We start from the raw sequence: 57671 nt of genomic DNA on the forward strand, positions 1-57671 counted from the left end.
CATCGAGTTTTTTTTTAGTGTTTTAACTCGTTGTCTTTTCCCTAGATCGGTTTTCCGGGCGGGGTTTTCTCCTGGGTTTGTATTTGGGTTTTTTCGGTGCGGCGGGGGGGGGGGGGTCCCCCCCACCCCCCCCCGCCGCCGTCGTTTTCGCGCCAACCTGCCCGAGCATCTGTACAGGGCGGCCCCGCCCCTGCGAGAGTCTCGCCCGTTGTGATCGTTCATGGTCAAAAAACAGGGGAGACACATGAAACTGCGCAGCTCAGGAGCAGGGGTCCTGTTCGGCACTTTTCTGGCGGCACTCACGCTGAGCGTCGCGGCCCCGGGTTCGGCCTACGCCGCCGCCTGCGCGGGTTCCGGGTGTGACGGCCACGACCCCAACATCCAGACGTGGCAGTCCGGCCCCGTCACCACGTACTACGAGGACCTCGGGAATTCGACCTACATCGAACTGCGCTGGGGCAAGACCGACGGGGACCAGTACAGCTGGGGCCGGATCGGATACGTAGGACTCGTGCCCAGCTCGCCGAGCTACCGGATCACGGTGGAGCGCTGCAACAGCGCGGGGACGTCCTGTACGACGAACCTGGGCTCGACGGCCGCCGGGGCGAGCGCCTGGACGGCGAAGATCGACACGAATTCGTACGTCACCCGGACCCCGATGTACTACAACCCGTCCACGTCGAAGATGCGGGCCTGCGCGATCCCGTCGAGCGGATCCAAGGTCTGCACGCCGTACTACTAAAAGAGGTGTGCGCGGGGCGGGGCGCGTGCTGCGCCTCGCCCCGCGCGCTGCGCTCGCGACGTACGGACAGGTCCAGACAGAACGGGATGATACGGAACCGCGCCGCACAGGGCCGGGCCGGCGGCGTACCTGCCGCACGGATGCCCGGCGGCGTACCTGCCGCGGATGCCCGGCGGCGTACCTGCCGCGCGGGATGCCTTCGGTTCAGCCCGCGAGCGTGCGCTTGACCGCCGCGGAGACCCGGCCGCCGTCCGCGCGGCCGGCCACCTTCGGGTTCACGATCTTCATGACGGCACCGATCGCGCGCGGCCCCTCGGCGCCGGCGGCCTTCGCCTCGCTCACGGCCTGGGCGACGATCTCGCCCAGCTCCTCGTCGCTCAGCTGCTGCGGCAGATACGCGTCGAGGAGCACGCCCTCGGCCTTCTCCCGCTCGGCCTGCTCGGCACGGCCGCCCTTCGCGAACGCCTCCGCCGCCTCACGGCGCTTCTTCGACTCCCGGGCGATCACTTTCTGCACCTCGTCGTCGGAGAGCACGCGCGGCGTGGTGCCCGCGACCTCCTCCTTGGTGATCGCGGTGAGGGTCAGCCGGAGCGTGGCGGAGCGGAGCTCGTCGCGCGCCCTGATGGCTTCGGTGAGGTCTTCCTTCAGCTTGGACTTGAGGCTGGTCATGGGGCAAGTGTGGCAGGTGCGGTGCCGGGCCCGCCCGCGGATTACCCGCCCGTAGGAGTCTGCGACGATGGGCGCATGCGCGCACGCTACGGGATTCCCCTGAAAATCACCGCTGGTCTCGCTGCGGCCGGCGTCGCCGGTGTCGCCTACGCCGCCGGATTCGAAGCCCGCTCGTTCAGGCTGCGGAGGATCTCCGTGCCGGTGCTGCCGCGCGGCATGCGGGACCTGCGGGTTCTCCAGGTCTCCGACATCCACATGGTGAGCGGGCAGGGCAAGAAGCGGCGCTGGCTCCAGTCGCTGGCCGGGCTCCGGCCGGACTTCGTGGTCAACACCGGCGACAACCTCTCGGACCCGGACGCCGTGCCCGAGGTACTGGACGCGCTGGGGCCGCTGATGGAGTTCCCTGGCGCCTATGTCTTCGGCTCGAACGACTACTACGGCCCGAAGCTGCGCAACCCGGCCCGCTACCTCATGGAGAGGGCCCAGGGCCGCCACGGCCTGAACGGCAACGCCCCCGCCGTCGCCGCTGTCCACAACCCGTGGGAGCCGATGCGCGACGCGTTCGACGCGGCGGGCTGGGTGGGCCTCAACAACACCCGCGGCCGGCTCAAGCTCGACGGCCGCGAGATCGCCTTCACCGGCGTGGACGACCCGCACATCAAGCGCGACAGGTACGAGCGCGTGGCGGGCGGCCCCGACCCGGACGCCGACCTCTCGATCGGCGTGGTCCACGCCCCGTACCTGCGCTCCCTGGACGCCTTCACGGCGGACGGCTACCCGCTGATCCTGGCGGGCCACACCCACGGCGGCCAGCTGTGCATCCCCTTCTACGGGGCGCTGGTCACCAACTGCGACCTCGACACGGACCGCGTGAAGGGCCTCTCCACCCACGAGGCCGCCGGCCACACCGCCTACCTCCACGTCTCGGCGGGCTGCGGCACCAACCGCTACACCCCGATCCGCTTCGCCTGCCCCCCCGAGGTCACCCTCCTGACCCTGACGGCGCGCCCCTGACCCGGGCCACGGCGCTGCCCCGGCCCCGTCACGGACGTCACCCCTGCCCCCGGCCACGGCCCCGAAACCGGATTTCGTCTCCGGCCAGCGGTGGGCTAAAGTAATCGATGTCGCAGCGAGACGAGCGACATCGGGGTGTAGCGCAGCTTGGCAGCGCGCTTCGTTCGGGACGAAGAGGTCGTGGGTTCAAATCCCGCCACCCCGACAGCCGTAAGACCAGGTCAGGGGCCTGATCCGCATCGCGGGTCGGGTCCCTGACTCGTTTCCCGGGTCTCTTGGGAGTCGTCGGTTCACCAGCGCCGCTGGCACGAAGTTGATATCAAGGGTGCAACAAGCTGACAGCGATCTTCCTGGCCAGCAGTCCGCCTCAATCGTGCGCAAGCTTCACCTCAAGTCACGGTTCGAGGCCGCAATCGTCTCTCACCTCTACTCGGACGACATCAGGAGCCTTCGGGTCGCATCCCGCAGCGTCGTCTGACATCGACGAAGTCCCCACCAGCCGGGCCCGGTGGGGACTTCTCTGTATGCGGGACCGCGGCTGGGCGTACCGCGGAATCCGTTCGAGGCATGCCCCGCACCGATGCCGGCCTCCCCCGTACGTTACGAGGGGAGCGCGGCGCTCACGCCGTCAACGAGCATCATCCACATGGGCTGGCCACCGGTGCCGAACGCCGAAGCCAAGGCGTATCCGACCGCCGCGTCCGCGGGTCGGATATCGACGTCCGGTAACCACTCGGCGATGACGATCTCATCGCCGTCGGACATGAAATCACCGAGGTGCGTACCGTCGCGGGTCAGCCGACTGCTGGGAACGGAATCCGGGACCAAGCAGTATCTTGCCCCGTCGTACTCCACGTCCACCCGGTACGAACGCCTGGCGAAACGGCCCTTGGCCGGCTTCAGCACCACCTCTCTGCCGTCGATCGTCATGGCCAGGAAGGACGGATCCCGCGTACCAATGGCGGTTTGCGGGTCCACCTCCGACTCAAGGTCACGCTCGATGGCCACGCGGGGAATACCCTCGCCCTCGACCTCCAAGCGTTCCTGACCATCCTGTCGGACCGTGATCTCACCGAAGAGTGTGTCCCCGATGGGGGGATGGGATGTGTCCTTCATGGGGTGATTCCTTGAGTTTTGCCAGAACTGGCTTTCCAGCACCAGCTGTTCGGATGATGACGGACCAGCTCAGGGATTACGTGATTCATCAGCAGTTGGCAGCCAGCTGATTCGCGGCAAGCTCGCGGTAGAGCTCGTTCCTCTCAGCAGAACCTGTGGTTCGCGGAGCAACACCCGTGCGATGGCGAGCCGTTGGCGCTCGCCACCGGAGAGCGCGAGACCACGCGAGCCCACTTCGGTACCGAGTCCGTTCGTGAGTCCCGCGACGAGTTCATCGAGAAGGGTCTTGCGCAACACCTCCGCAGTGGCCTCATCGGTGGCGTCGGGCGCCGAGTAGAGGAGGTTCTCGCGGAGAGTGCCCGCGAGCGTCGGGGAGTCCTGCTCGACGTAGGCGACGACGTCGGAGCTCAGCGCGGCTGAGGAAGCAAATATCTGTCCCGTGCAGGCAGATGCTGCCGCCGTCCATGTCATAGAAGCGCTGGATGAGAGAGAACACCCTGGTCTTTCCCGATCCGGATGAACCGACGATCGCAGTGATGGCGCCGCCCGGCACGGTGAAACTGGTCCCCTTCAGGGTATGGGAACGACCCCGGTAGGCGAACTCCACTTCTTTCAGGACGACTTGCGGCGGCGGCCCCGAGGTTGAACAGATACAGCAGGAACGCGATCAGGGCAGCGAAATCCAGCGCGCCAGTGGCGACGAGCGCCCCGCCGAAACCGATGACCGCGAGGAACGACGCCTGGACGATCAGCCCAGAGACCACCGCGATCACCGCGATCACCGCGATCACCGCGATCACCGCATGGTAACGAGCACCCACCAGGCCAGCGCGGTATGCCTGCTCGGCAGCGTCGGTGGCACGTTTGGTCTCCTTGTCCGGGCCACGGGGAGGAAGAACAGCGCGCCCATGGGAGTCGCCCAGTTCACGATGCTGGTCACGCCGCCCGGTCGTACCACCCGGACCATCTCGGTGAGTACCTTCCCGATTCCGGGTCCGAAGAACACGACCCCGAACACGGAGAACGCCGCGTCGAACTCGTTGTCGCCGTACTTCAGGTCCAGCGCGTTCATCACCTCGGCGGAGCCGTGGGAGTACGGCTCCAGGCGCTCGTTCGCGCGCCCGATCGGCGCCGGGGTGGTGTCGACCGCCAGTACGGTGTGTCCCCGCTCGGCCGCCGGGACTGCCAGGGCGCCCATCCCCGCGCATACGTCCAGAACGGCCGCGCCGGCGGGGAGTGCGGCTCCGTCGAGCGCTGCCCATGAGAACAGCTCCGAGCACGGCCGGCCCCACCGCTCGTAGGCGGGGAGCGTCGCGTCGAAGTGGTTCTCAACTGTCGCCTCGGTCATTGCTTTCGCGCCCTGCTTCGTGCACGGAGTTCGCGTTCGGCGCCATCTTCCGCCGCGAGTACGGCATCTCCCCCGGCCGGTTCCGCACCGTCGAGCGCGAGGGGCGCTCCGCGGACTGAACACGTTGGCGTTGACACGTTGGCGTGGTGAGGTGAGGTGTCAGGCTTCCACGGCGTACGGGACGAAGTTCGTCCAGGCGGCGGGGGCGAGGGTCAGGTGGGGGCCTTCTAGGTTCTTGGAATCGCGGATGTGTACGGTGCCGGGGGTGGTCGCGATCTCGACGCAGGAGGTGCCGTCGTTGCCGCCGCTGTAGCTGCTCTTGAACCACGCCAGCCCGGAGGCGTCCCCGGCAGTGGTCTTGCGGATCATGTTTCTCCCAGCAGTTGCTCGATGAAGGCCAGCGACTCCCCTGGCGAGAGCGCCTGAGCCCGGATGGTGCCATAGCGCAGCTCAAGGATGCGCAAGTGTTTGAGTTCGGAGGTCGGTCGGCCGTTGAACGCGCCATCGGAGCGCCCCACGGCCCTGCCGTCCGCGAACTTCAGCATCTCAATCCTGCCGTCCAGGCCGGAGTGGGCGGTGCAGTGGGCCGGCATCACTTGAAGCACGACGTTGTGCAATCGGCCTGTCTCCAACAGACGTTCGAGCTGTAGACGCCAGACCATTGTGCCCCCGATGGGACGCCGCAGAACCCCCTCTTCCAGGACGAAGCTGAGCGCGGGAGCCGGGTCGCGTTCGAAGATCGACTGCCGGGCGAGACGCGCCGCCACCATCCGTTCCACATCGCCCGGCGAGTACGGCGGCTGCGCTGCCGCGATCACGGCTCGTGCGTGCTCCGGCGTCTGCAACAGCCCGGCGATGATGTTGCACTCGTACAGTCCAATCTCGACCGCCTCGGACTCCAGCTTGGCCAGCGCCCGTACCTTCTTCGGGTACCGGACCTTCTTGACGTCCTCCCACGTCGCCGCGATGAGCCCCTCCGCGCCCAGCACCTCGTCGGCCCTGGTCAGGAAGTCCTGCCGGGGAATGCGCTTTCCGCTTTCGATCTTGTAGACCATGTCCTCGCTGTAGCCGACGGCCTTCCCGAACTCGCCGGTGCGCATTCCCGTTGCCTCCCGGCGCAGTTTCAACTGCCGTCCGACCGTGGTGATGACGGCCACGCCCCACTCGTCGTCCGGGTCCACCTCCCAACCCGGTTCGTCCGTCTCGTCCCTGGGCCGTTCCGCCTCGCCGTCCACCGACATTCGCCCGTTCCTCCTGTCCGGTCGCGCCGTTCCTCGGCGCGCTCACGCTCTACCCGTAGGAACCGTCCGGACAGCCAAGACAGCACCGGACAAGCGCCGGACAGTAACCGTACGCATTTTTCTGATTACTTGATGTGGGGGTGGATGGTGGGGGTGGCTGGTGAGGGTGGGCGACCGGAACTTGATCCGTCGGGTTTCGGTGGGGCCGGTGGTCTCTTTTCCAAGGACTTGAGAGGAGAAAGAACCCCCACCAAGCCCCACCCCACCCGCCCATCGCACACAGTCACTCGGGCGGGTGAACATCCCTGGTTTTGGTGGATTTGGTGTGCCTCGGCTGCCTTACGCTCTGCGTGACAAAGGCACACCGCCGCAGACATACGTCGGCCCCCGGCCGGGACTCAGAATCCCGATCGAGGGCCTGACCAACGAGGAAGAAGCAAGCTTCCTGATGGATACTCACGACATTAGCGCGCCCCCGCACGCCTCGTCTGGCTTACTTGGCGGACAGCGCCCCTCACGGGCTAATCCGCGTCCCGGTGTTCGGCCATCGGCCGCTCCTGCCCCGGACGTGCATCCCGCCGGTATCGAGCACGACAACTCCCGCCACACCGTCCGCTTCACCGTGATCGGCAACCACCTCGCCCAGCATGACAAGTTGTCGCTGGTCGCCATGGGCCTCGGGCTGCACATCCAGTCGTTGCCCACCGGGGCTCGTGTGGATATCAAGACCCTCGCGGGGCGGTTTCCCGAGGGGCCGACGCGTATTGCCGCCGGGCTGCGGGAACTTGAGGCCCACGGCTACCTGCGGCGGCTTCGCGAACGTACCCCCGGTGGCCGGATCGTCACCCGTACGATCTCCTGCAACCAGCCCGCGTCCGCCCGGCACCGTGGCAGCGCGGGGGCGGGAGCGGGGGCGGGGGCAAGGGCGGGGGCGGGGGCGAGGGCGGGGGCGGGGGTTCGTACCGCTGCCGCGTCGGTCCGTGTCTCGCGTCCGCAGGCGCCTCCGGCAGCCCCGGCGGATACCGCGACCTCTGACGCGTGCGCCGCGCCCGCCCGTCCCGCGCCACGCAAGAAGCCGCCCCTGCCCGACGTACCCCAGCCCGGCTACTCGTCCCCGGATCTGCTCCTTGCGGCCACCGCCGTCCTCGCCGACCTGCGCGTCCACGACCCGCGGCTGTTTCTCTCCGCCTGCGACACCGCCCATCTGGCCCCCGGTGTCGCGGCCTGGCTGGAGCGCGACGTCGCGCCCGCCGCCGTATGCCACGCCCTCAGCGCCGACCTCCCACCCGGCGGCCCGCGACGTCCGGCCGCTCTGCTGGCGTACCGCCTGACCAATCAGTTGCCACCGCCGCCACCGTTCCGCGCGCCGGCCGCCGCGGGCGCCGTCCGGCATCCCCTCCGTAACTGCGACCGCTGCGACCGCGCCTTCCGCGGCCCGGAACCGGGGTGCTGCGGCGGCTGCCGCGCAGCGGCGCCCCCGGCAGCCGGAAGCCCCGACCACCACGAGCCGTCCCAGGCCCCATGAGCACTCAGGCCGGGCACGAGTTGGGCTCCGCTCCTGAACCGCTGCCCCTGGCCCACCCCAACTGACCAGGCAGAATTCTCTCGCTGCACCCCTTCCGTTAGCCCTGCCTGGCTACTCTCCACTCGCCCTGGTCCGGCGCAGGAGAGGCACGTCCATGAGCACCACGATTCACCGCACCTCACACCGGCAGCCCGTGGCTGCCCCGACGCCAACCCAGCTGCTGCGGGGCGGGAGTTCGGCTGGAAATGCGGCTCAGCGTGCCCTCCTCGACGTCCAGTCCCGTGCCGGCAACCGCGCCGCGATTGTGGCGGTGCAGCGTGCCAGGGACGCAGCGGGGGGAGAGAGGAAGGGACAGGGCAAGGGGAAGGGGAAGGGGAAGGGGAAGGGGACGGTGCCGGCGCCTGAGGGCAGCAACGCTGGTAACGGGGCCAAGAGTTACCGCGACCGGATCTCCGCGGCCCTCGGCAAGCTCAAGACGCATCTCGAATTCATCGACACCTTCGTCAAGGGCGTCCAGGTGCCTGCCAACGCGGGTTTCTCCCAGCAAGCCTCCGCCACAGTCAACAGCGGCCTCAAACACTCCGCCGCCGCCTCGGGGACCGCCGCCGCGTCGGAGAACCTCGTCACGGAGAGCGCCGGCGCCTTACTCAGTGGCATGGAGGCGGTCAAAGCCAAGAAGGACGCCAAGAAGCACAAGAGCGGGGCCGCCTTCCACGGAGCGGACAAGAAGGCCAACTCCAAAACGGCCGACGCGGTCATCGGCGCCGCCAGCTCGGGGAGTTACGTCCTCGATATCGCCAAGGAGCTGACCAAGGCCCAGAAGGTGGCGAACGCCGCGACAGCGTGCGAGGCGAGCGGTATCGGCTCCGGTGTGGTCGGCGCGGTCAAGGGCGTCCGTGCGGCGGGGCGTTTTGGGCTGACGGCCCGTAAGTACCGTGCCCTGAAGGGGCTCCCGAAGCCCGGCGAACGCACCGACGCGGAAGCGCTGGCCCGGCTGAACCAGGCGCGGCAGGAGGCCGAATGGGCCGCGGCCGAGGCGTACGTCGCGCTGGACACCCACTGGGGCCACGAGGGCGCGGACAGGCTGGAGCGCGTGTCCGAGGCCATCGATACGGCCTGGGCGGCGATGGGTGACGCCCGTAACGCCGCCAGGGACGTTCGGCGCGCCGAAGACGTGAACACGATGGATACGGTGCACACGTACGCGCTCGGCAAGCAGCGCAACAAGCTGGGCAAGCAGGCGTTCACCGCCGTGGGTGAGTCCACGAAGGCCGCGGGCGGCATCGTCACGGCGGTCGCCGCCACGGCGGGAGGGGCAGGACTGGCGAGCAACCCGGTCGGCTGGGGCCTCGCCGCGGGTGCGGCCGGTCTCATCCTCGGCGTCACCGCGTACAAGGCGGGCCGCGCGGGCAAGAAGCGCTACGACGGGGCCCGCCACCCCGAACGCTGGTCGGCGGACGAGACCCCGGCGGAGCCCGCCTCCCGCGAGGACGCGCTGAAGGAGGCGCTGAAGTTCTGGAAGAAGGTGGAGAACGGGGAGCGCGAGGCCATGGCGCGCAAACTCTACGGACTGGCGGCGGGCCCGGACATCAAGGGAAGCGGCAGCACAACGGCCGAGATGCGGGACTCGGCCAGAGCCCTTCTCATCGCTCTCAAATCAGGCCCCGCCAAGCACCGGATGACCCAGGACGAGTGGGCCAACTCCCTCAACGACCCGTCTAGGACCGGCACTTGGGTCAAGGAGATCGCGGCACAGCTGTCCTCGGCGTGACGTCTCGCCGCCCCGGAGACCGTCATTCCGGCGGTCTGGGCGGCCTCCATCGCCCGGCGCGTCCGCCGTCGGCGCCGGCGGCGCGATCTCGTCCAGCAGTCGGCGCAGCTCCGCGGCGGCCTCGGGCCGGGCGACGAGCAGCCGGCGCAGCCTGCCCTGCCACTCGGCTCGGACCTCGCTCAGTACCTCGTGGTCCTCGGTCGCGGCGGCGGCCCGTACCTCCGTGCAGCCCGCGTCCAGTTCGGCGGCGACCGCTTCTGCGCGCTGCGGATGCACGCGTCGCCACAGCTCGACGAATCCCTGTCGGGCCGCCTGCCAGGCGTCCGTCGCCATCAAGGTGACCAACGTGGCTCCGCCGCTCTGAGCGAGTGAGCTGATCTCCGGATCCATGCGTCTCTCCCCCGAACCCCTCGAACCCTCGAACCCTCGGCACTTCGAACCCTCGAACCTTCGAACTCAGGCGCCTCAGCCACAACTTTACGCAGCGAACCCCCGAGCGTCGATACCGCGATTCCGGGGGCGCGGAAACCGCTCATAGGTTCCACTCGGTCGAGATGGCCTGTTTCTTTCGAATTCCGTGCGAAAACCGATCGTCATTTTCACTCACGCTGATAGCGTTGTTCATTCGGGCCCGAACAGAGGGAGGCGGTCATGGCGAGACCATGGGAAGCGGATCCGGAGACGACATTCCTGCGACGGATCGGCACATCGCCGCAGGAGCTGGGCGTCACCTCGGACACCCCCGACTGCCCCGACATGTGGGAGCTGGGCAATGGCGATGTAGCGATCATCGGACGGGACTTATCGAGTTCTCTCGGCACGAAACTGCCCGCAGGAGTCTCGATCGGCCCCGACGAGCGGCTCGTGGTGATCCCCAGGAGCATGCTCATCGCGACGAAACCGGATATTCCCAATGTTTGATTCATTCCCCCACGGAATTTCGACGCGCCTGGACCGCCCTCATTACCACGAGGAGTATTACCGCACCCTCAAGAGTGGAATTGACCGTCTCAACAAGCTGGAGCGCGGCCAGAATTTCAAGGAACGCGGCTTCGCGAGCTGGGAGGCATTCGCGGCCGGGCGCTGGGACGAGGCACTTTCGCTCATCGAGGAGAGGCGCGACGCCTACGTCCGGCAGGTCGAGGAAGTAGACCGGCTCGGAGTTATGCAGCGCCGCCTCCGCGTGGTGGAATTCCCGGTGACTCCCTATGTGCAGTGGGAACTGCATGTGCTTCGCCTGCGGGTCGAGGTGGGAGACCGGATCCGGCTGCTCGACGCCAGGACGATCGCGGACATCGAGAAGCGGCGCGATGTCCCCGAGGTGGTGATCCTCGGCGGTGTGGCGATGTTCGAGGTGCGGTACGACAGCGACGGAAACGCGGCCGGGGCCGACCACTACACCGACCCGGAGTTGATCGCGGAGACCTCGGCGGGCTTCGACGCGCTCTATGCGCGGGGAGAGACGTACGCCGACTTCTTCGACCGCGAGATCGCTCCGCTCCCGCCGCCGGGCGCCACGCGCTGAGCAACGGGGCCCGTGGAGGCGCTACTTCGGGCTGAAGGTGATCACTGGCGTGTAGTCGGTTCCGGCGTTGAATACCACCCGTTGTGTCGCGGTCGGTGAGCCGAGCGCGCTCAGGGGCAGAGTCCAGGTGTAGGTGGAGCCGCTGACCGTCTGCGTGCCGTGGGTCGCGACCTTGGTCCATTTCCAGCTGGTTGAGCGGCTCCGGTAGAGGACGCCGTTTTCGATCATGTAGTCGGCGCCGAGGGCCGCGTGCGACGGGTGGGGTAGCTGGTAGCCGGTCGAGGGGTCGCCGTCGGTGTTGAAGAAGGCGTGACGGAAGCGCTGTGAGCCGTTGAAGGTCACCTGAAGGGCGACGAACCCGGCGGAGGATACGCAGACGGAGTAGCCGGTGATCGCTCCGGAGCCCGCGGCGCTGCCGCAGGAGATGCTGTTCTCGCTGCCGCCCGACCCTGTGTGGGTACCGTCGCCACCGGGTGGGGCGGCGGCAGGATGGGTGGCGGACGGCTGGGGCGGTGTGTCCGGGCCGGTACGGGCGTCCGTGGGCGATGCCGTGGCGGATCCCTTGGCGGATGGTGTGGCCGGTGTGCTCGGTGACGCGCTTGTGTCGTCCGCCGACGGCGAAGGGGATGGCGAGGGGGACGAGCCGGGCCGGGGCGGCGTGCTCTCCCGCGGGGCACTGTCCCGCGCGTCATCCGCTACGGCGCCCGTCGCCGCCTGCCGCGCGCCACCGTTGCTCGATCCAACCGCGAAGAGTGCACCGCCTATCAGCGCGACCCCGGCCACTCCGGCGCCGGCCAGCAGCGCCGCCCGGGGCAGCCGCCGCCGGGGTTGCTCGGCTTGGGGCCCGGCCGCGGGCCCGGGGGTGGCTTTGGCCGTACCGGCTGCGGCTGCGGCTGCGGCTGCGGCTGTCGTACGGTCCGGCGGGGTTACGTTGAGCTCCGCGACGAACGCCGCCGCTGCCGCGGATATCGGCGGTGCCACGGCCTCCGGTTCCGGCCCTGGCTCCTGGCCGGACTCGGAACCGGACCCCGAACCGGACTCGGAACCGAAGCGCGGCCCGGTGACGCCGGCGGACGCCGCGGCGATCGCCGACGGGCCCTTTGACCGGTGTGGCAGCGGAGCCCGCACTGTTCTGGCGTCCTTCCAGGAGAGCTGTGCTGAACGCATCCGGAAGCGTTCACCCGCCGAGAGTACCGAAGTCCCGTGCGGATCCGAGCCCGGTCGCGGCGGCTCGCCGTCGCCAATTCGCCTGCTGGAAGATCCAGTTGTGCCTGAGCTGCCGTTTCCGGCACCGGACCGGCCGCCTCAGAGCCGGTCCGGGGTACGGGAGAGGGGGACCCGTACGCGGCGTTCTGGGTGGAGGGCTACCGGGCCCAGGAGGCCCGAAGTCACCTTTTCGCCACGGGCGTTGGCGCCGGTGTTGGTGACCCGTACGCGGACGGAGTTGGCGCCCGCGCGCAGGGCCGTGGTGACGTCCGCGCGGTAGGGCGCCCAGAGACGGGTGGGGAGTTGGACGCCGTTGACGGTGATCTCGGCTACGTCGCGTACCTCCCCCAGGTCGAGGTGCCAGAGGCGGCCTGCGAGAGTGCGCGCGTCGAGGGTGATGCGGTGTTCGTACACGGCCGAGCCGGAGTGGGAGGGGCGCAGGTCCGTCCAGGTGCCGAGTGGGCGGCTGGTGGTCTGTTCGCCGGCACCGTCGCGGTCGCCGTCGCCGTCGCCTTCAAAGCGGAAGCTCCAGTCGCCGTCCAGTGGTACGGCGGTCAGCGGGTCGGCGGTGGTGAGGGTTCCGGCGTAGCGGCGCTCGCCGTGCCGGGCCTTGATCCGGACCGTCGTGGCGTGGGAGACCCGTACGGTCGCGGTCCCGCCGGTGGGGCCGTCGATCGTCAGGGCCTCCACCGGGGCGTTCGACTCGACCGCGTGCGGGGGCGATATGTGGGTCGGGGGGCGGAAGACCACCGCCAGCGTCGCCTTCGGTTCGAGCGTCAGGGGTACGGCCGTACCGTGCGCCGATCGTGTGCTGGACGGGTACGGTGCCGTGCGCCACACGCCGGCCGCCGTGGTCTCGCCGGTGTCCGGGTTCCAGATCTCCGGTACGCCGACGGCCGGGAAGGTCGCGGTCAGCCGTACCGCCTCCGGCCGTTCGTTGTGCAGGAGGAACGACTGCCGGCCGCCGCGTTCCAGGCGCAGCACCCGGACGTCGGGGGTGGCGGGCGCCAGTGTGGCGGCGGTCCCGCCGGCCGCCGCGACGATCGCCGCCGCCTCCGCAGGGTCCTTCGCGCGGTGTGCCGCCCCCTGCTGTCGACCGCTGGAGAAGAGTCTCTCCAGGGACCGCGCCAACTGGTCTTCCCTGCCTGCCGGTTCGCGTTCCGGCAACTCGCCCACCGCCACCAGAACACCGCCGCCTGCGACAAAGGCGGAAAGCGACTCCACGGCTCCTACCGACAGTACGGGCGTGTGCGGCAGGACGACGATGCCGTACTCCTGGCGCCCCACAACCAGCCGGGAGCCACGCGGCCGGGCGTGCTCGATCAGGGCCGGGTCCCGGTCCAGCGCGCCCTCGTCCAGGAGGTCAAAGTCGATCTGGACGTCCTCCAGGGCGTGGACGGCTGCTATGAACTCCTCGTCGAGGGTGGTCTGTTGGGGACTGTCCTGTACGGATTCCGCTGCGCGCTGGGGCTGGAGCAGCGCGGTGTGGGCCTTGGCCGTGGCGCGGGCCGTCTCGACCACGCGGCCGATCCACTCGTTGAGCGGCCGGGAGAGGTCCCACCACGGGCTGGCCTGCTGGAACGGCGGCGGAAAGACGATGTCGTTCCGGTCGGAGAACCGGGCGTGCAGGAGCACCTTGTTGACGCCACGGACGACGAACGCCCCGATGACCTCGCGGGTGAGGGCCGGCGTCACGCTCCACCCCGTACCGCCCATGGCCTCCAGATAGACGCGGGGGCGCCCGGTCTGATGGGCCGCGCTCGCGGGCCAGCGCGGGAGGATGCGGTGGTAGCCGCGCTGGTAGTGGTCGAAGATCAGGTCGGTGCCGGGTATCTGGGCCCACTGGTGTGCGGTGTTGAGGTTGCCGGTGCTCCTGACCTGCTCGGCCGGGCCGTACTCGTCCCACAGCGGGTTGGAGATGACGTCGAGCCCCCGCTCGCCCGTCCACGCGCCGAGGCGCTGGTAGTACGCGGCCGAGAAGCGGTTGGAGACCGCGCGCCAGAAGATGCCGCGCAGGCGGTTTCCCGTGTCGCCCAGGTCGTCGAGGACTGCGGAGAGCACGATCCCGAGGCCGAGGCCCGCTTTCGGGGTCGGGCGGTCCGGGGTCGGGCGGTCCGGGGTCGGGCGGTCCGGGGTCGGGCGGTCCGGGGTGAGCCGGCCGATTTCCTGCTGAAGGCTCGGGGACCAGGGCGGCTGTCCCCAGCCCGCGTCCGCCGACGCCACGAAGGGCTCGTCGTCGGCGAATCCGCGCAGGACACCGCCCACTGCCCACGGGAACCTGCGTACGTACTCGCCGGGCACGATGTCCAGGAAGAGGTCCACGGCCTCATCGTCAAGAAGGTCGAGGTAGTTCCGCCGGCTGCCGGTGGCATCCGCGAGCGGCCGGGCGGTGTGGATGTCGACCTGCCACCGGCCGGCGGGCGCGGTCCAGACGCCGTCGCCGCCGCCTCCGTCGCCGCCGCCGCCACCTGCGTGAACGGCGGCGGTGAGGTCGATCATCCTGGCGACCGTACCCTCCCCGGTGGCGCCCGCCGGGCGGGCCGCGGCGGCGACCACCTCACCGAAGGCCGCCGGTGTCTCGAACTCGTTTACCGCGGACGGGACTTCGAAGGTCTGCGTGTAGAGGGGTGCGCCGGCCGGGTCGGTGACGGTGAGGCTGTCCCAGGAGGAGCGCTGGGTGGCGGTGGCGCGTACGCCGACGGTGCCGGTGGCGTACGCCGTGTCGCTCACGGGCGTACGGGCGGCGCCGTCGAGGGACGGTGTGATGACCGGCCCGCGCAGGGAGAGTGTGAGTGTGTGGTCGGCCGCGGCGTCGAATCCCGGCGTGGCGTCGCCCCGGTGCAGCAGTGTGAAACCGCCGTCCCGCTGGCGCCAGATGTCGAGGCCGCCGTCCGCGCGCAGATCGGCCAGATAGCCGTTGCGGGCGTCCGAACAGCGCACCATCAGACCGGCGGTGCCTCGCTCGACGCGGACGGTGGCGGTGACCGTACAGTCCGTCCAGTCGGTGCCCGTCTTCAGGACCCGGACCCCGTCGTACGCGGCTGCGTCCACCGTCAGCCGTCCGTCGGTGACCGACAGCGCGCGGGTGGTGAGTTGGACGACCGTACCGCCGGTGACCTCGACGCTGCTCCGGACGAGGCTCTTGGCCCGCAGGTCCGGGCGCGGCCGGTAGACGCGGTCGCCGACCCGGCCGCCGTTCACCACGTACCCGCCCGCCCGGCCGCTCGGGAAGAAGTCGTCGTCGAACAGCCACAGACGCATGTGGTGGCGGTCCGCCTCGCGGAGTGTGTGCTCGATGATGTCGAACCACGCCTCGGTGAAGAACGCGGGGCGCAGGGCCGGGGTGTCGAAGGGGAAGACCAGGACTTCGGTCACGCCCTTGTCCCGCATGTCCGCGAGGTCGCTGTCCACGAGGGCGGGGGTCACGGTGCCGTTCCAGAACCACAGGATCAGCGGCATGCTGCCGGTGCCGGGGTGGGCGAAACGGGTGGGGGAGTAGGCATCGGCTGGGGCGATCGGGGAGGTCGGTGTCGGGGAGGTCGGTGTCGGGGAGGTCGGATCGGGCTGCTGCGCGGCGTACGCCGGTCCCCAGGAGGTGGCGCCCGCTGTGGCAGCGGCTGCCACAGCGCTGGCGCCGAGTTGAAGGACGTGTCTGCGGCTGTGCGGGCCGTCGTTCATCGAGTCTCCCTCGGAGGGCCGGTACCGATCCCCGTCAACTGATGAAAGGTTTCAATCGCGCCGTGGGGGACGGTAGGGCAGCCTTCGGCTGAGCGTCAATGACTCGGACAGAACGTCGAGGTAGAACGTTTCATACGGGGAGACGACGGCGCGCCGTCGTCACCGCACCAGGATCAGGCCGCAGCTGTACGCGCGGGCATGGCCGATGCCTCGGGCGAGAGCGGCCACGAACACTCCCGGGTCCGTGACGGTGAGAGTGCCCTTGATCTCCGCGCGAGCAATACGAAGCCCCTTGTGGGGCGCCGGACTTGAGACCTTGGGAAGCATACGGAGCGCCAGCCGGTCGGTATCGGCGTCGGCGCCGATGCGCGTCACCCCGTCGGGCGCGACGGCGGGTTCACCGAGCGGCTGGAGGCGCCGGGCGAACCACGTCTTCACGTGTTCGGGGGTGGTGTGCGCGACCCGTACGCCCCGCGTCTTCTCGGGGGAACCCGGTGCGGGCGGACGGCTGCGTACGGGGTTGACGACGGCGCGGAAGTCGACCTTGTCGCCGGTGCGGAAGGTGCGGTCGATGGTGAGGGTGTGCGGTTTCTCGGCGAGCGCGGCCCGGGGCACACCGCTCCAGTCGCCGGGGACGCCGGACTGCACCACGAGGGAGAGCTGGGCCCGCCGGAGGTCGACGGTCCAGGTCGACAGGACGCCCATCTGGGAACGGGCGTCCCGGCTGCCGTCGTCCACCCAGCCCTTGAAGCCGCTCATGACGGTCCGGTGCATGTCCTGGGCGTCGATGAGGGACTTGGCCGCATACGGGTGGCGGGCGTCCAGCGCCAGCAGGGTGTGCGTGGCGACGAACCTGGCAGTTGTGGCGGGGGGAACGGGGGTGGTCGGGGGTGTGGTGGGCGTGGCGGGCGTGGTCTCGTTCACCGGATGATGTCCCATTCGCTGGCGTGCGGAGCGATGGTGACGCGGTGGCGGGTCTCCCAACGCATGCTGTGGGCAGGGCCGTTCGCGTCGTACCGTACGGGCTGGTCGTGGACGGGGCCGACCCCGGGAAGGGGGCGCGGGCTCTCGATCCAGGCCCAGGGGCGGTTGTCCGTCGCCGAGGCGGGGGCGAGGCCCTCGGCAGGGAGGAGGGGTTTGCTTCCGAACGCCTCCTCCAGCGTGCCCTGTTCGATACCCACGGCCAACTGACCTGACGGCGGGCAGGACTTGCGGCCGAGCCAGAGCAGCCGCTTCGGGTACTCCAGGGCGTGTGCGACCCGTTCCAGGAGGGCGCGGTCGGGGTGCTGGAGACCTACGAGGAAGGCTGCGTCGGCGAGGTACCAGCGCTCGGTGAGCATGGCATGGCGGCGTACCTCTCCCGAGACGAGGGCACCCGAGACCGGGTCGGCGGCGATCTTCTTCGGCGCCCCGTACCAGGCTTCCAGCGCTTGGCGGCCGAAGGGGGACGGCTCGGGGGCGGCCGGGGTGGCCGTACTCGCGGCTCCGTCCGTGCCTGTGTCCGTCTCCGCCGCCACCGCCGCCGCCCGGCGGTGGTCCGTGGCGAGGTCACGGGGGCGGAGCGGGTACGTTCCTCCGCCGACGGTGTGGTAATCGCGGAGCGGGGTGCCGGGGCGGTCGGCGCGTACGCCGAAGAGGGCCATGGCCAGTTCGCCGAGCGGCTCGTCCCGGTCGAGGCCGAGGGCGGCGGCGCACAGCCCGATCACACCGGACTTGGTGGGCCGGGAGTGGGTGTCGCGGTGAGCGAAGCGGCTGGCCACACCCCAGGACTGGAGGGGGCCGGCCAGCCGGATGAGCAGAACGTGCGCCTCGGGGATGGGGGACGACGAAGTCATGGGGTGAGGGCCTCGATGCTCTCCACCACGGTCACGGACGCGGACGCCGCCATGCCCGGCTCTCCCAGGAGATCGTCGATCCGGGGGTCGTAGGTCAGGACCCGTGCGGTACGCAGATCCTCACGGCGGCGGCTGACGAAGGCGTGGTGGCGCAGCAGCCTGCGGACCGCCGCAGGGCCCGCCGGGCCATTACCGCCCGCGCTCTCGGGGGCTTCGTCCACCGGGAGTTGGAAGGCAGCGGCGTAGTTGTAGGGGCGTTCACCCTCGAACGCGAGCACCAGCGCGGGGAGCGAGCCGGTGGAGGCGGTGGAGTTCTTCTTGGCCTCCGGGAACGCCTCCACGAAGGCGTTCACGAACTCCTTCTCGGCGTCGTCGGCGGCTTCCTCCGCCTCGGCCTCCGTCATTCCGGCCACGCGCAGATTGGTGCGGAGCTGAATCCGGTCGAGAACGGCGTGCCGGTAGAAGGTCCCGGAGATCAGGGACTGGTATCCCGTCATGCCGGCGCCCGCGTCGTCCGCCGCGTCGAGGAAGCTGAGGGCGTTCCGCTTACGGTCCAGTTTCGCGTCGTCGGCGGCTGCGTAGAAGTCGTCGATCTGTTCCGCTTCGTGCACGGTGAAGGCGTGGCTGCTCTGGACCGCGCCGTCGACGTTCGGTGAGTCCGCGATCTCGGCGAGGAAACGTCCGTAGAGGGCGATGTCGACGGCGTCGCGGGGAGCGATGGCGAGGAGGACCGCGTCGCGAGTGGGTTTGGGGAGGGGCGGGAGGGGCGGGAGCTTCGCGGTGGCGGATTCCGCGGCGGATTCTGTGGCGCTTTCTGTGGCGCTTTCCGTGGCGCTCTCGTCCTCGGTCGGCGGTACGTCCGCCTTCTTCTTCGCTCCCCGGCGGGGCTTCTTCGCTGCCTCCGCCTGTGCCGCCTGCGCCCGGAGGTACTCGTCGCGCCATTCGCCGAGCTCGTCCACGTGTGCCGCGATGTGTGCGGCGATTCTCGCGCCCGCGTCGGCGGGCGCGAAGATCAGGACCTTCGTCAGGTTGGCCACGGTCTTCTTGCCCGGATCGCCGAACTTCAGGCCGCTCGCCTCGATGACCGCGCGCGCCGTGACAACGGCCTCCTCCCGCTCCCAGCCGTGCGCGGACTCCAGCTCCCTTGCTGCCAGCAGCGCCCACTCCCGGGTCCTGATGCCCATGCTCCGCCCCTTGAGGGCGCCGAGGCCGGCGTTGGCGCGGTTGCGGGCGTGGACGCGCTCGGCGCGGCGGCGGGCCTGGCTGGTGATCATGTGCCGTTCGGCGCCGCCGTACACCAGGCTTTTGGGCTGGCCGTTCTCGTCTCGTACCGGGAGAACCGCGACAAGTGTTTCGAGGAGGTGCAGGGAGAGGAACTGGCTTCGTACGTCCTCGGTCGTCACGTGGTCGCGCCCTTTCGTGTCTGCTGCTGCTTGCTCTGTGCTGCCCCGCTCCGCGTCGCCGGGGTGTGGAAATCGACCGACCACTGATAGGCGATCCGCGCCTTGCGGTCGTGCCACTGGGTCAGGTCCTCGGTGAGCCGGATCCAGGACGGCGGCGCCTGATCGCAGGACCTGAGCCTGGTGACCGTGTGCTGGAGGTGGCGCCAGGGGATACGGCGGCTCGCGACGACGCGGTCCAGCAGGCGCTGCGCGCCCGGGTTGTCGGGGCCACGGTGGACGCTGTCGCCGATCCGGCGCGCCGCGTCGCCGAGGCTGCCGTAACCGTACGAGGGGACAGGGCGCCCCTGGTGGTAGATCGCGAACAGGAAGGCCATCCGCTCGAACAGCTCGCGGTGCGCGTCGCCGCCGTACCAGCCCGCCCGGATATGGGCGTTGGTCGGGTTGCGGGCGCGGCGCAGGTCGGCGAGGGTGCCGTACTCGCGGTTGCGGACGAGGCTGGTGAGCCAGTCGGTGAGGGCGGTGCTGTCGTGCGGGACTGCGCTCCCGACGGCGGGACGGCCGGTGTCGTACTCAGTCATGCGCGGTCTCCCCTCGGAGTTCGGCCGGGGCCTTGGCGGCCCGCCGCAGGTCGTCCTCGAAGCGCTGCTCGGCCCGGGCGCGGGCGAGGTGCCCCCGATTGTTGGGCGGCAGGGAGTCGAGGCGGTGGGTGAGGTGGGTACGGGCCGATGTGACGAGGGTGTGGGCGTATGCGACGAGGGGCGTCGATACCGGATCGTCGTCGTCCACGGCGCCTCCTTCGATCACCTCGTCGAGGAGCTTGTCGAAGGGCTGGGCGGCATCGGGCCAGAACTTCCACCGCGCGTCGAAGCGCGCCACCTGCGCGGCTGCGTCGGCCGCACGCAGAGCCGGATAGACGATCTCCGTGGCCACGACCGCCGCGCGCTTCAGGCTGTCCGCCACGTACTCCGCGATAGTCGAGCCACGGTACGACGCGTGGTGCAAATGCCTGGCCATACCGGGGGCGTACGGGTAGCTGCCCTGCGTCCAGGCGACCGGCAGCGCCTTGTTGGCCAGCAGGCCCACCGCCCAGAGGTGGTACGGAGCGCCGATGCCCCTCTTCTCGTACGGCAGGGAGCGGAGCCGTGCGTAGAGCCCCGTCTCGGCGTCCTTCACCGCGCCGTACAGCGCGTGCGCGTCCCGCCAGAGAGCACGGCTGGGGGACGGCCACAGGGGTTTCACGTCGCCGTTCAGCATCTCCTTGAGTACGGCGTCCTGGAGGTGGCGTTCCGGGTCGAGTTCGAGGACTTCGCCGGCACCGATCAGGACGCGGTCGACGACGATCTGGCCGTACGGGCCCCGGTTCGGGCGCAGGAGGATGGAACGGCCGAGGGCGCTGTGGAGGTCGGCGGAGCTTGTCGGCGTTCGGGGCTTGGCCTTCGCGGCGAAGGTCCGGCGCGGGATGGTGCCGCTCGTCCACGAGGTGTTGAGGGCGGGCTTGCCGGGGCCTTCGGGTGGATATCCGGGCGGATATTCCGGCGGATATTCGGGCGGACATTCCGGCGGACATTCCGGCGGATAGAGGTTGAGGCGCAGGGTCTCGCCGAGCGTACGGCCGAGGGCGACGACGCGGATCCGCCCGCTGAGCCGGCCGGCGGCCAAGTTGGTGATGGCCGGGCCGAGTTCCTTGCCGGACATCCGGGCGCGGCCGTACGGGGCGTACACGTGCTGGGTGAGCAGGGCGCGGAACGCCTCGGCGGCGGGGAGCGGTTCGCCGTGTTCGAGGTGGTGGTGGTCGAAGTGCTGGTTGTAGTCACCGGCGTGCTCGATGACCAACTGGGCTGTGCCCGTGCCGTCTTTATTGATGTACGGGGCGAGCATGGCGTTCTGGCCGAGGGGTATTTCGGGGTGGAACAGGTCCCATGCCGCGTCGGGTTGGTCGGCCAGCCATGTGGCGGCCCGGCCGAGCGGGCGCTGCTCGGTGATCCACGCGCGCCACTCGTCGGGCGAGGAGGGGCAGGTGCCCGAAGCGAAGCAGATGGCCATCAGGTACTCGATGACGGCGACGGTCTCGCCGGGGGTCGCGCAGTCGATGGTGCTGAGCTTGTCGGCGTCGGCGAGGAGTGCGCACAGGGAGTGGTGAGCGGAGGCGCCGTCGAGCATCAGCGTGGGGATGCAGGGGCGGTACCGGGGGTCCCAGTGGGGGCGCGGCTCGGGAGGGGCGGGGGCGCGTACTTCGGGGATACGCGCTTCGGGAGTGCGTGCTTCGGGCGTGGGTACTTCAGGCGTGGGTACTTCGCGAGTGGGTACTTCGGGGGTGCATGCTTCGGGCAATGCCTGGCTACCGCTTTCTGGATCAGGCGCCGGCGGGGCATGGTGGTCACGTTCCGGAACGACAAGGACGCTAACAGTTGCCGAAGGGAGAGGTGGGGCGAATCAGTGAATCTGCCGGCCGTCCCGACCGCTCCTCCCCCCGTCACCCCGACCGCTGCTTCCTGACAAGGATCGTGAGGGTGTCACGTGCGTCGCGACGGTGTTCCGGGGTGCGGGCCAGCACGGAGATGAGGGCGACGATGCCCACGACACCTCCGTAGATCAGGCCGGCGGTGGCCATCAAGGATGCGGCGTCGTGGAGGAGTTCGGGCAGTACGGCCATGTGCGTGTCCTTCCGTCCGGGGGAGGGCCGGGAGAGATGCGACCCGGCGAGGTGATGACCCCAGCATCGGACGGCGGGGCGGTGTGCTGCGAGGTCCGCACATCGCCCGAACCACGATCTGTGCAGGTCAGCGCGGAGAACTTGATGGCTGACGCGGCGCTGTCCTGCGCCCGTGCCGTGCTGTGCCTGTGCCTGTGCCTGTGCCGTCCAGGAGGTAGGGAAGTTCGATGCGCCGCCGTCGCCGCCGCAGGCCCTGCACCGCGCCATCCGGCATCAGCGCCGTGCCCACCACTCGTACGGGTGAGGTGCCGTGTCATTGCCCCGGGTCGCTCCGCCCGGGGCGGGAGACTGGCCGGGCCCGCAGCACCCATACCGAAGGATCATCATGGCGGAAGAGCTGTTCGCGACGCTGAAGACCAACCAGGGCGACATCGAGGTCCGGCTGCTGCCGGACCACGCCCCCAAAACGGTCGCCAACTTCGTGGAGTTGGCCAAGGGCGAGCGTGAGTGGGTCGACCCGAACACCGGACAGAAGAGCAACAAGCCGCTGTACGACGGGACGGTGTTCCACCGAGTCATCGAGGGCTTCATGATCCAGGGCGGCGACCCGCTGGGCAACGGGACGGGCGGCCCCGGGTACAAGTTCGCCGACGAGTTCCACCCCGACCTGGCATTCACCAAGCCCTATCTGCTCGCCATGGCCAACGCGGGCCCGGGAACCAACGGCTCCCAGTTCTTCATCACCCTGGGGGCCACCACCTGGCTCACCGGCAAGCACACCATCTTCGGCGAAGTCACCACCGACGCCGGCAAGAAGATCGTCGACGCCATCGGTACGACGGAGACCAATCCCCGCACCGACCGCCCCGTGCGTGAGGTGATCATCGAGAAGGTCGTCATCGAGACCCGCTGATCTCCAGCTCCAGCGGCGGCAGCCCCGCGACCGGGGCCCGCTCGTACCTGCCCCGCGTCGGCCGCGCATCGGCCGCGCATCGGGGCAGGTACATGAACGACCAGAACGAGGAAACGTGGTTCGGTCCACTGCGGTCGCCGCGTCAGGCCATAGCGCACGTCGTGAATCGCGAAGACCTGGCTGCCGCCCTCGAACGGCATGGGACCGATGTCGCCGACTGGCATCATCAGGGCATGACTGTGATCGAGGTCGTGCAGGGTGACATAACGCTCCAGGAGACGGACGCGATCGTGACTGCGGCGAACGAGTCACTCATGGGTGGGGGCGGAGTGGACGGCGCGATTCACCGGGCGGCGGGTCGACGTCTGGCGGACGCGGGTGCCGCGATCGGTCCCTGCGAGCCGGGCGACGCGATGGCGACGCCGGCTTTCGACCTCAATCCGCCGGTCAAGCATGTGATCCATACCGTCGGTCCGGTCTGGGAAGGCGGCGACTTCGGCGAGGCCGAGGTGCTTGCCTCCTGCTACCGGCGTTGCCTTGAAGTCGCGGATGAACTAGGTGCCAGGAGCATCGCGTTTCCGGCGATCGCCACCGGTGTCTACGGGTTCCCGCCCGAGGAGGCGGCACGGGTCGCCGTTGCCACTCTCCGGTCCTCGTCGACCGGTGTCGGGCAGATCAGGCTCGTGGCCTTTGGCCAGCAAGCGCATGACCTGCTGGTCGCCGCACTCGCTTCCTAGGACCGGGGGCCTTCCCGCGCTGCCAGAGAACCCGGTCGACGAGGACACCGCCGACGTCTCCGCGTTCACCGCACGGGTCTGCGGAGCCGAGTACGACCCGGCCTGCCGTACGAGGCCGACGGGGACCGACGGGGCTTGGGAGCAGTTCAAAGCGACGGATCGGACCAGATCAACCGAGACGGGACAGCCGGTGAGCGACCAGAGCGAGGAACCGCCGCACAAGCCCCTCGGCGCGATGGTGAAGAAGCTGCTGGAGAAGTCGGGGCTCAGCCCGCGCAAGGCCGTAGAAGCCTGCGAGGGGAACGGACCGAGTTACGGCACCCTCCGGGGCTGGCTCGAAGGAAAAACCACCCCGGCCGCGAAGCCCGAACACACGGCCCGCTTCTGGTCGCTGGTACGGGCATTGCAGGCGTCAGCCGGTAACTCCGTGTACAGCGAGGCCGAGTGGGATGCCGCGCTCCGAACAGCCCAGCGTGATACGGCCAGAAGAAGCTTCGCCGCCAGCAGGCTCACTCAACGACCCGCCCCCCAAGGGCACTTCGTACGGCCTCACCTCACCGGACTGGAACCCTCGGCACTGGACTTCTCCGGCCTGAGGATCCGGGACGTCCTGGTCGGCCGGGAGGAGGAACGCAGGGCGCTGGCCGCCTTCGTACGCGCCGACGATCCGCACGCGTCCCCGTACCTGTGCTGGCATACGCGGCTCAGATCGGGGAAGACCGCCCTGCTCGCCGACTGTGTGCGGAAACCGCCGCCCAACGCCGACGTCCTGAACTTCTTCGTCTCCGAGGCGAGGGACACCCACACCCGTGCCGCCTTCACCACGGAGATGGGCCGGCAGATCCGGGCTTTCCTGGGCCCGGGCGAGCCCGCCGTTCCGAGCCCTTCCGATCCGCGCGATCCGCGCGCGTGGGCGGCCCTTCTCCGCACGGCCGCCCGCAAGAGCGCCGGGCGCGAACGGCGGCTGCTCCTCCTGGTGGACGGTCTGGATGAGGACGCGGCCTGGTCGGCACAGGGGGCCGTTCAGGGCGGGAGCATCGCGGCGCTGCTTCCCGCTCGGCCCCACGGCAACCTGCGGATCGTCGTCTCCGTACGGCGGAGTCCGCGCCGCCTCACCAGAAATTTCCCCGACGACGTACCCGCCGAGCACCCGTTGCGCCTGCGGGAGTGTCTGCGCCTGCTGGCGCCCTCCGAACGGGCCGCGGCGGCCGGGCCCACGCCCCGGGCAGCGGCAGAGCGGCTACGCGCGGACGAGCTGGGCCGGACCGTCATCGACCTGCTCGCCGTGGCGGGCGGGGGCCTGCGCGTGGCGGATCTGGCGGAGCTGGCCGGGGCCCCGGCCGGCCCGGTCGACCGCCTCCTCCAGAGTGTGGACGGGCGGTGCGTCGTACGGGACGATCCGGCGACCGGTGTCGCTACCGATGACGTTACCGATGCCGATGCCGATGCCGAGACGTATGCGCTGGGCAGCGAGGACGTTCGTTCCTCGGTACGGCGGGAGTTGGGGCCGACGGGCGTGGCGCGCCATACCGCGCGGCTGCACGCCTGGGCCGAGGTGTGGCGTACCGCCGGCTGGCCCGAGGGGACGCCCCCGTACCTGCTGACCGGCTACCTGCGTCTGCTGGACGACCCCGCTCGCCGTGCCGCGTACGTCCTCGACGGCCGGCGGCAGGTGCGGCTCGCAGCCGCCGTCGCCGTCGCCTCCGGTCATGATGGCGCCCTCGCGCAAGTGGAGCTGCTGGCTGCCGAGTTGGGCGAGCGGACCGGGGCGGCGGACGCCGACGCCCTCGGACTGGCCGCGCGGCTCGCGGCCTCACGCGCGGCCCTCCTGCGCCGGGCACGCCACGTACCGCCCGAGGCCCCGCCCCTCTTCGTCCGGCTCGGCGACATCGCGCGTGCCCGCTCGCTGGCCCTCTCGGCACCGGAACCGGCGGTCAAGGCCGCGCGCCTGGCGCGGGTCGCGGTGGAGGTGAGCCGTGCGGGGCTGGCAGGGGCGACCCCTGTCGCGCGGGAGGCCGCGGAGTGGGCGGCCCGCGCCGACCGCGTCCTCCCCCGGCCGGCTCACGACGTGGACGCATACGTGTCGCTCGCGCAGTCCGCGCACGCGCTCGACGCGCTGGAGGAGACCGAGGCCGCGCGCGCCCTGTTCCGGGCGGTGGTCCTCAGTGGGGCGGCCGACGTCGAGACACTGGTGGCGGCCGTGAACGTCCTTACCGAGGACGACGGCGAACACGACGGCGCGAGCTGGGCGACGGCGGTCGAGGCGCGGGCGTACGACCTGAGCGCGGGCGGTCCCCAGGCGCAGGCGGCGGCCGTCGACATCTTGGCGACGATCGCCCGCAGGCTGCCGTCACGCAGCGCCCACGTCAGGGATCACATCGTGCGACTCTGCGAGGAGCTGGACCCGTCGGACGGGCTGGCGACGGTGGACGGGCTGGCGACGGTGGACGTCCTCGCCCTCGCCGCCTCCGCACTGCGCAGTCGTAAGGTGGCGCCCCACTTGGCGCGCACCGCGCTGGACCGGCTGTCGGCCGCGCTCACCGCCCCGGACGGCCTCTCCCCCGCCGACCGGGCCCACTTACGGCGTGAACTCTCCACCACCCTGGAGCGCCTCACTCGGGCCGTCGACGACACCGGCATCGGCCTGCATGCACTCGACGAGATAAGGGAGTTGGTGACGGCGCTTCCCGACGAGATGCGCACGGGCCTGCTCGGCGACGACCTCACGGAGCGGGGAGAGACGAACATCGCGACGGCCGAGGAGCGCAGGGCCGGGGAGCACGCCGTCCTCCGGAAGCGGGACGTAGAGCTCAAAACGCAGCAGCAGAAGCACCTCGGCTCGCCGAAACTGCCCAGCAGGCGCCGGCCCCCGCGCGGAGGGACTCCGCACCAGCACGAACCGACGGACGATCACGACGACCAGCAGCCGGAGCACGTCACTCTCCTCAGGGAAGCCGATCGGCTGCTGCAAAGCGGCAACGTCCTGGTCGGCCGTGAACGGCTGGAGGCGGCCCTACGCTGCTCACCCCCCGCGACCGGGCGGGCGGCCACCAGCAGCGACTGGACACTGGCCTTGGCTGAAGCACTCGGCGCAGTAGGGGAGTTCGCGTACGCGGAACGTCTGGGTTCTGTACGGCACCTGACGGCCGTGTCGATGGGGTGTTCGCACGGCGGGTACGACGTCGAGGCGGGCCGGTACGCCCGGGAGGCGGCCCGTCTCGCGGCCGATGCGACCGATGCGACCGATGCGGACGATCCCGTGCTGCGGGGAGTGGTCGCCCAGGCTCTGGCCCACGCCGGGGACGCCGTCGGCGCCGTGGAGATGGCGGAGCGGGAGGAGCCTCAGGGCGCCATGACCGGGGCCCGGCTCAGGATCCAGATCCGCCGGTCGGTGACTGCGGTGGCCGCCGGGCTCGTTCGTCGGCACCCCGATGCGGCTGCCCGGCTCATCGAGCCCGTAACGGCCGCTCTGAGCCTGCGCACCATGGAGGACGGCCTGCGCGAGCCGCTCCCCCAACTGGTGCCGCTCCTGCTCACCCTCCCCGATGTACGGCGGCCCGGGCCGCAGTTGGGCGCGGCGCTCCGGCACGCCGCGCGGCAGTTCGCGCAGGTTCCCGTTCAGCGACGGGACGCGGGGACGGCCGTACTCCTCGCCCTGCTGGAGCGGCTCACGTGCTGTCCGGAGCTGGAGCTGCCTCCCACGGCCGACACGGTCGGCGAGTGGCCCAGGACGCTGCCGCCGGATCAGGTTCCCCACGCCGAACTGGCCCTCCTCAAAGCCGTGGAGGGCGATACGGTCGAGGCCCGGCGCCTCGCCGAGGCAGCGCCGACGCCGGCCGCGCGGGCCACGGCGCTGGCCGCCGTAGCCACCCACCTGGCGGGCGTCCCCGTCGCACTCCCCGTCGACCACACCTCGGCGGATGCCCCACTCCGCCTCTGCCTGGCGCTCGCCCACGCCCACACCCACGCCGCCGCCTCGGCCGACGGCCCGCCGCCACCCGACGAGGCGACAGCCCGGCTGCTCGTACGCGTACTGCTGGCAGGCGAGGGATGGACGTACGCGATCCCACTGCTCCCCCGGCTCGCGCCCGAGGCGCTCGTACCGCTCGGAGAGCTGGCACTGGCCCACGGCAGCGCGGACGACGTGGACAGTCAGCGGCTCCAAAAGGGGTGAGGCCGGCTCACCGGGCGAGGATCACCGCCACAGCCACGAGCACGAAGGCGGCGATGGCGAACAGCGTCCGCACGGCATGCAGGGCGTTCCACCGTCCCTCGAACGCCGTCCGGGCACCCCGCTCGTCACCCCGGCCGCGCGAGGACTCCAGCGCGTTGTTCAGGGGGACGTTGCCGCCCGAGGTGATCAGGTGCCCCACCAGCGCACAGACGGCGGCGGCTCCCACCAGAACCGTGCCACCGCCGTCACGCACCTCGGGCGCCACGAAGACGGAGACGGCAGGGAAGGCGAGCGAACCGAGGAAGAGGAACATGAAGAGCGGACCGGGCACCTTGCGGTTCACTATCCGCATGAGGAGGGTGAACGAGGCGTCGTCCACCTCTTTCAGGGCAGGCATGACGCCCGACAGGAAGGCGAGCATGTATCCGGCGTACAGCCCGGTGCAGACAAGAGCGAGGATCTCGAGAGCTTCCGACATGATGACCATCATCAACGCTTCGTCCCCGTCTTCACAGGGCTCGCCCCAGACTTGACGGTGGCGCAGTGCGCGCGGGGTGCGGGCCGGTACGGGCGGGGTACCGGCCCGCGGTTCATGCGTCGCCGAAAGCCCGGGACACCCTCACTCGCCGGGGGACACCCTCACTCACCCACCCAAGAACCGGCACGCCTCCGACGATCTCCCCCGGGTCCCGGCACATGCCGCAGTTGGTGCCGCATCACAGCCGTCCCCCTGAACGTGCTGAGCCACGGGAAAGACCGCAACGGGATCACTTGTGCGGATCCCCGCGCCCGCGCCGAGCACACACCCGGAACCGGACCAGCCCTCAAACACCCGATCCAGGCGCCGCCGCCGGGTCAGGCGGCCCAGCTGCGCGGGGTGTGTACGAGGGTGGCCCAGGTCCATGTACCGGCCCCCGGGCCGCCGCCTTCCGACCCCGGGCCCTGCGCGGCGCCGAATCCCCAGGTGCCCCCGTACGCCGCCACCAGGTCGGGGGTGTGCGCGAGAGTGGAGCGGCGGCGCTGGTCGCAGGCGGCGGCGAGGCGGGGGTGTGGGTGGGGCGGGTGGGTGTCGTGGACGGTGACGCGCAGCGTCCTGGAGCGGTAGCGGAGGCCGAGGTGGATGTCCTGGCCGTCCTCGGAGAACCGACAGGCGCAGGTGACCAGTTCACGTACGAGCACGAGCGCGGGATCGATCAGCCGGTCCACGTCGTGCACGTCGAGGACCAGCTCAGCGACCTCCCGCGCGACGGTCGGGCCGGCCATCCCGGCGGGGAGGGTGAGGTGGTACGTGAGGTTCCCGGGCGACGGGTCGGCGAGGCCGGGGAGCCCGGGAAGCCCCGGCGTCCAGGGCGGGCACGGGGCGAAGACCGGTGCGGGCGGCGGGGGCGTCGGGGGCGGGAGGTACGGGCCGGAGGGTCCGGACGGCCCGGACGGCCCGGACGGCCCGGAGATCGCGTCCGGACCGGACGCTCCGGTGGCTTCGGGCGCCGACGGGGTGGGGCCGCTTGTCGCCGATACGGGCGTGATTCCGCTTTCAGGCATGACAACTCCGCTCGCTGATGCGTTGGTTGTTGTGTCGGTGAACGCCTGCGACGCCCGGCGAGGCAGTGGCCTGGCTCCCTGACGCGAGCCCACCCCTCCCAGGGCAGGAGGAGGCGGGCGGGCTCGCGTGATGCGCTTCTGCTTTGCTTTGCGTGAGCGTCACATCACCGAAGGTAGGGCACGCATAGTGGTAATTGCCACCCCGGCGAGGAAATTACCCTCTCAAGTGGACCAGTGGGAGCCCAGCCCGTCACACTGTCCGCGACATCGGCCGAGAGAAGCGACATATGCCGCCACGGAGCACCCCCAGCGAACGCCAGAAGAGACTCGGCGCCGAGCTGCGCAAGATACGGCTCGATGCTGACAAGACCACCGAGTTCGCCGCCCGGCTTCTCGGCCTGGACCGTATGAAGATCTCCAACATCGAGTCCGGGGTGCGGGTCATCACCCCGGAGCGAGTACGGACACTGGCCTGCAATTACGATTGCCGCGACGAACCGTACGTCGACGCGCTCGTCGCGATGGCCGAGCCTCGCCCAAAAGCCTGGTGGGAGACCTACCGGGGCCAGCTTTCAGCAGGACTGCTCGACATCACCGAACTGGAGTGGCACGCGACGAGCGTTCGCGTCGGCGCGTTCCTCCACGTACCGGGCCTGCTCCAGACCGACGGCTACGTCAGGGAGGTGGGCAACGCCGCGCTGCCGCCCCTCTCCGCTCACGAGGTCGAACTACGGGTCGCGTTCAGGATGCAACGCCAGCAAGTGCTTCACCGCGAAAGCCCGATCACCTACATCGCCTACGTCCACGAGGCTGCCTTGCGGATCGAGTTTGGCGGAATGAAGGTCATGCGAGCGCAGTTGGAGCACTTGTGCGAGATGAGCGAACAGGACAACGTGGAAGTGCGGGTGGTCCCGTTCACTTCAGGCGCGTTTCCCGGCGCGGGACAAGCTCTGCTCTTCGCGAAGGGCGTTGTTCCCCAACTGGACACCGTGCAGCTCGACACGGCCCATGGCCCGGCATTCACCCATGCTCCGGCGCAGCTCGACAAGTACCGCTCTCAACTGGACTGGATGGAGAGCGTCTCTTTGAGCGCCAGCGCGTCACGCGACTTCACACTTTCCCTGACCAGGGCCTGACAGGAGTAGACATCATGTCCGAGATCACGTGGGAAGAGCCTTTCTGCGCGGAGAGTTCAAACTGCTTCCGCATCGGCACCGACACCGGCGGCAACGCGTACATAGCTGTCGCGGGCCAGGAGGACACCTACCTCACCGACACCCGCGAAGCCCTCACCACCCTCATCCGCGACATCAAGGCCGGCAAAGCCGACCACCTGCTCTAGCCGTTCAACGAGGCGGCCGAGTGGGGCACGACGAACTCGCCCCACCCGGGCCGCTGTCATGCACGTCCGGTGGCAGGCGTCGGCGCGGTCAGACGGCCGCCGCGCGGACGAGCATCGTACCGACGGCCTCCCCCTCCGGCGGGTCGATCACGGACACCGACACATCGGCGAATCCGTGGTCCGCGAGAAGGCGCTCCCATACGCCTGGGCTGTGGTCGTGCCGCGTTCCCTCCTTGCCTGATCGCGGACTCCGGCTCCCGGCGGGGAGGTGCGAGAACGCCAGAATGCCGCCCGATGTCATGCGGGCCCGAATCAGCGGGAGCAAGGTCTCCGGATCGATGAACCAGACGGCGCCGAAGACCGAGAGCACGACATCGAATGCCTCGTCCGTCTCGCTCAGGAACGCCGCCGCCTCCGCCGTGCGGAACTCAAGGCCCTCCAGGTCACCCCAGCGCTCCCGTGCCACGGCTTCACGGGCCGGGGCAACGTCCACCCCGAGACCTACCGCGCCGAGGGTCACCAGGTGCGCCAGGTTGCTCCCGCTCCCTGAGCCGAGCTCCAGCACCCGGCGTCCGGCGACGTGGCCCAGAACGCTCTCGTTCGGCCCGTGATCGGCGTACTGAGTCCAGTTCAGCCAGGTCGCGTCCCCCCTGGCGTTCACGGTTCTACGTGGCGTGCTCCCGACCGCGTACCTGTCCCAGGACTCAGCCAAAGCCATGCGGTGATCCTTTCGTCGAGCGGGGGCCCACCCCCGACGTACGAGGATGAGCCCCAACTTATGTGCTGTTCGGCGCTACTTGGGCGAGTCGTGGCACCCGGCGTGGCACTGGTTGCAGGTGGCCGCGCTCTCCATGCCCCACAGCCCGGGGTCGACCTCGAACCCGGCTGCCCTGATTGCTCCGATCGTCCGTGCCAGAACCAGCGGGCCGCCGTCCTTCGAGTCTCGCCCGTCCGCCGGCTCGGGGACGTGGTGGATGTATCGGCCGAAGTGCCGGTCGGTGAAGTGGTGGTACGGGATCGAGTCGAGCATGAACGAATGCCACGCCTCGTCCACCTGCTCAGACGGACCCATGAGAAGGTCCGGGTTCTCGCCGCACGTGACCAGGTAGGCGATGGCCTGTCCGAACTTGGCCTCCGCCAGTTCGCGCGTGTTCTCCGGGTTCCGGAGGAGGAGTGCCACCTCCCTGTCCCACACGTCCGGCGTGACGTACGCCTTCGGGTCGCGGATCACTACTGCTGTGGTCATGCTGTCTGGCCTCCACGTCGTTGGGGGTTCGTGGTGCTCCGGTCTCGTCGTCCACTCCCGCACCGGGGACACGTACACGGAGGCATGACGCCGGTAGCCAGAGGGGCCCCGCCCTCTCCCTCGTAGAGGGTTCGCGGTCTCGTCCGCGTACCGTCGGCTCTCAGCGTGTAAGCACTGATACGGATGGACATGACGTCCATGTTCCGGATCGGGCGTGCCCATTGCGGCGACGTTCGAGGCGTCCCTCGGGCGTCATGTCGACGTCACCCCGAGGGCGTCAAACCGGTGTCATTGGAAACGCGGCGTGGCTACCCTCGGACCATGACGACTACGGCCGAGCGCGAGCGCACGCCCAACGACGTACTGACCTCAGTACGCAAGTCGATGAACCTCAGCCAGGATGAGTTTGCCCAGGGCTTACGCGGCGCGGGTGAGGAACTGGGCGAACCGAACGATGCTTCCAAGCGACTCGTACAACGCTGGGAATCCGGAGAAACCAAGACATGCCGCCCCCTGTACGCGCGGGCGCTGAAGCGGTTCACCGGCCGCGTCCCCGAGTCGCTGGGGTTCGCGATCCCCATAACCCGCGTCCACTCGGACGGCGCAGGAGGTCACGACATGGATGCTGGGCAAGTCGGCGCGGCCGACACGGCCGCAAGCCCGGAGCCGGAGGCGCCGGGCGGGTACACGGGCATTTGGCTGTCCCGGTACGAGTTCTACTCGTCCAGCCGCGACGAGACGTACGACTGCAAGCATCACGTCGTGATCGTCCAGCACGGCAACCGACTCACAGCCCAAAGCCTGCCCGGAGCGTCCACCAATCCGGACAGCCCGCTGTCCCTGGACCTCACTGTGGACCGGAACGTCATCACGGGAACGTGGACGGAACAGACAGCGGCTGACGGCTACTACCAAGGTGCGCGGTATCACGGCGCGATCCAGATGCTGATCGAGCCGACCGGGCGACGCATGGCGGGAAAGTGGGTCGGGTTCGGCAAGGACTTCGACGTGAACACAGGGCCGTGGGAGCTACGTCTGCTCGATCGGTCGAGTGCCCGCGCCAGCGTCGAGCGGTACTCGACTACGCCGGAGTAAGTGCCAGTTCGGCACACGACTTCACACCTTCCCTGGCCAGGGCCCCTGACAGGAGCAGACACCATGTCCGAGATCACATGGGAAGAGCCCTTCTGCGCCGAAGGCAACAGTTGCTTCCGCATCGGCACCGACACCAACGGCAACGCGTACATAGCTCTCGCGGGCCAGGAGGACACCTACCTCACCGACACCCGCGAAGCCCTCACCACCCTCATCCGCGACATCAAGGCCGGCAAGGCCGACCACCTGCTCTGACAGTGCCCACGCCCACCCGCTACCGCCCCCACCCCGTTCCGCCCCGCAGCGACGAGAGGACCAGGCGCCCGTAGCGGGTGGTCAGCGCGGCGACGGTCGCCAGGACCGAGCAGCCGAGGCCGACGAAGAGATGCGCCACCGAGTCGTCTCCCAGCACCTGGAGGATGCCGAGCGCGGTGCCGAGGGGAAGTCCGAGGATGGTGAGGACGCCGAGCGCGCCGCTGATCTGCTGGCTCTCCTGGTTCTGGACGAGCCGGCTGTTGTCCGCCGCTTCCGCCAGGATCTCGGCGAAGCGCGCGGGCAGCCGGTGCTGGGCCTGGAAGGCGAGGAGCAGGTCGTTGGCCGCGCCGTGGGCGGTCAGGTGCTGGCGCCAGTAAGTGCTGCGGAAGTACGCGATGTTCCGCTCCAACGCGGCCACCCTTCGGGCCAGCCGCGTTCCGTCGAACACCGCGGAGAGCTCGTCGGTGAGTTCGTCGATGTGGTCGCGCTGGAGAGCGCCCAGGAGCAGCGCGTCGAGGTAGACGGTACGGGCGTGCAGCGCGGCGAAGTCGTAGAAGTCGCCGTGCCCGGTGTCGGTGCGATGCCCGAGAAAGGCGGCGCCGTGCCGCAGCACCAGCGCGCTCCAGTCCGCGGAGATCCGTACGGCGTCATGGAACTGGTCCGTCGCGGTCTCGGGTGCGAGCGGGAAATCCGTCGCGTTCGACCGTGAGGCCAGTTGCCACAGCCACACATCGGCGGAGGGCGGCAGTACGACCGTGGGATGGGACCGGAGCGCGGGCGTGTGGCGGGCCTCCGGCGTCAGGAAGGCCACGGTGTACGGGCGGGCGAGCGCGAACGTGTCCGTACCGTCCCTGACTTCGGCGATGCCGCCCAGGAGCACATCCGGGGCCAGGGGGCCCGCGAGGGGATCGGGATCGGCGGTGGGGCGGTGCCCGATGGCCCGCAGCAGGGGAAGCAGTGGCCTCTCCACGGTGAAGTGCAGAACGACAAGGGCATGGTCCTGGTGCCGTGCGGTGGCGGTGCGCAGCAGCTCCATGCCGTGGAGCCGCAGTCCGTCGTGGTCGACCGCCATCAGCCGGTACCAGCGGCGGGGGCGCTCGGGCGAGCCGTACAGCACGCGGGCCGAGGCCGGCGCGAAGTAGGTCGCGCGCGTCGCCGTGTCGGTCCTTCTGCTGCCGAGTTCGAAGGGGAAGGGGCCCTCGGGCCAGTCCGGCGTGCCCGTCAGCCGTACCGGCAGTACGACGGTGACGGCCTGTCTCGCTCCCGTGACAGCTTCCAGCCCCGCCGTCACCGGTAGTACTCCTCGGGGTCGGGCTGATCCAGCCGGATGACGAACTCGGCCTGGCCCGGGTGGTCGTCGGCCACGTGGAACCGCACCCGCTCGCCGGTCCGGATCGTACGGAAGCCCTCCGTGACGATGTGGGTGTAGTCGAAGGTGTAGTAGTGGCCGTCGTCCTCGTCCTGGACGACGAACGCGCCGACCGTGCCCCGGGGGCCGCCACCGGTCGGCCTGCGGTCGACGATGACTCCGTGCCGTACGCCGTCGTTCATACGGCTTCCCCCTCCGGCCGGCCGAGGTCCTGAACGCACCGGAAGCCGACGGCGTTGCTGCTGCCGCGTTTGCGGTAGATCCCCTTGCTGTGCGTCTGCACGGCGCGCATCGGGTTGTCGTAACTGCCCCCGCACAGGACCGCCTCGCCGGGATCGCCGAGGCTGGTGGACGTCCACTCCCAGACGTTGCCGGCCATGTCCTCGATGCCGTACGGGGAACGGTTCGCCGGCCGTGCGTCCACCGGGGTCACCCATGCCGTGCGCAGCGCCCTCCGGGCGAACTCCCGCCGCCAGGCCTGGAAGGTCACCACGGGGTGGCCGACCCAGGTGTCCGCGCAGTTGACCGGTGCCGCGTCGGAGTCCTCGCCCCAGGGGAAGAGCCGGCCGTCCGTCCCCCGGGCGGCGGCCTCCCACTCCAGGGCGGTGGGCAGGCGTTTGCCCTCGAAGGCGGCGAAGGCCGTGGCGCTCCACCAGTTGACGCAGATGGCGGGGTAGGAGTCGTAGCGCGGGTTGACGTAGTAGTCCGCCTCGCGCAGCCGGTCCGTCCACGGCAGGTGTGTCACGTGGGCGGGCTGCTCGGGATGGTCCCAGTCCGAGGTGCCGTCCGGGCGCAGCGCTTCGAGGAAGCGGCGGTAGCGGCCGACCGTCACCGCGTGCCGGTCGAAGCGGACCGGGTGCCGCACCCGGCGCAGCAGCAGCCGCTCGGCGGGACCCACGAGATGGACCCCGGCGGGCAGCACGCAGTCGTCGGCGGGTGGGGTGGCCGTGGGCGCGGCGGACGTGGGGACGCGGGCGAGGAAAGCCCTCACCTGTTCGGTGATGAAGGGGCCGCCCGCCATGTCCGCCGCCGCTTCGCGGCCCTTCGGTGTGGCGAGGTACCGGGCAGCGAGCAGTTCCTGGTACGCGGTGTGCGCGAAGGCGGCCCTGTCCGGTCCGGCGGGCCGTAACAGGGGCGCGATCACGCAGTCGGCGAGGTCCAGTCGGCCGTCTCTGAACGCCTCGGAGCCCAGCCGCCGTTGCAGGTCGAGAACGGAGAAGGTGGTCCGGTCGGCGAGGAAGCCACGCCCGAAGGTCTCGGCCAGGCTCTCCTCGGTGATCGTGCGGCCCTGTTCTTCGAGCGTCTGCGTCAGGTGCGCGCCGAGCAGAGCATCGAGCGGCAGCGAGGGCGGCAGTCGCAGCGACGCCGCCAGCCGCTTCTCCAGCGGGGTCGCGTCGGGCTCCGTGAGCCTGACCAGGCGGAAGTGCGGTACGCGCGCCGGGTCCACCCCGTTGGCGTACATCTGCTCGACCAGTTGCTCGGAACGGGCCGCACCGCTGTCCAGCAACTGGCGGATCTGCGGGGAGTCGGCGAGGAAGGACACCCGGGAACTCATCACCACCGTCGACTCGGCGGAGAGCACCGGCGCGAGATCGGCGAAGAGCCGCAGGAAACCCTGGGGGCTGGCTTCGTCCACGCCCTCGTCAATGGCGTCCAGGACGCAGAGCGCGGTGCCGGACCGGATGAGATAGAGGAAGAGGTCGTACGCGCGGGAGCGATCGGCCACCATGCAGGGGGTCAGCAGGCGTGCGACGTACTCCGGGAACGTCTCGCCCCTCTGCTTGAGCCCCAGATCGAAGTAGAAGCGGAAGCGGCGGTGGCCGGAGTCCGCCGCGAGCCCCCGGAGAAGGGTGCTCTTCCCACTGCCCGGACGCCCGGTGACCAGGACGTTCGCCGGGCCGCGGGCCAGCCGGGCGAGGAGCGTGGCCGCGTCCTCGGCGGCCTCGATACGGGGCTCCCCCGTACGGGAGTCGGCCGAGAGGACGCCGGCGGTGAGGGGCGTCCGGGTCTCGCCGGAGCGGGCGACGGAGTCGGTTGCCGCGCTGCTCGCCAGGTGGCTGTCGATGTCGATCAGGGTGTCGACGAACCTCTCGTAGCGCACCATCCGGCACTCCGTACCCAGTAACCGGGCGAGTGCGTCAGGCAGTTGGCCGCCACTGTGGCCCTCGCCCAGAACCACGAACCTGGTGAGCTTCGGCAGCCGGGTACGGAGCAGTTCACCGCCGCTGGAGGTGAGGACGGCACGCAGGTCGTCGGCGTCCCGGGAAAGTATCAACTCGACGTACTCCAGGCGCATGCCCGCCTCGCGGCACAGGAGCAGATAGACCGTGTCCGGGGTGAGGACGAACCGCTTCGCCTGCCGGTAGCCGAGGGTCACGTACAGCCCGGCGAGGAATTCGCAGCGGACGGCGACCTCGGAGGCCATGGGTGGTTCGCCCCCGATGAGCGCCGCGCTTCCGGTGCTCGTGAACCAGACGAGTACGTCGACAAGGCGGCGAACCGCCAGCAGACCGTCCTCGTCGGAGATGTCGTAACCGTCGTGGGTGGACCGGTTGCGCAGCCGCCGGATGTCGTCCAGCGCGTCCAGCACGGTGCTGCTGCGGATGTGCGGGCGGCACCCCTTGACCAGGTCGTTCAGAGACCTGGCCGAGGGATCGCCCGCGACCCCGTGGTGCCGCCACAGCTCCTTGAGCAACTTCTCCGTCAGCTTGCCGACGAGCGCGACCGCGTTCTCCGGGTAGCCGTCGTTGAGGCTGCGCAAGGGACGTTCGAGATCGAGGCCGAGCCGGTCCGCGATGCGCGCGTGGTCGTCGAGTTCGCCGCGGAGCCGCCTCAGCCGTTCATCCACCACGGCGCTCATCGCGTCCCGCCCTCTCTCACGCCCAGCACAAATGCGAACCGGTCGGGGAAGACCAGGACGGGTTCCGGATGGGTGGCTCGTATCTCCTCGATTCCCTCCTCGATCTCCCGGTCGTCGAACGTGGACAGCAGCGACATATAGCGGCCTCGCACCATGGCGAGGTACTTCGCGCGGTCGATCCGCAGCTCGTGCTCCACGTGGAAGAGCCGGGTCCGCAGACCGGCGCGCTCCAGATGGGCCTCGATGTCGGCGGGATCGGGCTGGAGTTCCTCGAAGCGGTCCAGCGCTGCCCGGAACAGCGGGTACTGGATGGTGGCCGGCAGCATCACCACGAGCAGCCGCCCCTGGGGCGCGAGGCGTTGGGCCAGACCGCGGAGCGTCGCGCCGGGGTCCGTGACGTGGTGTACGGACTCCTTCAGCCATACGGCGTCCAGCTCGGGGTACGGCAGTACGGTGCGCGCGTCGGCGATGTCCTCGGCGGAGGCCAGGACGGGTGTCAGCGACTCGGACAGAGGTGATCCCGACCGGTCGGGTGCGGGGATCTGCCGCAGCATCGCCTCCGACGGGTCCACGCACAGAATGGGCCGCTCGGGCCGGACGATGCGCGCCACTTCCCGCGCGAACAGGCCGGTGCCGCCGCCGATGTCGGCGATCCGGTCCGTGGCGGAGAGGTCCAGCGCCTCGGCGATACGGGCGGACATCCAGGGGACGTACTCCGCCCCGTACACCCAGTGCCCGTCGTAGGCGGCGGCGATCTCCGCGTAGTGCTCCGCACCAGCCCGCTGATCCACTGCTCCCCCGTGCCCGGCTGCCAGTCGTCCTCGGCCACCCAGCAGGCTACCCACCGCCAGCCGTCAGCAACATGGCGTAACGCCCTGTTCCGGCCACACCGCGCGCCGCCGCACCCTGTACGGGCGCGACGGCGTCGGGGCGGCCTTCACTGCGTCACTGCGTCACTACGTCACGGCCTCACGGCGTCACGACTTCACGGCGCCCGCCGCCAGGTCCCTGATGAAGTGCCGGGCACCGATCAGGAAGACGGCGATCAGCGGGATGACGCTCATCAGCGCGCCGGCCATCACGACGGCGTAGTCGGTGTTGTACACGATGCTGAGGTTGGACAGAGCCACCTGGAGGGTGACGCGTTCGGGGTCGATCATGACGACGAGCGGCCAGATGTAGTCGTTCCAGAGGCCGATGAAGGTGAAGATGCCGAGGAAGGCCAGGGCCGGCCGGAACAGGGGCAGTGCCACCGACCGGTACAGCCGGAAGAAGCCCGCGCCGTCGATGCGGCCGGCGTCCAGGAGTTCGTCGGGGAGCGAGTTCTGGGCGTACTGGCGCATCCAGAAGATGCCGAAGGCGTTCGCCGCGCCGGGGATGGCCAGGGCCTTGAGCGAGCCGACCCAGCCGAACTGCGCCATGGCGAGGAACTGCGGCACGAGGGAGAGCTGGGCGGGGATCATGTATGTGACCAGGAGCGCGCCGAAGAGGAATCGTTTCGCCGGGAATTCGTACTTGGCGAAGGCGAACGCGGCCAGCGAGTCCACGAAGAGCACCAGCGCGGTGCCGGTCACGGCGACGACGACGGTGTTCAGCAGCGAGCCCATGAAGTCGATGCGGTTCAGCACCTCCCGGATGTTCTCCAGCAGATGCGGTCCCGGCACGAGCTTCGGCGGGTACTCGAGGATTTCCTGGTTGGTGAGGGAGGCCATCACCACCAGCCAGTAGAAGGGGAACATCGAGATCGCGATGCCGAGCAGCAGCACCACCCGGACCCCGATCCGGGCCCGTCTGCTGCCGGAGCCGATGGTCACGGCGGCCGAAGTAACGGGAGCGGTAGCCGTTTTACGTGGCTTCCTCGTGTCAGCGGGCATCGCGGGCCCCCTTGCGCCGTGCGACGCCCCGGCGCCGGCGCTCGTCGCGCTCCGAGCCGGAGACCAGCCGCCAGTTGATGATGACGAAGAGGCCGATGATCGCGAAGAGCAGCCAGCCCATCGCCGCCCCGTAGCCGAACTGATGCTCGCCGAAGGCCTTCTGCCACAGATAGAGCACGATGGTCATACCTTCCTGGCCCGGTCCCCCGGTGGTCGCCTTGTCGGTCGACTGGAAGAGGACCTGGGACTCGGTGAAGATCTGAAGGCCGTTGATGGTGGAGGTGATGGCGGCGAAGAGGATCACCGGCCGCAGTTGCGGCACCACCACTCTGAAGAGGGTCTGCCTGCTGTTCGCGCCGTCGATACGGGCGGCTTCGAAGGTGTCGGTGGGGATGGCCTGGAGTCCGGCCAGGAAGATCAGGGCGTTGTAGCCCACCCACCGCCAGATGATCATGGTGGAGATGGCCACCTTGATCCCGAAGTCGGAGGTCAGCCAGCCGACCCCGTCGGAACCGAGCGCCTTCAGTGCGGAGTTGGCCAGTCCCGCCTGGGCGAAGACCGAGCCGAAGACGATCGTCATGGCGACCATCGACGTGACGTTGGGGATGAAGTACGCCACCCGGTACGCGGTCGAGAACCGCACCTGCGAGTGCAGCAGGAACGCCAGGACCAGGGCGAGGAAGAGCATCGGGACCGTGGACAGGAACCAGATCTCGAAGGTGTTACGGACCGAGTGCCAGAACACCGGGTCCTCGAGCAGCCAGCCGTACTGCTGGAGGCCGACGAACCGCATCTCGCCGATCCCGTTCCAGTCGTGCACGGAGAGATACAGCGAGAAGCCGACGGGGAACGCGCCGAAGACGGCGAAGAGCACATAGAACGGGGAGACGGCGAGCAGCGGTGCCAGATGGCGCCTCCGTCCGCCCGGCGCCGAGGAGCCGGTACGACGGCCTTCCGCGCGCTTGCCGCCGTCCGCGCGTCTGCCGCCGGCGGCGCGCTTGCGGTCGTCCACGTGTCCGGCTTCGCCGTGGGCGGGGGAGGCGCCCGCGGGGACGCCCGCCGGGCCTGCGACGGTGGCCATGTCAGCTCACCCCCATCCGGGACAGCGCGGTCTCGGCGGCCTTCATGGCGTCCCGCCACGCCCGGTCGGGGTTCTTGCCGAACGTCTCCACGTTGGTCAGCTCCTGGTACACGGGCGTGCTGGCGGATTCCTCGTACGGGCTGAAGAAGACCACCGGTGACTTCCGGGCCGCCGGGCCGAAGACGTCGTTGGGGATCTGGCCGCCGAAGAAGGGGTCGGGCTGCCTCATCTCCGGCTTGTCGTAGGCGGCCGGGGTGGTGGGGAAGAGCGTCATCTCCTCGTAGCTCTTGAGCTGGTTCTCCGGTCCGAGCAGCCACTTCAGGAAGGCGAACGCCCCTTCCGGGTCACGGCAGTAGCGCGTGATGGAGACGTACGACCCGCCGTAGTTGGCGGGGCCGCCCGGCATCGTGGTCAGCCGCCAGGAACCCGAGGTTCTGGGCGCCGCCTCCTTCAGTCCGAAGATGGCCCACACGGCGGTGCACTGGGTGGCGATGCGTCCGCCGCCGATGGCCGCGTTGTAGTCGGGCGTACCGTCCTTGACGTTGGCGCTGAGCCCTTCGCGGAACACCTCCACCGCCATGTCCCAGACCTTTTTGACGTGTGGCTGATCCCCGATGAAGCGGTTGTCGGCGTCCACGAACTGCCGGGTGTTCTGGAGCATGGCGACCCTGAAGAGCCTGCCTATGTTGCTCACCATGCGGGGGTTGCCGGGGGCCTTGGCCTTGAGTGTGCGTCCGGTCGCGATGTACTGCTCCCAGGTGGCGGTGGCATCGGCGACGTCCTGCGGTTCTGTGGGCAGTCCGGCCTTCCCGAAGAGGTCCCTGCGGTAGTAGAGCGCGGTGGGGCCGGCGTCGAGGGGGAAGCCGATCATGCGGCCCGACGGGCTGAAGCCGCTCTTCCACTTCCAGTCGAGGTACTGGTCCTCCAGCTGTTCCGCGCCGAGGGTCCGCAGATCCAGGAACTCCTTCTCCTCGGGGAAGAACGTGGCGAGGTTGTCGGAGTTCAGGCAGGTCAGATCAGGTACGTAGGCACGGGCCGCCATCCCGGTGCGCAACTTCGAGTCGATGTCGCTCACTTGGATCGGGGAGCCCTTCACCTTCAGCCCCTGGACCCCGGGTACCGCGCGGGCGGCGGTGGCGAGCAGCTTGTCGCTGAGCGCCCCTTTCCAGTACCAGAGGCTGAGGTGGTCCATGCCGACGGAGGCCGAGCCGTTGCGGGCCCCGCATCCGGGCAGGCCCAGCAGGGCGGCGCCCGCGCCGCCGAGGGAGGCGGCCAGAAGGCTTCTGCGGGACAGCGTTCGATGAGCCACAAGCACTCACTTTCCGGTCGCGCTGCGAGGGGCGCGGCGTGCCGGAGATACGGCGCTGCCGGAGGCCCGTCATTGGGTCGGGGGGAGCGGGGACAACGATGTCGGGTGGCTGAAAGGCGCGAGTCGCTGTTTAAGAATGTGACCCGTGAACGTTCACGTGAACGTTGCCGATGAGTATTGAGCGCCCCGAAAAGCAGTGTCAAGAGAGGTGCACGAGGTTGTCGGGCGCGGGCGACGGGGCGGGGACGTGGCGCGGGCGACGGGGCGGAGGCGTGGCGGGGACGGTACGGAGACGGGGCGGGGGAAAGCGCTGTCGAGAGGCGCTTGCGGGGGCAGTCGCGGCGCGGGCGGTGGCACTTGGCGGGATCTCGCTGCCATACGGCTCGCCTCCCGTACGGCCCGCCCCCGTACGGCCCGCCCCGTGCGGCCCGCCCCCGTGCGGCTCAGGCCGAAGCCCGCAACACCAGTTCGGGAATCACCCAGGCGTCCGCCCCGCTCAGCGGCTCCTCGCCGGCGCGGAGCCGGGCCACCTGTTCGACCGCCAGCCGCCCCAGCCGGCGCTTGTCGAGGTGCAGCGTGGTGAGCGCGGGCTCCACCAGTTCGCCGAGCGCGAGCCCGTCGAAGCCCAGTACGGCCATGTCGTCCGGCAGCCGCAGGCCGCGCCGGCGGGCCGCGCGCATAGCGCCGACCGCGATCAGGTCGTTGAACCCGAAGACCGCCGTGACCTCGGGCCGGGCGTCCAGCAGCAGGTCCATCCCCCGCTCCCCGCCCGCCACACTGTGCTCGGCGCAGTACACGACCCACTCCGCGTCCACCGGCAGCCCATGGCGACCGGCCTGCGTCAGAAACGCCTCCCGCCGGGGACCGAAGACGCCGGGACTGGTGCCGTCCAGCATGCCTATCCGGCGGTGTCCGGCCCGTACGAGGTGCTCGATGCCCTGCTCGACGCCCGCCGCGACATCGATGCCCACCGCCCCGAACCGGGTCTGTTCCGGGCCGCGTTCGAGCAGCACCATGGGCAGTCCCCCGAGGTGCTTGGCCAGTACGGCGTCGGGGTTGAGGCAGTAGCCCACGACCGCGTCCGCCTGGTGCGAGAGGACGTCGAGGGCGTCACACTCCCGGGCGCCGTCCGAACGCGTGTCGCACACCACAACCTGCCAGCCGCGCTCCTCGGCCGCCTCCAGCACACCGGCGGCCACCTCGGGGAAGTACGGATTCATCAGGTCGGGGATCACCAGGCCCACCGTCACGGCGCCCTTCCTGACCAGCCCCCGCGCGAACCGGCTCGGCCGGTAGTCGAGAAGGCGTGCCGCCTCCAGTACGCGCGCCTTCGTCCCGGGGTCGATCTCGCCCTTGTCGTTGACCGCCCTGGACACCGTCTGCCGGGACACCTTGGCCAGCCGCGCCACATCGTGGATGGTCGCCCTGCGCCGGACGTCGGAGGACGCGGAGGCGTCACCGGGCCCCGGGTCGCCAGGCCCCGGGGCGTCGTCGGCCGCCCGGGAGTCGGCCGCCCGGAAGTCGGCCTTCCGGGAGTCGGCCGTCCGCGTGCGCGGTTCCCGCTGCTGCTCGCCCGGCACCACGCCGCCCACCCCTCAGCCTCGCCTCAACCCCGCATCGGCCGCGTCGGCAGCCGCAGCCACTTCGGCAGCCGCAGCCGCCTCGGCCCGTCGTCGTCCACGACGGAAGGATCGTACTCATGTCCGGGCCGGCCGAGTGGGCGATCGCTTTCCCCGCCGTTCCCGCACCACTCCTGCCTCTTCCGGGAACAACTCCCCCACCCGCCATCAGAGATGGATACGATGTGCGGTGGCCCGGCCGCCGCAATTCGAGCTGACGTTACGAAGACGAATAAGAGAGCGAAGGATTCTCAGATATGCCGACCGAGACGTTCGAGTTCCAGGTGGAAGCCCGCCAGCTTCTGCAGATGATGATCCATTCGATCTATTCGAACAAGGATGTCTTTCTGCGGGAGCTCATCTCCAATGCCTCCGACGCGCTGGACAAGCTCCGCCTGGAATCCCTGCGGAACGACGGAATCAAGGAGGACGTGTCGGACCTCCATATCGGTATCGAGGTCGACAAGAAGGAGCGCACCCTGACCGTGCGCGACAACGGCATCGGTATGTCGCATGCCGAGGTGGTGCAGCTCATCGGGACGATCGCGAATTCCGGTACCGCGAAGTTCCTCAAGGAGCTGAAGGAGAGCCAGGAGAACCAGGAATCGGGGGCTTCCGAGGAACTCATCGGACAGTTCGGTGTCGGGTTCTATTCGAGCTTCATGGTGGCCGACGAGGTGACCCTGCTGACCCGGCGGGCGGGCGAGAGCCAGGGCACGCGCTGGGTTTCCAGCGGTGAAGGTACGTATACGGTCGAGACCGTCGACGAGGCACCGCAGGGGACGGCGGTGACGCTGCGGCTCAAGCCGGAGGACACCGAGGACAAGCTGTTCGACTACACGTCCGGCTGGAAGATCCGGGAAATCGTCAAGCGGTATTCGGACTTCATCACCTGGCCCATCAAGATGGCCGCTGAATCCACCGGCGACGACTCCGATACCGAGAGCGTCGACGGAACTCCACGCGAGCCCGAGACCGTCAACTCGATGAAGGCCCTGTGGGCGCGGTCGCGGAGCGAGGTGACCGATGAAGAGTACAACGAGCTGTACAAGCACATCAGTCACGACTGGACGGATCCGCTGGAAACCGTCCGTATGCAGGCGGAAGGCACCTTCGAATATCAGGCGCTGCTCTTCCTTCCGTCCCACGCGCCGCAGGACCTGTTCATGCAGGGGCACAAACGCGGAGTTCAGCTGTATGTGAAGCGCGTGTTCATCATGGACGACTGCGAAGCGCTCATGCCGGAATACCTGCGCTTCGTCAAGGGTGTGGTGGACGCCCAGGACCTGTCGCTGAATGTGTCGCGGGAGATCCTCCAGCAGGACCGCCAGATCCAGCTGATGCACCGGCGGCTGGTGAAGAAGGTGCTGTCCACGGTCAAGGACATGATGTCCGCGCACCCGGACCGCTACGAGACGTTCTGGCGGGAGTTCGGCCGCGTCGTCAAGGAAGGGCTGCTCAGCGACTTCGAGAACCGCGACGCGATCCTCGGCATCTCGTCGTTCGGCACCACCCAGGACGCGGAGAAGCCGACCACCCTGCGCGCGTACGTGGAGCGCATGAAGGAGGGCCAGCAGCACATCTTCTACATGACCGGCGAGTCGCGCTCGGCCATCGAGAGCTCCCCGCACATGGAGGCCTTCCAGGCCAAGGGCTTCGAAGTGCTGCTGCTGACCGACCCGGTGGACGAGGTGTGGGTCCAGTCCGTCCCGGAGTTCGAGGGCAAGCAGCTCCAGTCGATCGCCAAGGGCGAGGTCGACCTCGACACCGACGAGGAGAAGAAGGAGGTCGAGGCCGAGCGCGAGAAGCGGCAGCAGGAGTACGCCGGCCTGCTGACCTGGCTGACGGACCGGCTGAGCGAGCAGGTCAAGGAGGTACGGCTGTCGTCCCGGCTCACCGTCTCCCCGGCCTGCATCGTCGGGGACACCTACGATGTGACCCCCGCCCTGGAGAACATGTACCGCGCGATGGGCCAGGAGATCCCGCAGGTCAAGCGGATCCTTGAGCTCAACCCCACCCATTCGCTGGTCAGCGGGCTGCGCACGGCCCATGCCGCGCAGGCGGAGGAGAGCGGTGAGGGTACGGACGGATCCGGGCTCGCCGAGGCCGCCGAGCTGCTCTACGGGATGGCCCTGCTCGCGGACGGCGGCGAGCTGAGCGACCCGTCGCGCTTCATCAGGCTCATGGCGGACCGGCTGGCGCAGACCCTGTAGCGGTAGCAACAGTCCGGCCTTTGAAGGGCGTTTGAAGGGCGTTCACCCGGCACCGTCGGGGGAACGCCCTTCATCCGTCGGGGGAACCGTTCGCGACTGTCAGTGGCTATGCGTAGCCTCTTTGACATGCAGGAACCAGCACCGGTCACTCCGCGCGAGGCGCGCGAGCCGCGTGATCCGCGAGAGGCGGACGGCGACGGCTCGTGGCAGCGGCTGACCGCGTACACGTATCTGAGCGCTCCGGAGCGGCTGGAGTACGTGGCGGTCATGCGGGTGTTCTGCGCCACCCTGCTCGCGGATCTGGCCGTGCCGGACGTGCTGGCGAAGCTCGCGGGCGGGACTCTCACGGGCGGGACTCTCACGGGCGGGACGCTCACCGCCGAGACCCTCACCGCGCGGCTGGAGCAGCTGGTGCGCTGGGGCAATCTGCTGCGCAGCAGCCATACGGTGAAGGCGTCGAGCATCACCGAGTACCAGCGGGCCCGCTCCCGCTACCAGTTGTCGAAGCTCGGCGAACGGATCCAGCGCGACGCGGACGAGGTCCTCGCGGGGGCGGACGCGGCGCGCGAGGTGAGCAGCGAGCTGCTGGCGCTGGTCGAGCGCGGGCTGCGGGAGCTGGCCGGACTGGTGGCGCCCGAGGGGGCGGTTGCTGCGGGAACGGTTACCCCGGGAGCGGCCGGCCCGGGAGCGGTTGCCGCGGGAACGGCCGGCCCGGGCGTCGAGCCGCAGGACGCCCTGGAGCGGGTCAGTACGCTCTTCGTGCAGTTCACCGAGTTCGCCGACTCCGTAAGGGACTTCTACGCGTACCTCGGTCAGGTGCTCGCCCGCTACGACCTCGACGGCGCGGAGTACCAGGGTTTCAAGGAACTCCTCCTCGACTACGTCGAGGCCATCACCGAGGACGTGGCCTTCCGGGCGCCGCGTATCGCCGCCCTCCTTGAGAGGCTCTGGCCCGCGCTGCCCGGCCTGCTGGAGCTGATGGACGCGCACGCGCGCGGGCTCTCCGTACTGAAGGCAACAGCGGCCGTCTCCGGACCCGCGGGGCCGGTCGAGACGCGGGTGCTGCGCAGCAGAGGGCGTGAACTCGCCGACTGGGAAGGGCTGCGCGGCTGGTTCACCGACCTGGACGGGCTGGGCAGCCAGGTCGATCAGCTGCGGGACGCCACCCTGCGCGCGTTGCAGTCGCTGCTGGCCAACGCCAAGCGGATGCTGCGCTCGGCCTCCGGCGAGCTGTCGCGGCGCAACGATCTGCTGCGGCTGGCCCGCTGGTTCGACGAGGCGACGCCCGAGGACGCGCACGACATCGCCGTCGCGGCCTTCGGCATGTACGGGTCCCGGCATCTCGGGGTGGAGCCGGCCTCGGACGAGACGGTGCCCGCGTACACCAGTTGGTGGACGGGACCGGTGGTCGAGGTGCCTGTGGCGCTGCGGGAGCGGGGCAGCCGCGCGCAGCGGGGGCGGGCGGCGACGGTCGAGGACCACTCCGCGCAGAAGGAGAAGCTCCAGCGCGCCGCGCGCGACCAGGCGGCGGCCCGGCGGGCGGCAGCGGACGAACTGCGCAGCGCGTCGGGCCGGTTCGCCGGGATCGAGCTGACCTCCGCCGCCCTCGCGCTGCTGCTCGAACTGCTGGCGACCGCCCTGGGCAACGCGCGGCTGCACGGAGCGCGCCGGGAGGAGCCCGACGGGGATGGCGAAAGCTATGAGGAGTCGGCACATTCGGACGGATTCACGCTGGAGGCCGCACGCAGCGAAGACGCCGACCTGGGCATCCGGCTCACGGTCCGCCGGGTCTCCGACGCGCGTACGGTACTGCGCTCGGTCGACGGCGAACTGCTCCTGGACGAGCTGACGCTGACCGTCGACGGACTGGACGGGGACGACGACAGGGACCGGGACGGGGACGGCCGCCCCCTCTCTTCCGCAGCCTCCGCCCCGGAAGTGAGCCCCTCATGACGCTCCCCTCCGCGCACGACGTCGCCCTCGCCGCCGAGCGCCGCAGCGCGGGCCGGCTGCTGCTGGCCCACCCCCTGGTGACGGCCGACGGTCCGCACGCCGATCTGTTCCCGCTGATCCGCCGCCACGCCGACTGGCTCGGCGGGCGCTTCCAGCAGGTGCTCGGCTACCGCCTGCTCGTCGACACCTCGTACGCCCGGCTCTTCAAGGCCGGCCTCGGCCCCGGCTCGGGGCACCGCCTGGAGCGGACGACAGGGACGCCGTTCACCCCGCGCACGTACGCGTGCCTCGCGCTGGCCCTGTCCGTCCTCGTGACCGCGCCCGAACAGCTCCTGCTGTCCCGGCTCGTGGCCGACCTGAAGGCGGCGGCGGCCGACGCGGGGATCGAGCTGGAGGGCAGCGGCCGGGCGGCGGAGAAGCGGACCCTGGCCGCGGCGCTGCGCCGGCTGGTCGACTGGGGCGTGCTCACCGAGACCGAGGGCAGCGTCGGCGCGGTCGCCCTGGAGGACGGCGGCGAGGCGCTGATCACGGTGGACCGCGAGATCGCCCGCGCGCTCGTCGCCGGACCGCTCACGCAGAGCCGGGACGGCGCCGACCTGGTGCGCCGCGCCGCCGACCCCGGGTTCGGCGGGCCGCGTACGTACGTACGCCGCAGGCTCGTGGAGACGCCCGCCGTCTATCTCGACGAGCTGACCGACGCCGAGCGCGACTGGCTGCGGACCCGGCAGCGGCGCGAGGCGCAGGCGTTCTCCGAGCTGCTCGGGCTCGAATCCGAGATCCGCGCCGAAGGAGTCGCGCTGGTGGATCCGGAGGACGAGCTGACCGATCTGCGGCTCCCCGGCACCGGCACGGTCGCCCAGGCCGCGCTGCTGCTGGTCGAGCGGCTGGTGGAGCGGCTCCGTCCCGACGATCCGGGGCACCCGGCGACCGGCGGGCGGCTGCGCGTCGGGGTGGCCGTGCCGTCGGGCCTGATCGACACGCTGCTGGCCGGGGCCGTCGCCGCGTACGGACAGCGCGGCGGCTGGCAGCGCGGCTATCTGGAGGACCCCTCGGCGCTGCGGGAGGCCGTGGTGGACCATCTCGTACGGATGGGCCTGCTGGCCCCGGCCGGCCCGCCGTCGTCGCTGCGGGCCGGCGGCCACGGGCTGCCGGAGGGGTACGCGGGCGTGCCGCCCGAAGGGCGCTCCGTCACGGACGTGTCCGGGGCCAGGCCGCCGGCCCTGAGCGACGACGGCGGCTGGGTCCTGCTCGCCGCCGCCGCGCGCTACGCCACGCGCGTCACCGTACGGAAGGCGGCCGGAGCGGGCCCCGGCGCCGCTCCCACAAGCGCGTCCGCACAGGAACAGAAGCAGTCCGCACCAGCAGGAGCTCAGGAGCTGACGTCATGACCCAGGACCGGCAGCCCCAGGACCGGCAGCCCCAGGACCGGCGGCCCCAGGAGCGGCAGCCCCAGGACGCAGCGCCCTCGGACGTACCGCCCCCGCCCCCGCGCACGCCCCTCCCCGGCCAGCGCTCCGCCCAGCGCTCCGCCCAGCGCTCCGCCGCGCCCGCCACCGCACGTTTCCGGCTGCACCGCGCGGGGATCCGCAACGTCTGGCAGTACGACGAGCAGGAGTTCGCGTTCGGCGCGGGACGGCTGCTGCTGCGCGGCAAGAACGGCGCGGGCAAGTCCAAGGCCCTGGAGATGCTCCTCCCGTACCTCCTGGACGGCGACTCCCGCGCCCTGGACGCCACCGGCACCGGCAGGACGACGCTCGCCTGGCTGATGCTCGACGGCTTCGAGCGGACGAACCGACTGGGCTATCTCTGGGTCGAGTTCCGGATGGCGACGCCCGGCGGCGGCGACCGCTATCTGACGCTCGGCGCCGCGATCCGCGCCTCGCAGTCGACCAAGAGGGCCGTGCCGGCCTTCTTCGTCACCCCCCTGCGCGTGGGCGCCGATCTCCATCTGGTCGAGGCGGGCAAGCCGTTGCCCGTCGACCGTCTCAAGGAGGCCATCGGCGCGGAGAACGTGACGGAGCGCGCCGTCGAGCACCGCGCCCGGGTGGCCCGTGAGCTGTTCGGCATCACCGACACCGCGCGCTACCGCAACCTCACCCAGCTGCTGCACCGGCTGCGCCGACCCACCGTCGGGGACCGCATCGAGTCCGGCGGGCTCGTCTCCCTGCTCAGCGAGACGCTGCCGGGTCTGGACGAGGAGGTCGTGGAGAAGGTCGCGCGCAACCTCCACGACCTCGACGCCGTACGGGACGAACTGGGCCGCCTGGAGCGGACCGACGCCGCCCTGCGCACCTTCCTCACCACCTACCGCGGCTATCTGGCCGGGGTCCTGCTGCGCGGCTCCGAGGGCGTGCGGCAGGAGCTGGACACGCTGGGGCGCCACCGCAGGGAGACGGGGGACGCCGCGAAACGTACGGGCGAGCTGCGCGCGCGGGAGGCCGAGGCGGACGCGCGGCTGCTCTCCCTACGGGAGGAGCGGCAGGCCGCCGGCGCCGAACTCGCCGCGCTGCGCGCCAGCGACGGATACCGCTCGATCGAGGAGCTGTCGGAGCGCAGGAGTACGGTCACGGCGCTGCGTTCGGCGGCCGGCGCCGCGTTCGGCGCGCTCCTCAGGGCGCACAGCGCCGAGGAGGCGGCGGCGGAGCGGCTGGCGCAGGGGGCCGAGCGGCTGCGCGGCCGGCTGGGCGAGCTGACCACGGAGCACCGCGCGCTGCTCGCCCAGGCCGAGCGGGCCGGGCTGCCCGGCGGCCATCTGGGCGAGCCGGTCGCCCTGGAGCGTACGGAGCTGGGCGGGGCCGGTGCTGGCACAGGCGCGGGCGCCGCGCGTTCCGAGCTGACCGGCCCTGACGGGGAGACCCGTACCGTCCGGCACACGCCGGTGACCGGCGTCAACACCGTGGCCGCCGAGTCCGCCCTGCGGTCCTGGCGGGAGCAGTTGGCGGGCGCCGGATCCGTGGCGCGCAAGCGGCTCAGGACGGTCCAGGACGTCGGCCGGCTGGCCGAGCGGGCCCGCGAGGCCAGGGCGGAGGCGGCGCGCGCTGACGCCCACCGCGAGCGGCTCGAAGAGGACACGGAACGGGCCGCGGGACGCCTTGAGGAGAGCCGCGAGGCGGTCGCCGAGGAGAGCGCGGCCTACGCGCACGAGGTGGCCGCGTGGGTGGCGCGCGCGGCCTCGGCCGCCGGCCCCGACTGCCCGCCGCTGGACGCCGTGACGGCCGCCGTACGCCACGAGACCTCGCCGTACGCGCCGTACGCGGAGCGCGTGCTGCCCGCCGGGGCCGACACGGACGCGGAGGACGCCGCCCGGGCCGTGCTCGACCCGTACGCCGAGGAGCTGACCGGCCGCAGGGACGCGCTCGCCGTCGCCGTGAGCCGCTCCGAGGAGGAGCGGGACCGGCTGGCCGGGGAGCAGCGGGAGTGGGAGCGGCGGAGCGATCCGGAGCCGCCCGTTCCGCATCACCGCGACGCCCCGCGCGCGCCGGGCACCGGAGCGCCGTTCCACCGGCTGGTGGACTTCGCCGAGGGCCTCTCCCCTTCCACCCAGGCCGGGTTGGAGGCCGCGCTGGAGGCGAGCGGGCTGCTGGACGCCTGGATCCCGGCGGACGGCGCGCTCATCGACCCGCTGACCTGCGACACCCTGCTGCGCCACACCCTGCTCCAGCCCGGTCTGCCCCCGGCGCCCTGGCCGACGCTGGCCGAGGCGCTGCGGCCGGCCGCTGACCCGGCGAGCGGCGTCAGCGCGGAGCGCGTCGCGCGCGTGCTGGCCGCTGTCGCGCTCGTCCCCGCGGAGGACACGGCGACGGCGACCTCGGCGGCGAGCACCGTGTACTACGACGGCAGTTGGCGGCTCGGCGCCCTGCGCGGACGCCACATGAAGAGCGGCGCGGAGTACGTGGGCGCCGCCGTACGCGCCGAGACGCGCCGCCGCCGGCTCGCGGAGCTGGCGGAGCGCCTCGCGGAGGTCGGGCTGCGGCTCGCCGCCGACCGCGAGCGGCTGGCCGGGAGCGAGGCGCGGCGCCGCCGACTGGCGCTCGTCTGGCGGGAGTTCCCCCGTACCCGCCGGCTGGCCGGCGCGTGGACCAGGGCGGAGGGCGACGAGAGCGCCGTACGGGACCTGACGAGCCGGACGGCCCGCGCCGGCCGGCTCGCCGAGGAGGCGCGTACGGAAGCGGTCGCCGCGCGCGCGGTGGCCGAGGCGGAGGCCGGCGCCCACGACCTGCCGACCGATCCCGACGGCCTCGCGCGCGTGGCGACGGCCCTGACCACGCTGACCGGCGGGCTCGACCAGCTGGGCCGGGCCGTCCGGGGCACCGCCGAGGGGCTCGGCGGCAGCCGCGCCGAACTGGCGGGGTACGAAAGGGCCCGCGCCGACCGGACGGAGACCCACGGCGAGTACGCGGCCCGGCTCGACGAGCTGCGCCCGGCCCGGCAGGCGCTCCGTACGCTCGAAGAGACCATCGGCGCCGCCAAGGACGAGATCCTGGCCAGGGAGGAGCGGACCGAGCGCCGGATGAAGGCCGCCGACCGCGCCCTCCCGGCGGCCGGGAGCGCGCTGGACGAGCTGCGCGCGGAGCGGGTGCGCGCGGAGGAGAGCGAGAAGCGCCGCCGCGAGGAACTGGTGGACCAGGAAGCCGCGGTGATGGCGGCGGGCGGCCGGCTGCGCGGTGCGCTCGCCCGCCCGGAGGTGGTGCGCGGCGCCGGCCTGGACACGCGGTCCGTACCGACCGCCGCCTCCCCCGGCCAGGATCCGGCGGCGGACGCCCGCAGCCGTGTACGGGCCCTGCGCGAACTGGCCGACGCCGTACGGGACGCGCTGACCGCACCGCGCGGCGAGGTGTCGGCACGCGGTGAGGTGTTGACACGCGGCGAGGTGTCGGCACGCGGCGAGGTGTCGGCACGCGGCGAGGTGTCGGACAGCCTCCTGCTCAAGCGCCACACGGAGCTGCGCGACCAACTGGCCGGCGGGTACGACGCGCAGCTCGACGAGCGCGACGGCATCAAGGTCTGCCGGCTGGTCGACGACCACGGCCACCACGACGTGGCGCAGGTCGGGGAGCGCATCGCGGACAAGGCCGCCGAGGCGCGCGGCCGGCTCACCGACCGCGAGCGCGAGGTCTTCCAGCGCTTCCTCACCGGCGAACTCGGCGACCACCTGTCGACGCAGGTCATCGCCGCCGCCGGGCTGGTCGCCGCGCTCAACGACACGCTGCGCACCGTACGGACGTCGCACGGCCTCGGGGTGGAGCTGCGCTGGAAGCTCAACGAGGACGTCGACGCCGACGTACGGGCGGCGGTCGGGCTGCTGAGCAGCCCCTCGGGGCTGCGCACCCGTGCGGAGACGGAGCGGCTGCGCGAGGTGCTGCAACGCCGGATCGAGGACGCGCGCAGGGCCGATCCCTCGGCCGGTTACGCCGCGCATCTGCGTACCGCGCTGGACTACCGCGACTGGTTCCGCTTCCACACCTTCGTGGTCGAGGACGCGGCCCCGGGGCGCCGGCGCAGACTCACCGGCCGCACCGGGCTCAGCCAGGGTGAACAGCGCGTGCTCTCCTACCTGGTGCTCTTCGCGGCGGCGGCGGCCCACTTCACCACCCTCGGTGAGGCGGCGCCGCACGCGCCTCGGCTGATCCTGCTGGACGACGCGTTCGCCAAGGTGGACGAGCCCACGCACGGCCGGCTCGGCCGCATCCTGGTCGATCTGGACCTCGACTTCGTCCTCACCAGCGAGCGGCTGATGGGCAATTGGCCCGAGGTGCCGTCGCTGCACATCTACGAGTGCCTGCGCGACCCGCATGTGCGCGGGGTGGCCACACTGCACTACACATGGAACGGCCACAGGCGCCGCCTGGTGCCGACATGACCGACACCGCTTCCACCGGGGAGTCGCCCGCTCGCGAACTGCCCGCCGAGACGCGGGCGTGGCTGGCGGGCCCCGGCCTGGCCCGGTTCCTCGACGCGGCGCGCGCCCGGCTGGAGCGCAACGGGCTGCGCGCCACCGGCACCCTGCGCCTGACCGCGCCCGTACCGGAGGAGCGGACGGCGCTGTCGCAGCTGGCCGGCCGGGCCCTCACCGGGGCGGACATCACGGTGAGCCTCCCCGCGCTCGACGCGCGGCTGCGCGCCTCGGCTGCCGGGCTCGGCCTCGTCGACACCCTGCGCGCGCTCGGCCCGCCGCTCACCGACCGCAGGGCCGTACGGGCGGACGCGGACGCCCGGCGCGAGCGGATCCGGTCGGCGGCCGAGGCGGCGCTCGACGCGTCGCCACTGGCCGGTGAGGCGTGGGCGCGGCAGTGGTACGAGACGCTGCGCCGCGCGGGCGTTCCCGCCGATGTCGAACCGGCGGCGGCGATCCGTACGCTCCGGCAGGCGGTGGACGTACTGGCCCTGCTGATACCGCCGGCCGCCGGGACGGCGCCCCCGGAGCGGACGGCGGCCGGCGACCGCGACCGGGGCTGGGGCCGCGACCGGGGCCGGGGCCGGGGCCGGGGTGAACTCGCCGCCGAGGTCACGGGATCCGCGCACGGACTGGACGACGGCACCTGGCTCGCCCGGCTCGTCCAGCGCGGCATCGCCCTCGCCCACGGCATCGAGCAGCCCGGCGACGCGGCAGGGCGGCGCGCGCTCTGGCGGCTGGCGGGCGTCGTCCCGGACGAGATATCCAGCACCGTCCTCGCCTACGGGCTGCGCCCCGAGGGCGACGGCTGGCGCGAACGGGCCCTGCGCGAACGGGCGGACCACCACGCGGAGGCCCATCTCACGCTGCGCGACCTGCGCGCGCTGACCGGCCCTCGCCCGTCCCCACCGTCCGGGCTGTATCTCCCGCCCGGCACGCTCGTCCGCGTCTGCGAGAACCCGCGCGTGGTGGAGGCCGCCGCCGAGGCCGGCTGCGCGCTGCCGCTCGTCTGCACCTCGGGCAGCGCCTCGACGGCCGTGCTCACGCTCCTCGACGCCCTCGCCGCCACCGGCTGCCGTTTCGCGTACCACGGTGACTTCGACTGGCCGGGACTCGCGCTCGCCAATCGGATCATCCGGCGGTACGACGCCCGGCCGTGGCGGCTGCTCGCCGCGGACTACGAGCGGCTCGCCGCCCGCACCGACGAGCCGTCCGTCCCCCGGCTGCCGCTCTCCGGACCGCCGGTCGACGCGGACTGGGACCCGGATCTGGCGCCCGCGATGGCCGCGCGCGGGGTCGCGCTGCACGAGGAGGCCACACTCGATCTGCTGGTGCGCGATCTCTCCCGGTCGCCCTGACGGCCCGACGCCCTATAGTTCAAAGATTGCGCAACCTTTAAAGTGTGGGCATGGGATATGACAACTTCAGGACAGAGACAACCCAACGCACACAGCAGACGACCGAAACCGCGTGGGAGGTCGCCGTACTCGACGGCGGCCCCGCGGACGGAGTCAGGATGAGGGTCGCCGACCGGCCGTCCGTCGTACAGGTGACGTACCCCTGCGAGCTGGACGGACCGGCCGGCGGCGCACACGTGGACGCGCTCTACGTCTACCGGCGGGACCTGCGCGTCAAGGCCGAACCGCTGCGGTACGGGGTCGATCCGGCCAGCCCGTGACGCAGCCCGCCGCCGCCAAAGTCCCGCCCGCACGGAGAGCATCCGGCGGGCGGGACTTTGACGACAGGCCGCGAACGAGGTCCAGAACGAACGAACCTAGCGAGTGGCTCCCGGAGTGACGGGAGCGGCAGGAGCGACGGGCGTCTCGGCCGCCACAGTGGCCACAGGCGTCACGGGGGCCGCAGGCGCCGCAGGGGCCACGTCAGCAGCGGCAGGGGCAGGAGCAGGAGCCGGCGCGGCAGGGGCGGGAGCCGCCGCGGCCGGGCCAGGAGCCGCCGACTCCTCCTTCATCGCCTTGGTCTCGCTCTTGAGAATGCGCATGGACTTGCCCACCGCGCGAGCGGTGTCGGGAAGCTTCTTCGAGCCGAACATGGCGATGATCACGATAGCCACGACCAGCAGGTGCCAGGGCTCCACCGCGTTACGGAACATCTCTCGCCTCGCCTTCCTCTCGTTCAAGCGTTTCGCTCGGCCGCGGAGGCAACCTCCCGCAGCCCGAACCCCTCAATAAAGTTGCTACATTGCGCAACTGTACAACCATGGGTTCGGCCGGAGGGATGAGGGCGCACATATGGCAGGCAGCCGGCAGCAGACGGCATCCGCGCGTCGCGACAACGACGGCCGCGGGGGCACGCGCCGCGCCAACGCCCGGGCGACCGCCACCCGCAGGCGCAAGAAGCGGAGCCGGCTCAGGCTCACGCTCGCGATAACCACGTCCCTTCTCGTGCTCGCCGCGTCGGGGGCCGGCTGGGTCTACTACAAGCTCAGCGGCAACATCGAGACCTTCAGCGCCGACGGCCTCTCCGACAACCGGCCCGAGAGCACCGCGAAGGGACAGAACGTCCTCGTCATCGGTTCGGACGCGCGGACCAGCGGAAACAGCGCGCTGGGCGGCGGCAGCAAGGACGACGTCGGCCGCTCCGACACCGCGTTCCTGCTGCACGTCTACGCCGACGGCAAGCACGCCGTCGCCGTGTCCGTACCGCGCGACACGCTGCTGGACATACCGCCCTGCAAACTGCCCGACGGCAGCTGGACCGCGGAACAGACGAACGCCATGTTCAACGCGGCGTTCTCGGTCGGGCAGACCACCAAGGGCAACCCCGCGTGCACCCAGAACACCATCGAGAAACTCACCGGACTCCGCGTCGATCACACCATCGTCGTCGACTTCAAGGGCTTCGCGAAGATGACCGAGGTCGTCGGCGGTGTGGAGGTCTGCCTGCCGCAGGACCTCTACCAGCGCGACCTCAACCCCAACCGCGCCACCAAGGGCGACCTCATCTTCAAACAGGGCGTCCAGAAGGTCTCCGGCGCCAAGGCGCTGGACTACGTACGGATCCGGCACGGCATCGGTGACGGCTCCGACATCGGGCGCATCAAGCGCCAGCAGGCGTTCGTCGGCAGCCTGATCAAGCAGGTGAAGAGCGACGGTCTCACCCCCACCAAGCTGCTGCCGCTGGCCACCGCCGCCACCGAGTCCATGACCGTCGACGCGGAACTCGGCACCGCCGACAAGCTGATCAGCTTCATGATGGGGCTGAAGAGCATCGACCTGCACAACACCAAGTTCATCACCATCCCCTGGCGTTACCAGGGCGCGCGCGTGGCCATCGTCGAGCCGGACGCGACACAGCTCTGGGCGGCGCTGAAGGCGGACCGTACGGTCGACGGCACGGACGCCAGCGGCAAGGGCAAGAAGAGCAAGAAGTCCGCGGAACCGTCCCCGTCGGCGACCACCTCGGAAGCGGTGTCGGGCGAGGGCATCGCGGTCGCCGTCTACAACGGCACGACGGTCACCGGACTCGCGGCCCGCGGTGGCCGCGTCCTCATGGACCACGGCTTCACACTCACCGGCACGGCCACCGCGGCCACCCAGGACTACGGCGCCACGATCATCGAGTACGGCCCCGGCGAGGACGCGAAGGCGCGGACCACGGCGCGGCTCTTCCCGGGGGCGAAGCTCCAGCAGGCGACCGCGCCGGGGATCAACGTCATCCTCGGTACGACGTTCGCGAACGATCCGACGGCCGGTCCTGTCGCGGCCTCGCCGGACTCCACCGAGGACGCTTCCGTCCCCTCCGCCGTCGCGGACGACGCGCGGTCCGCGGACGACGACCCGTGCTCGAACCTGTCCTACGGCTGAGCGGATTCGATGGCCGGAGCGGCCTGAGCGGCTCCGGCGGCCGGGGGTGCCGGGGCGGCCGGGGGTGCCCCGACAGCGTCCGCCACGACCCCGCCTGCCGCCGTGCCGGTGCCGGCCTCACCGGCCGCCACCAGCGCCGCGTGCCGGCGTTCGTGGCGGCCCTTCGCGACCACCAGCCCGACCGCGTACAACCCGAGAACGGCTGCCAGCAGTACGTAGTACTGCGCGGGCAGCGCGGGCATCCCCAGGGCCGGACCGAGCGGGGAGAGCGGCAGCAGGACGCCGGTCGCCGCGAGCCCCCCGGCCGCCCAGCGGACCGGACCGGCCGCCCGCCGCCGCCCGGCACCCCCGCGCCGCTCGGCACCCCCGCGCCGCCCACGGGCCCACGCGGGCCCACGTACGCCCGTACGCAGCAGCAGCATCACCAGCGCCTGGGTGAGCAGGTTCTCGGTGAACCAGCCGGAGTGGAAGGCCGCCTCGCTCTCCATGCCGGAACCGGCCGCGGTGTGCAGAGCGAGCGCCAGCACCGCGAACGTCGCCAGGTCCGCGCTCGCGTTGATCAGCCCGAAGCGCGTGATGAAGCGCAGGAACGCGCGGGAGCGCAGCTCGCTCGGCCTGCGCAGCGTCTCCGGCCGCGGCCGGTCGT

The 57671-nt window shown here is 70.7% G+C and carries 48 protein-coding genes, 1 tRNA gene and 1 pseudogene (1 of these 50 running past the window's edge); 21 read left to right on the forward strand and 29 right to left on the reverse strand.

Annotation, left to right across the window (positions count from 1 at the left end):
* The first annotated feature begins 244 nt into the window (after positions 1-244).
* Positions 245-742, forward strand: a complete 498-nt coding sequence (locus AB0389_RS22685; RefSeq protein ID WP_366397272.1) for a hypothetical protein — start codon at positions 245-247, stop codon at positions 740-742.
* A 204-nt stretch (positions 743-946) separates the two neighbouring features.
* Here AB0389_RS22685 and AB0389_RS22690 read toward each other — a convergent pair whose 3' ends face one another.
* Positions 947-1411 carry a GatB/YqeY domain-containing protein gene (locus AB0389_RS22690; RefSeq protein ID WP_366397273.1) on the reverse strand — a complete coding sequence of 155 codons (465 nt, stop codon included), beginning with the start codon at positions 1409-1411 and terminating at the stop codon, positions 947-949.
* A 75-nt stretch (positions 1412-1486) separates the two neighbouring features.
* Here AB0389_RS22690 and AB0389_RS22695 point away from each other — a divergent pair, with 75 nt between their 5' ends.
* Positions 1487-2425, forward strand: a complete 939-nt coding sequence (locus AB0389_RS22695; protein WP_366397274.1) for a metallophosphoesterase — start codon at positions 1487-1489, stop codon at positions 2423-2425.
* A gap of 131 nt (positions 2426-2556) precedes the next feature.
* Positions 2557-2630 (forward strand) — tRNA-Pro (locus tag AB0389_RS22700).
* A gap of 395 nt (positions 2631-3025) precedes the next feature.
* On the opposite strand, the gene AB0389_RS22705 is transcribed toward AB0389_RS22700, so the two are convergent.
* The 6 genes and pseudogenes from AB0389_RS22705 to AB0389_RS22730 all read right to left on the reverse strand — a co-directional run bounded on the left by AB0389_RS22705 (position 3026) and on the right by AB0389_RS22730 (position 6130).
* A complete protein-coding gene (locus AB0389_RS22705; RefSeq protein WP_366397275.1) occupies positions 3026-3541 on the reverse strand; it encodes a hypothetical protein in 516 nt (171 codons plus the stop codon).
* Positions 3542-3610: 69 nt separating this feature from the next.
* Positions 3611-4094, reverse strand: a pseudogene (locus AB0389_RS22710) (ATP-binding cassette domain-containing protein).
* Positions 4009-4341, reverse strand: coding sequence for a hypothetical protein (locus tag AB0389_RS22715; protein WP_366397383.1), 333 nt, complete (start codon positions 4339-4341; stop codon positions 4009-4011). The pseudogene AB0389_RS22710 and the gene AB0389_RS22715 overlap by 86 nt, the downstream one beginning before the upstream one ends.
* A complete protein-coding gene (locus AB0389_RS22720; RefSeq protein WP_366397276.1) occupies positions 4338-4889 on the reverse strand; it encodes a class I SAM-dependent methyltransferase in 552 nt (183 codons plus the stop codon). The genes AB0389_RS22715 and AB0389_RS22720 overlap by 4 nt, the downstream gene beginning before the upstream one ends.
* 159 nt (positions 4890-5048) lie before the next feature.
* Positions 5049-5258, reverse strand: coding sequence for a DUF397 domain-containing protein (locus AB0389_RS22725; RefSeq protein WP_366397277.1), 210 nt, complete (start codon positions 5256-5258; stop codon positions 5049-5051).
* Positions 5255-6130 (reverse strand): helix-turn-helix transcriptional regulator, encoded by an 876-nt coding sequence (locus AB0389_RS22730; RefSeq protein ID WP_366397278.1) that lies wholly within the window; start codon positions 6128-6130, stop codon positions 5255-5257. Before AB0389_RS22730 ends, AB0389_RS22725 begins: the two co-directional genes overlap by 4 nt.
* A gap of 448 nt (positions 6131-6578) precedes the next feature.
* Between AB0389_RS22730 and AB0389_RS22735 the strand changes: the two genes are divergently transcribed.
* The 4 genes from AB0389_RS22735 to AB0389_RS22750 all read left to right on the forward strand — a co-directional run bounded on the left by AB0389_RS22735 (position 6579) and on the right by AB0389_RS22750 (position 10951).
* Positions 6579-7655 (forward strand): helix-turn-helix domain-containing protein, encoded by a 1077-nt coding sequence (locus AB0389_RS22735; RefSeq protein WP_366397372.1) that lies wholly within the window; start codon positions 6579-6581, stop codon positions 7653-7655.
* A 391-nt stretch (positions 7656-8046) separates the two neighbouring features.
* Positions 8047-9426, forward strand: a complete 1380-nt coding sequence (locus AB0389_RS22740; RefSeq protein WP_366397279.1) for a hypothetical protein — start codon at positions 8047-8049, stop codon at positions 9424-9426.
* A gap of 651 nt (positions 9427-10077) precedes the next feature.
* Positions 10078-10347 carry a hypothetical protein gene (locus AB0389_RS22745; RefSeq protein ID WP_366397280.1) on the forward strand — a complete coding sequence of 90 codons (270 nt, stop codon included), beginning with the start codon at positions 10078-10080 and terminating at the stop codon, positions 10345-10347.
* Positions 10340-10951 (forward strand): DUF6879 family protein, encoded by a 612-nt coding sequence (locus AB0389_RS22750; RefSeq protein ID WP_366397281.1) that lies wholly within the window; start codon positions 10340-10342, stop codon positions 10949-10951. Before AB0389_RS22745 ends, AB0389_RS22750 begins: the two co-directional genes overlap by 8 nt.
* 21 nt (positions 10952-10972) lie before the next feature.
* On the opposite strand, the gene AB0389_RS22755 is transcribed toward AB0389_RS22750, so the two are convergent.
* The 8 genes from AB0389_RS22755 to AB0389_RS22790 all read right to left on the reverse strand — a co-directional run bounded on the left by AB0389_RS22755 (position 10973) and on the right by AB0389_RS22790 (position 21726).
* Positions 10973-12118: a hypothetical protein gene (locus tag AB0389_RS22755; protein ID WP_366397282.1), complete on the reverse strand. Its 1146-nt coding sequence runs from the start codon at positions 12116-12118 to the stop codon at positions 10973-10975.
* 138 nt (positions 12119-12256) lie between these two features.
* Positions 12257-15835 (reverse strand): glycosyl hydrolase, encoded by a 3579-nt coding sequence (locus tag AB0389_RS22760; RefSeq protein ID WP_366397283.1) that lies wholly within the window; start codon positions 15833-15835, stop codon positions 12257-12259.
* 159 nt (positions 15836-15994) lie between these two features.
* Positions 15995-16759: a type I-E CRISPR-associated protein Cas6/Cse3/CasE gene (locus AB0389_RS22765; protein WP_366397284.1), complete on the reverse strand. Its 765-nt coding sequence runs from the start codon at positions 16757-16759 to the stop codon at positions 15995-15997.
* Entirely contained in the window at positions 16756-17670 is a 915-nt protein-coding gene (gene cas5e, locus AB0389_RS22770) for a type I-E CRISPR-associated protein Cas5/CasD (protein WP_366397285.1), read from the reverse strand. The genes AB0389_RS22765 and cas5e overlap by 4 nt, the downstream gene beginning before the upstream one ends.
* Entirely contained in the window at positions 17667-19073 is a 1407-nt protein-coding gene (locus AB0389_RS22775; protein WP_366397286.1) for a type I-E CRISPR-associated protein Cas7/Cse4/CasC, read from the reverse strand. The genes cas5e and AB0389_RS22775 overlap by 4 nt, the downstream gene beginning before the upstream one ends.
* Entirely contained in the window at positions 19070-19651 is a 582-nt protein-coding gene (casB, locus tag AB0389_RS22780; RefSeq protein WP_366397287.1) for a type I-E CRISPR-associated protein Cse2/CasB, read from the reverse strand. The genes AB0389_RS22775 and casB overlap by 4 nt, the downstream gene beginning before the upstream one ends.
* Positions 19644-21314, reverse strand: coding sequence for a type I-E CRISPR-associated protein Cse1/CasA (locus AB0389_RS22785; RefSeq protein WP_366397373.1), 1671 nt, complete (start codon positions 21312-21314; stop codon positions 19644-19646). The genes casB and AB0389_RS22785 overlap by 8 nt, the downstream gene beginning before the upstream one ends.
* 232 nt (positions 21315-21546) lie before the next feature.
* On the reverse strand, positions 21547-21726 hold the full coding sequence (locus AB0389_RS22790) for a hypothetical protein (RefSeq protein ID WP_366397288.1): 180 nt from the start codon (positions 21724-21726) through the stop codon (positions 21547-21549).
* A 385-nt stretch (positions 21727-22111) separates the two neighbouring features.
* Between AB0389_RS22790 and AB0389_RS22795 the strand changes: the two genes are divergently transcribed.
* The 3 genes from AB0389_RS22795 (at position 22112) to AB0389_RS22805 (ending at position 27550) form a co-directional block, all read left to right on the forward strand.
* A complete protein-coding gene (locus AB0389_RS22795; protein ID WP_366397289.1) occupies positions 22112-22639 on the forward strand; it encodes a peptidylprolyl isomerase in 528 nt (175 codons plus the stop codon).
* A gap of 233 nt (positions 22640-22872) precedes the next feature.
* Positions 22873-23376, forward strand: coding sequence for a macro domain-containing protein (locus AB0389_RS22800; RefSeq protein WP_366397374.1), 504 nt, complete (start codon positions 22873-22875; stop codon positions 23374-23376).
* Positions 23330-27550 (forward strand): hypothetical protein, encoded by a 4221-nt coding sequence (locus AB0389_RS22805; RefSeq protein WP_366397290.1) that lies wholly within the window; start codon positions 23330-23332, stop codon positions 27548-27550. The genes AB0389_RS22800 and AB0389_RS22805 overlap by 47 nt, the downstream gene beginning before the upstream one ends.
* A gap of 7 nt (positions 27551-27557) precedes the next feature.
* Here AB0389_RS22805 and AB0389_RS22810 read toward each other — a convergent pair whose 3' ends face one another.
* Both AB0389_RS22810 and AB0389_RS22815 read right to left on the reverse strand, forming a co-directional pair.
* Positions 27558-28028, reverse strand: a complete 471-nt coding sequence (locus tag AB0389_RS22810; protein ID WP_366397291.1) for a DUF1772 domain-containing protein — start codon at positions 28026-28028, stop codon at positions 27558-27560.
* A 377-nt stretch (positions 28029-28405) separates the two neighbouring features.
* Positions 28406-29092 carry a hypothetical protein gene (locus AB0389_RS22815; protein WP_366397292.1) on the reverse strand — a complete coding sequence of 229 codons (687 nt, stop codon included), beginning with the start codon at positions 29090-29092 and terminating at the stop codon, positions 28406-28408.
* Positions 29093-29379: 287 nt separating this feature from the next.
* Here AB0389_RS22815 and AB0389_RS22820 point away from each other — a divergent pair, with 287 nt between their 5' ends.
* Positions 29380-30228 carry a helix-turn-helix transcriptional regulator gene (locus AB0389_RS22820; RefSeq protein WP_366397293.1) on the forward strand — a complete coding sequence of 283 codons (849 nt, stop codon included), beginning with the start codon at positions 29380-29382 and terminating at the stop codon, positions 30226-30228.
* Between the two features lie 14 nt (positions 30229-30242).
* Positions 30243-30434: a hypothetical protein gene (locus tag AB0389_RS22825; protein WP_366397294.1), complete on the forward strand. Its 192-nt coding sequence runs from the start codon at positions 30243-30245 to the stop codon at positions 30432-30434.
* 88 nt (positions 30435-30522) lie between these two features.
* Here AB0389_RS22825 and AB0389_RS22830 read toward each other — a convergent pair whose 3' ends face one another.
* On the reverse strand, positions 30523-31095 hold the full coding sequence (locus AB0389_RS22830) for a methyltransferase domain-containing protein (RefSeq protein WP_366397295.1): 573 nt from the start codon (positions 31093-31095) through the stop codon (positions 30523-30525).
* Between the two features lie 132 nt (positions 31096-31227).
* Positions 31228-31680, reverse strand: coding sequence for a hypothetical protein (locus AB0389_RS22835; RefSeq protein ID WP_366397296.1), 453 nt, complete (start codon positions 31678-31680; stop codon positions 31228-31230).
* A 321-nt stretch (positions 31681-32001) separates the two neighbouring features.
* Here AB0389_RS22835 and AB0389_RS22840 point away from each other — a divergent pair, with 321 nt between their 5' ends.
* Positions 32002-32775, forward strand: a complete 774-nt coding sequence (locus tag AB0389_RS22840; RefSeq protein ID WP_366397297.1) for an XRE family transcriptional regulator — start codon at positions 32002-32004, stop codon at positions 32773-32775.
* A gap of 63 nt (positions 32776-32838) precedes the next feature.
* The gene (locus AB0389_RS22845) at positions 32839-33030 is read left to right on the forward strand and encodes a hypothetical protein (RefSeq protein ID WP_366397298.1); all 192 of its coding nucleotides are present in this window, start codon (positions 32839-32841) and stop codon (positions 33028-33030) included.
* Positions 33031-33049: 19 nt separating this feature from the next.
* Here AB0389_RS22845 and AB0389_RS22850 read toward each other — a convergent pair whose 3' ends face one another.
* The 8 genes from AB0389_RS22850 to AB0389_RS22885 form a co-directional block, all read right to left on the reverse strand.
* Positions 33050-34321, reverse strand: a complete 1272-nt coding sequence (locus AB0389_RS22850; protein WP_366397299.1) for a hypothetical protein — start codon at positions 34319-34321, stop codon at positions 33050-33052.
* Entirely contained in the window at positions 34318-34581 is a 264-nt protein-coding gene (locus AB0389_RS22855) for a hypothetical protein (protein ID WP_366397300.1), read from the reverse strand. Before AB0389_RS22855 ends, AB0389_RS22850 begins: the two co-directional genes overlap by 4 nt.
* The gene (locus AB0389_RS22860) at positions 34578-37259 is read right to left on the reverse strand and encodes an SUMF1/EgtB/PvdO family nonheme iron enzyme (RefSeq protein WP_366397301.1); all 2682 of its coding nucleotides are present in this window, start codon (positions 37257-37259) and stop codon (positions 34578-34580) included. The genes AB0389_RS22855 and AB0389_RS22860 overlap by 4 nt, the downstream gene beginning before the upstream one ends.
* A complete protein-coding gene (locus AB0389_RS22865) occupies positions 37256-38050 on the reverse strand; it encodes a methyltransferase domain-containing protein (RefSeq protein WP_366397302.1) in 795 nt (264 codons plus the stop codon). Before AB0389_RS22865 ends, AB0389_RS22860 begins: the two co-directional genes overlap by 4 nt.
* Before the next feature lie 186 nt (positions 38051-38236).
* A complete protein-coding gene (locus AB0389_RS22870) occupies positions 38237-39133 on the reverse strand; it encodes a carbohydrate ABC transporter permease (RefSeq protein WP_366397303.1) in 897 nt (298 codons plus the stop codon).
* Positions 39123-40214 (reverse strand): sugar ABC transporter permease, encoded by a 1092-nt coding sequence (locus AB0389_RS22875; protein WP_366397304.1) that lies wholly within the window; start codon positions 40212-40214, stop codon positions 39123-39125. The genes AB0389_RS22870 and AB0389_RS22875 overlap by 11 nt, the downstream gene beginning before the upstream one ends.
* A 1-nt stretch (position 40215) precedes the next feature.
* Entirely contained in the window at positions 40216-41523 is a 1308-nt protein-coding gene (locus AB0389_RS22880) for an extracellular solute-binding protein (protein WP_366397305.1), read from the reverse strand.
* A gap of 443 nt (positions 41524-41966) precedes the next feature.
* Positions 41967-42941, reverse strand: coding sequence for a LacI family DNA-binding transcriptional regulator (locus tag AB0389_RS22885; RefSeq protein WP_366397375.1), 975 nt, complete (start codon positions 42939-42941; stop codon positions 41967-41969).
* A gap of 458 nt (positions 42942-43399) precedes the next feature.
* Between AB0389_RS22885 and htpG the strand changes: the two genes are divergently transcribed.
* The 6 genes from htpG (at position 43400) to AB0389_RS22915 (ending at position 54879) form a co-directional block, all read left to right on the forward strand.
* Complete coding sequence (htpG, locus tag AB0389_RS22890; RefSeq protein WP_366397306.1) at positions 43400-45355, forward strand: molecular chaperone HtpG; 1956 nt, start codon at positions 43400-43402, stop codon at positions 45353-45355.
* Positions 45356-45481: 126 nt separating this feature from the next.
* A complete protein-coding gene (locus AB0389_RS22895) occupies positions 45482-47308 on the forward strand; it encodes a DUF2397 domain-containing protein (protein ID WP_366397307.1) in 1827 nt (608 codons plus the stop codon).
* Positions 47305-48696 (forward strand): TIGR02678 family protein, encoded by a 1392-nt coding sequence (locus AB0389_RS22900; protein ID WP_366397308.1) that lies wholly within the window; start codon positions 47305-47307, stop codon positions 48694-48696. Before AB0389_RS22895 ends, AB0389_RS22900 begins: the two co-directional genes overlap by 4 nt.
* The gene (locus AB0389_RS22905) at positions 48693-53168 is read left to right on the forward strand and encodes a TIGR02680 family protein (protein ID WP_366397309.1); all 4476 of its coding nucleotides are present in this window, start codon (positions 48693-48695) and stop codon (positions 53166-53168) included. The genes AB0389_RS22900 and AB0389_RS22905 overlap by 4 nt, the downstream gene beginning before the upstream one ends.
* Positions 53165-54559: a TIGR02679 family protein gene (locus AB0389_RS22910; RefSeq protein WP_366397310.1), complete on the forward strand. Its 1395-nt coding sequence runs from the start codon at positions 53165-53167 to the stop codon at positions 54557-54559. The genes AB0389_RS22905 and AB0389_RS22910 overlap by 4 nt, the downstream gene beginning before the upstream one ends.
* Positions 54560-54609: 50 nt before the next feature.
* Positions 54610-54879, forward strand: a complete 270-nt coding sequence (locus AB0389_RS22915; RefSeq protein WP_366397311.1) for a hypothetical protein — start codon at positions 54610-54612, stop codon at positions 54877-54879.
* A gap of 96 nt (positions 54880-54975) precedes the next feature.
* Here the strand turns inward: AB0389_RS22915 and tatA are convergent, their stop codons facing one another.
* Positions 54976-55311: a Sec-independent protein translocase subunit TatA gene (gene tatA / locus AB0389_RS22920; protein WP_366397312.1), complete on the reverse strand. Its 336-nt coding sequence runs from the start codon at positions 55309-55311 to the stop codon at positions 54976-54978.
* Positions 55312-55450: 139 nt separating this feature from the next.
* Between tatA and AB0389_RS22925 the strand changes: the two genes are divergently transcribed.
* A complete protein-coding gene (locus AB0389_RS22925; RefSeq protein ID WP_366397313.1) occupies positions 55451-57025 on the forward strand; it encodes an LCP family protein in 1575 nt (524 codons plus the stop codon).
* On the opposite strand, the gene mgtA is transcribed toward AB0389_RS22925, so the two are convergent.
* Positions 57016-57671: the final stretch of a magnesium-translocating P-type ATPase gene (gene mgtA / locus AB0389_RS22930; RefSeq protein ID WP_366397314.1), read on the reverse strand. The gene runs 2230 nt beyond the window's last position; only the last 656 of its 2886 coding nucleotides appear in the window; the start codon falls outside the window, past its right edge; the stop codon is at positions 57016-57018. The two genes, AB0389_RS22925 and mgtA, sit on opposite strands and share 10 nt — an antisense overlap.

The organism is Streptomyces sp. NPDC093109, assembly GCF_040701725.1.
Lineage (GTDB): Bacteria > Actinomycetota > Actinomycetes > Streptomycetales > Streptomycetaceae > Streptomyces.

Coding starts and splice junctions, on each gene's coding strand:
- AB0389_RS22685 (WP_366397272.1), top strand. CDS start 245: ATGAAACTGCGCAGCTCAGGAGCAGGGGTCCTGTTCGGCACTTTTCTG.
- AB0389_RS22690 (WP_366397273.1), bottom strand. CDS start 1,411: ATGACCAGCCTCAAGTCCAAGCTGAAGGAAGACCTCACCGAAGCCATC.
- AB0389_RS22695 (WP_366397274.1), top strand. CDS start 1,487: ATGCGCGCACGCTACGGGATTCCCCTGAAAATCACCGCTGGTCTCGCT.
- AB0389_RS22705 (WP_366397275.1), bottom strand. CDS start 3,541: ATGAAGGACACATCCCATCCCCCCATCGGGGACACACTCTTCGGTGAG.
- AB0389_RS22720 (WP_366397276.1), bottom strand. CDS start 4,889: ATGACCGAGGCGACAGTTGAGAACCACTTCGACGCGACGCTCCCCGCC.
- AB0389_RS22725 (WP_366397277.1), bottom strand. CDS start 5,258: ATGATCCGCAAGACCACTGCCGGGGACGCCTCCGGGCTGGCGTGGTTC.
- AB0389_RS22730 (WP_366397278.1), bottom strand. CDS start 6,130: ATGTCGGTGGACGGCGAGGCGGAACGGCCCAGGGACGAGACGGACGAA.
- AB0389_RS22735 (WP_366397372.1), top strand. CDS start 6,579: ATGGATACTCACGACATTAGCGCGCCCCCGCACGCCTCGTCTGGCTTA.
- AB0389_RS22745 (WP_366397280.1), top strand. CDS start 10,078: ATGGCGAGACCATGGGAAGCGGATCCGGAGACGACATTCCTGCGACGG.
- AB0389_RS22750 (WP_366397281.1), top strand. CDS start 10,340: ATGTTTGATTCATTCCCCCACGGAATTTCGACGCGCCTGGACCGCCCT.
- AB0389_RS22755 (WP_366397282.1), bottom strand. CDS start 12,118: ATGCGTTCAGCACAGCTCTCCTGGAAGGACGCCAGAACAGTGCGGGCT.
- AB0389_RS22760 (WP_366397283.1), bottom strand. CDS start 15,835: ATGAACGACGGCCCGCACAGCCGCAGACACGTCCTTCAACTCGGCGCC.
- cas5e (WP_366397285.1), bottom strand. CDS start 17,670: ATGACTTCGTCGTCCCCCATCCCCGAGGCGCACGTTCTGCTCATCCGG.
- casB (WP_366397287.1), bottom strand. CDS start 19,651: ATGACTGAGTACGACACCGGCCGTCCCGCCGTCGGGAGCGCAGTCCCG.
- AB0389_RS22790 (WP_366397288.1), bottom strand. CDS start 21,726: ATGGCCGTACTGCCCGAACTCCTCCACGACGCCGCATCCTTGATGGCC.
- AB0389_RS22795 (WP_366397289.1), top strand. CDS start 22,112: ATGGCGGAAGAGCTGTTCGCGACGCTGAAGACCAACCAGGGCGACATC.
- AB0389_RS22800 (WP_366397374.1), top strand. CDS start 22,873: ATGACTGTGATCGAGGTCGTGCAGGGTGACATAACGCTCCAGGAGACG.
- AB0389_RS22810 (WP_366397291.1), bottom strand. CDS start 28,028: ATGTCGGAAGCTCTCGAGATCCTCGCTCTTGTCTGCACCGGGCTGTAC.
- AB0389_RS22815 (WP_366397292.1), bottom strand. CDS start 29,092: ATGCCTGAAAGCGGAATCACGCCCGTATCGGCGACAAGCGGCCCCACC.
- AB0389_RS22820 (WP_366397293.1), top strand. CDS start 29,380: ATGCCGCCACGGAGCACCCCCAGCGAACGCCAGAAGAGACTCGGCGCC.
- AB0389_RS22825 (WP_366397294.1), top strand. CDS start 30,243: ATGTCCGAGATCACGTGGGAAGAGCCTTTCTGCGCGGAGAGTTCAAAC.
- AB0389_RS22835 (WP_366397296.1), bottom strand. CDS start 31,680: ATGACCACAGCAGTAGTGATCCGCGACCCGAAGGCGTACGTCACGCCG.
- AB0389_RS22840 (WP_366397297.1), top strand. CDS start 32,002: ATGACGACTACGGCCGAGCGCGAGCGCACGCCCAACGACGTACTGACC.
- AB0389_RS22845 (WP_366397298.1), top strand. CDS start 32,839: ATGTCCGAGATCACATGGGAAGAGCCCTTCTGCGCCGAAGGCAACAGT.
- AB0389_RS22855 (WP_366397300.1), bottom strand. CDS start 34,581: ATGAACGACGGCGTACGGCACGGAGTCATCGTCGACCGCAGGCCGACC.
- AB0389_RS22860 (WP_366397301.1), bottom strand. CDS start 37,259: ATGAGCGCCGTGGTGGATGAACGGCTGAGGCGGCTCCGCGGCGAACTC.
- AB0389_RS22870 (WP_366397303.1), bottom strand. CDS start 39,133: ATGCCCGCTGACACGAGGAAGCCACGTAAAACGGCTACCGCTCCCGTT.
- AB0389_RS22875 (WP_366397304.1), bottom strand. CDS start 40,214: ATGGCCACCGTCGCAGGCCCGGCGGGCGTCCCCGCGGGCGCCTCCCCC.
- htpG (WP_366397306.1), top strand. CDS start 43,400: ATGCCGACCGAGACGTTCGAGTTCCAGGTGGAAGCCCGCCAGCTTCTG.
- AB0389_RS22895 (WP_366397307.1), top strand. CDS start 45,482: ATGCAGGAACCAGCACCGGTCACTCCGCGCGAGGCGCGCGAGCCGCGT.
- AB0389_RS22900 (WP_366397308.1), top strand. CDS start 47,305: ATGACGCTCCCCTCCGCGCACGACGTCGCCCTCGCCGCCGAGCGCCGC.
- AB0389_RS22905 (WP_366397309.1), top strand. CDS start 48,693: ATGACCCAGGACCGGCAGCCCCAGGACCGGCAGCCCCAGGACCGGCGG.
- AB0389_RS22910 (WP_366397310.1), top strand. CDS start 53,165: ATGACCGACACCGCTTCCACCGGGGAGTCGCCCGCTCGCGAACTGCCC.
- AB0389_RS22915 (WP_366397311.1), top strand. CDS start 54,610: ATGGGATATGACAACTTCAGGACAGAGACAACCCAACGCACACAGCAG.
- tatA (WP_366397312.1), bottom strand. CDS start 55,311: ATGTTCCGTAACGCGGTGGAGCCCTGGCACCTGCTGGTCGTGGCTATC.
- AB0389_RS22925 (WP_366397313.1), top strand. CDS start 55,451: ATGGCAGGCAGCCGGCAGCAGACGGCATCCGCGCGTCGCGACAACGAC.